Origin of the sequence: Achromobacter sp. NPDC058515, assembly GCF_042721735.1 — a bacterium.
Classification (GTDB): Bacteria; Pseudomonadota; Gammaproteobacteria; order Burkholderiales; family Burkholderiaceae_B; genus Achromobacter.
This window is the reverse complement of record NZ_JBHXNI010000014.1, coordinates 111,514-166,043: the sequence shown is the minus strand read 5'-3', so window position 1 is coordinate 166,043 and position 54,530 is coordinate 111,514. Positions and strand designations below refer to the sequence as shown.

Below are 54,530 nucleotides of genomic sequence, written 5' to 3'. Positions count from 1 at the left end.
TGATGGTCTGGCCGGATTCCTGGTCGGTGCGCACGCGGAAGGACGGGTCCTCCTGGGCCAGCCGGCCCAGCGCGATGCCCATCTTTTCCTGGTCGGCCTTGGTCTTGGGCTCCACCGCCTGCGAGATCACGGGTTCGGGGAAGACCATGCGCTCAAGGATGATGACGTGGGCCGGATCCGTCAGCGTGTCGCCGGTGGTGACGTCCTTGATGCCGACCGCCGCGGCGATGTCGCCCGCATAGACTTCGGTGATCTCGCGCCGCTCGTTGGCGTGCATCTGCAGGATGCGCCCCAGGCGCTCCTTCTTTTCCTTGACCGGATTGAAGACCGAATCGCCGGACTTCACCACGCCCGAATACACGCGGAAGAACACCAGCTGGCCGACGAAGGGATCCGTCATGATCTTGAAGGCAAGCGCGGAGAACGGCTCGTTGTCGGCCGGATGGCGCTCGATCTCGCGGTCGCGCTCGTCATGGCCCTTGATGGCGGGCACGTCCAGCGGCGACGGCATGTAGTCGATGACGGCGTCCAGCATGGCTTGCACGCCCTTGTTCTTGAAGGCGCTGCCGCACAGCATCGGCACGATCTCGTTGGCGACCGTGCGGATCCGCAGGCCCTGCTTGATCTCCGCTTCGGTCAAGGGCTCGCCAGACAGGTATTTTTCAAGCAGGGTCTCGTTGGCCTCGGCGGCCTTCTCCACCATCTTGTCGTGCCATTCCTGCGCTTGCGCCTGCATCGAGGCGGGGATGTCCTCGTATTGGAATTTCACGCCCTGGCTGGCGTCGTCCCAGATGATCGCCTTCATCTTGACCAGGTCGATCACGCCTTCGAAGTGGTCTTCGGCGCCCACCGGCAGCTGGATGGGCACGGCGTCGCCCTTCAGGCGCTCGGCGATCTGGCGCTGCACGCGCAGGAAGTCCGCGCCCACGCGGTCCATCTTGTTGACGAAGGCCAGGCGCGGCACCTTGTACTTGTTGGCCTGGCGCCAGACGGTTTCGGACTGCGGCTGCACGCCGCCCACCGCGTCATAGACCATGACGGCCCCGTCCAGCACGCGCATGGAGCGCTCGACTTCGATGGTGAAGTCCACGTGGCCAGGTGTGTCGATGATGTTGATGCGGTGCTCGGGATAATTGCCCGCCATGCCCTTCCAGAAGGCGGTGGTGGCGGCCGACGTGATGGTGATGCCGCGCTCCTGCTCTTGCTCCATCCAGTCCATCACCGCGGCACCGTCGTGGACCTCGCCGATCTTGTGGGTAATCCCGGTATAGAAGAGGATGCGCTCGGTAGTCGTCGTTTTGCCTGCGTCAATATGGGCGCTGATGCCGATATTGCGATAAAGATCGATGCGCGTCTTGCGAGTCATGGCCTCTTCCCTTGCAGTGAACTGCCTGCCAAAACGGCAAGCCCGACCGGGCCTTGCCGCGGCGGGCGCCATGCCGCATGCAGTGCTTGGGTATTGCGAAACCGCGCCCGCGCTGATGGCTAAATATTACGCGCCGCGCGGCAAGATACAAGCGCCGTCGGGAAAGGGGACGTATCAGCTGGACGCCCATGAAAAAGGCCCCTCGAAGAGGGGCCTGGCGCGGCATGCGCATCGGCGTATCTACACGCCGGATGCGGCGGCGACTACTTCTTGTCTTCCTTGACGCGATACACCAGCACGGCGGTGCTGGCCAGCGACAACACCTTGGCGGTGACGCTGCCCAGCAGCAGGCGGGACAAGCCGCTGCGGCCGTGGCTGCCGATGAAGATCAGGTCGCAACCGGCGTCGGAGGCGGCTTGCACGATGCCGTCGGCCACATTGAAGTTGGACACGGCGCGAGATTCGGATTTGACCCCGGCGGTGTCGGCGCGGTCGGTGATCTGCTTGAGGTACTTGTCGGCTTGCTCGGCGGAGGCTTTTTCGTAGTCTTCGTCGGTAATGGCGTAGGCCGCGGCCATGCCGTCAAAGCCGATGGTGGCCGCAAACGGCTGCGTCACGTAGAGGGCAACCACTTCAGCGCCCACGGAACGCGCAAAGCAAATGCCCGCGTTGGCTGCTTGGGCCGAGAGCGGGGAACCGTCGGTGGGAATCAGGATCTTCTTGAACATCTTGCCTGCTCCTGTTTGAGAGGAATCTTCATGCTACCGGAAAGCCGCCAGGTTCACATCAACGGAGCCCGGCGTGCTTGATGAGCGTCAATGCCGGGTTCAGCCCAGCTGCTGGGCGGCCGCGAACAGATTGGTGCAGCGGGTGCCGGTACGGCAGTATGCCAGCACGGGGCCCGGCAGGGTGCGCAGCAGTTCCGCAAAGCGGGCGACGTCGGCGGCGGTCATGGCGCTGCCCACGACGGGCTGGTATTCGATCTTCAGGCCGGCGGCTTGCGCGGCCTTGGACACGTCGGCGGCGGTGGGCTGGTCGGGGCCGCCTTCGAAATCAGGACGGTTGATGATGACGCTCTTGTAGCCGGCGGCGGCGACATCGGCCATGTCGTCGGGACCCAGCTGCGGGGCGACGGCAAAGTTCTGGGTCAGGGGCTTGATGGGTGCGGACATGACGGTTTCCTTCAATGACTTCAAAGAGATAGCTGCATATTATTGATTGTAGGACCCGTTTTGCGCGAAGAGTTTTTCCAATTCGGTCCAGATGCCGCGGTGGTCCGCGATGGACACCGAGAACCGCAGCATGGTGGACGGCGCCTGCGACGGGGAGAACAGCGTGCCCGGGGCGAGCAGCATGCCGCGATCGGCGGCCTCGCGGGCCACCGCCTCGGTGTCTCGTCCGCAATCGGCCCAGACGAACATGCCCGCGTTCGGCTCGTGGTGCACCTTCAGCCCCAGTTTCAGCAGCCCCTTCATGCAGCGCTGGCGCGCGTCGTCGACCCGCAGGCGCACGCGTTCGATATGGCGCCGGTACTGCCCTTCCATGAGCACCCGGTGGACCACGCGTTCGCCCAGCTCGGGCGAGGTCAGGCCGGCCAGCATCTTCAGGTCGGCGAGTTTTTGCAGGATCTCGGGATTGGCGGCCACATAGCCCACGCGCAGGCTGGCGGCCAGCATCTTGGAATAGCCGCCCACGAGGATCACGCGGTTCAGGCGGTCCAGCACGGCCAGCTTCATCGCGCCGCCCGGGTGCAGCTCGCCATAGGTGTCGTCCTCGACCACCATGAAATCGTGGCGTTCGGCGATGCGCAGGATGTCGTAGGCCGCCCCCGCCGACAGCGTGTGGCCGGTGGGATTGTGGACCGCGCTGTTGACGATGAAGAGCTTGGGCTTGTGCTGCGCGGCCAGTTGTTCGAGCAGCGCGATGTCGGGGCCGTCCGGGCCGCGCGGCACGCCGATGAGGCGCGCGCCGAAAGCGGCCAGGCGGCCGAAGATGACGAACCAGGCGGGGTCCTCGACCAGGACGGTGTCGCCCGGCTTGACCAGGTGCCGAGCGATCAGGTCGAGCCCGTGGGTCACGCCGTTGGTCGTCAGCAGATTGAGTTCGGGATGCGCCGGCACGCCGTCGTTCTGCAGGGATGCGGCGATCTGCTGGCGCAGCGGCGCGAACCCCTGGGGATGGCCGTAACTGACCAGTTGGGCGCGCACCGAGCGGCCCACGGCGCGCACGGCGCCCGCCACCATTTCCGGATCCAGCCAGTCCGCGGGCAGCAGGCCCGCCCCGCCCGGCATGCCGGGCGCGTTGGATTCGCGGAACATGCTGCGCAGCAGCCAGGCGATGTCCACGCGGGCGGGCGGCGCCAGGGAGCTGGGCGCGGCGGCGGCCGCCGCCGCCAGCGGGCCGCTGCGCGCCCGCACGAAAAATCCCGCGCCCCGGCGCGACTGCACCAGCCCGCGCGCCACCAGCCGGTCGTAGGCCTCGACCACGGTGAAGCGGCTGACGCCCGACTGTTCGGCCATCTTGCGGATGGACGGCAGCCGGGTGCCCGGGCGCAGGCCCTGCTCGTCGATGCGGCGGGCCAGGCCGTCGGCCAGTTGCGCCACCAGGGTGGCATCGGCCTGGCGCACGGGTTGCCAGGGCATGGAGGACGCGGGAGCGGAAGCAACTGTCATGGAGTTTCTACCAGGCCAGTGGTTAAGGTGACATGCTAATGTGTACCGGTACTGTACCGATGACTATGCGTAGAGTGACAGCAATACCGCAAGCCCGCAACTGCGGGCGGCCGCAAGGCCCTTCCGTGCCCAATCTGGTGGCTGTCATGACCCGTCCCGCGCTTTACCCCCCGTCCCCGGCGACCCCCGCCGCATCCTCGTCCCTGCTGGAAGGCTACGGCTACGGCTTCCTGGGCGTCCTGGTTTTTTCGCTGACGCTGCCGATGACTCGGGTGGCGGTCGCCGAGTTGGCGCCCCTGCTGGTCGGCCTGGGGCGCGCGCTGATCGCCGCCGTGCCCGCCGTTGCCCTGCTGTGGCTGACGCGCAGCCGCCGTCCCAACCGCCAGGAATGGCCCGGCGTCATCCTGGCGGCCGTGGGCATCGTCGTGGGCTGGCCGCTGGCCTCGTCGCTTGCGATGCAGACCGTCTCGTCTTCGCACGGCGCGGTATTCAACGGGCTGCTGCCGCTGTCGACGGCGGCTTTCGCGGCCCTGCGCAGCGGCGAGCGCCCCTCGGCCGCGTTCTGGGGCTGGGCTGTCGTGGGCGCCGCGCTGGTCACCACCTATGCGCTGCGCCAGGGCCACGGCACGCTGGCGGTCGGCGACCTCTGGCTGCTGGTGGCGGTGGTGCTGGGCGGAATGGGCTATGCCGAAGGCGCAAGGGCCTCGCGCACGCTGGGCGGATGGCGCACCATATGCTGGGCGCTGGCGATCAGCGCGCCCGTGGTGGCGGCGCCGGTGGGCTGGATGGCCGCGCAGGCCGGCTGGCCCAGCGCGGCGGTGGTTTCCGCCTGCGCCTACCTGGCGTTCGGCTCGATGTTCCTGGGATTCTTCGCCTGGTATCGCGGCCTGGCCGCGGGCGGGATCGCCCGGGTCGGGCAGGTACAGTTGCTGCAGCCGTTCCTCACGGTCGTGGCGGCTGCATTGCTGTTTGGCGAATCCGTGGAGCCGGCGACGTTCCTGTTCGCCGTCGCCGTGATCGCCGTTATCGCCGGCGGACGCCGCGCCATTGTGAGGACCGCAAAATGAGCATGTTTCCCGCCAACTGGGCCGAAGTGCCCCTGGCTTCGCTGTCGCTGCTGGGCCCGCTGGCGCTGTTCGCGCTGGTCAGTTCCATCACGCCCGGCCCGAACAACGTGATGCTGGCGTCGTCCGGCCTGAACTTCGGCTTTCGCCGCAGCCTGCCGCATCTGCTGGGCGTGAACCTGGGCTTCACCCTGATGATCTTCCTGGTGGGCATCGGACTGGGCTCGGTCTTCCAGCAGGTGCCCGAGCTGTACACCGTGCTGAAGTACGCGGGCGCCGCCTACCTGCTCTACCTGGCCTGGAAGATCGCAAATTCGGGCGGCATGGATGACGGCCAGGTCCGCGGCAAGCCCTTCACGTTCCTGCAGGCGGCCGCCTTCCAGTGGGTCAATCCCAAGGCCTGGGTGATGGCCGTGGGCGTGGTGGCGACCTATACGCCGCAGAACGGCTTCTTCGCCAACCTGGTGATCGCCACGGTCGTCTGCGGCGTGGTCAACCTGCCCAGCATCGGCATCTGGGTGACCTTCGGCACGGCGCTGCGCCGCGTGCTGCACAAGCCCGCAGCGATCCGCGCCTTCAACGTCGGCATGGCCTTGCTGCTGGTGGCCTCGCTGTATCCGGTCGCCCTGGAACTGCTGCGCTGATCCGGCGTCAGGCCAGGAGGCCGACGACCACGGCCGGCGTGACCAGCACATTGAACAGCCCCGCCATCACCATGACCAGGCCCGCGACGGCGCCCTCTTCGGCCGCCAGTTCACGGGCCTTGGCCGTGCCGGCCCCGTGCGCGCCCATCCCGAACAGGGCGCCCCGCGCCAAGGCCGACCGCAAGGGCAGCCAGCGGCGCATGAGCTGGCCGATGGCCGCGCCGAACACGCCGGTGACGATCACGAACACGGCGGTCAGGTCGGGCGCCCCGCCCACATGGGACGACACCGCCACGGCAAACGGCGTGGCCACGGAACGCGGCAGCAGGCTGAGCCGGAGATCCGGCGGCAGGTCCAGCAGGCTGCCCAGCATCCACGCGCTGGCCCCCGCGATGGCGCTGCCCACGGCGACGCCCGCCGCCAGCACGGGCCAGTAGCGGCGGATCAGCGCGCGCTGCTCGTACAGCGGCAGCGCGAACGCCACGATGACCGGCCCCAGCATCGCCATCAGCCAGTGCGAGCCGGACATGTAGTCGCGATAGCCGGTATGCAGCGCGATGGCCAACGCCAGCAGCAGCGCCGGCGCGACCACCAGGGTCGAGGTCCACCAATAGGCGTAACGGCGATAGAACAGGCGCGCGCAGACGTAGGCCAGCACCGTGGCCGCGGGCCAGAACAGCAGGTTGAATTCAGACGGCATGGCGGTTCATCCAGCGATAGCAAAGATCGATGGTCAGCGCCGTGCCCGCCATGACGAGGGCCGTTCCCAGCAGGATGACGAGCAGCAGCTTCAAGCCCAGCAATCCCAGGAATTCGCGGTGGTCCAGCAGCGACATGACGGCCGGCACGAAGAACAGCAGCATTTCGCCCAGCAGCCAGCTTGCGCCCCGCTGCACATTGCGCACCCGCAGCCGCCGCGTCGCCAGCAATATCAGCACCAGCGCCATGCCGATGACCCCGCCGGGCACGGGCAGCCCCAAGGCTTGCGCCAGCGCCTGCCCCAACAGCGAAAACAGGACGATCAACGCGATTTGCAGCAAACGGCTGCGGCGCAGCGTGCTGCGCAGGAGGATGGTGTGGCGAGGGCGAGGCATGAGGCAGATTCCAACGGCAAGCTGATGTTTTACGCCCGCGACGCCTATAGATAAAATGAATTCGATGAATCCAACATATTCCAAATTGGCATAATCATGGAACTGCGTCCCCTGCGCGCCCTGGTCGAAGTCGTTCGCCAGGGCGGTTTCTCCCAAGCGGCCAAAGCCATCTACGCCACCCAGCCCACGGTGAGCAAGGCCGTGCGCCAGCTGGAGGACGAGCTCGGCATGCCGCTGCTGGACCGCCACGCGCAGCCCCTGCGCCTGACCGCGGCGGGCGAAATCGTGTATCGCCGGGCCCTGGCCATGTTGGCCGAACGCGAGGATCTGCACGCCGAGCTGGACGAACTGAAGGGCCTCACGCGGGGCGTGCTGCGGCTGGGCCTGCCGCCGCTGGGCAGCAGCTCGCTGTTTGCGCCCATGTTCGCGCGCTTTCGCAGCCGCTATCCGCAGATCGAGATCAGCCTGGTCGAACACGGCAGCCGCCGCCTGGAAGAGATGGTGATGGCCGGAGAAATCGAACTGGCGGGGTCGCTCCAGCCCGTGCCCGACAACTTCGAATGGCAGCCCGTGGCCCGCGAGCCCCTGGTGGCGCTGATGCCCGCCGATCATCCGCAGGCGCGAGCGGATTCGGTCGGGCTGCGCGAGTTGCGCGACTCGCCCTTCATTCTGTTCGAGACGGGCTTTGCCCTGAACCGCATCATTCACGACGCCTGCCAGCGGGCCGGCTTCGCGCCGGCCATCGCCGCGCGCAGCGGCCAGATCGATTTCATCGTGGCGCTGGTGGCGGCGGGACTGGGCGTGGCCTTCCTGCCGCGCATCAAGGCCAATGAAGAGCTGCATGCGGGCGTCGCCCGCGTGCCTTTGCGCGATCCGGGGACGGATTGGGAAATGGTGCTGGTGTGGCGCCGCGGCGGCTACCTGTCGCACGCCGCGCAAGCCTGGCTGGCGCTGACCCGCGAGGTCCATCCCGATACGGCGTGAACGCGGGACGCTGGGCTCATCGGCCCGCCGCGGGGTATGCTGATGCCGGAACCCCGCCGGACCCACAGGGTCACACCAGTCATGCCCGCCCTGCCCCGATTCTCTCCCCGCCGACTGTTCGTCGCCGTCCTGCTTGCCGCCACCGGCGTGGTGGGCTGCACGCAGCTGGATTCCTGGCAGCGCCAGACCATCTTCTCCCCCCAGGCGGAACCGCAGACCTGGTGGCGCGAGCCCGCCGCCGGCACCGAAGTGTTCGATCTGACGCTGGACAACGGCGACAAGGTGCGCGCCTGGTACTGGCAAAGCCCGCAGGCGAATGCGCCCACCGTGCTGTACCTGCATGGCGCGCGCTGGAACCTGAACGGCAGCGCGTTCCGCATCGACGGCTGGGCCCGCATGGGCTATTCCGTGCTGGCGATCGACTACCGCGGCTTCGGCGCGTCCTCGCCGCGCTTGCCGTCCGAGGAAAGCGCGCTGGAAGACGCCATGGCCGGGCTGGCGGAACTGGCGCGGCGCCAGCCCGACCCGGCGCGCCGCTTCGTCTACGGACACAGCCTGGGCGGCGCCATCGCCATCGATCTGGCCGCCCGCCCCGAACAGCCTGACTTTGCAGGGCTGATCGTGGAATCCAGCTTCACCAGCATCGGCGCGATGCTGTCCACGCTGCGCTGGGGCAAGGTGCCGGGGGCCAGCCTGCTGGTCACGCAGCCCTTTGCCTCGGTGGACAAGCTGGCGCAGATGCACACCCCCATGCTGTTCCTGCACGGCACCGCCGACCGCGTGGTGCCGCACACCATGAGCGACGAGCTCTTTGCCGCGGCGCGCAACGTGGCGCCGGACCTGAAGCGGCTGGTCAAGATCGAAGGCGCCTCGCATTCGGGCGCGTTCCGCAGCGGAACCCAGTACGAGACCGCCGTGAAGACCTTCATGCAGGACGCCAGCGGCGCCTACCAACGCAAGAAAGGCTGACGGCCTTGGGCCGCCGGGAAAACCCGAGCCCGGGAAACTCCCATATCAAAATATCTTCTAAATATATTTAACGGATATTAGACTTTGGTCCTGCTCGCCGCTCCGCCATTGAAGCGACGGCATCTTGAGGAGAACCGAGTTGAGTAACGTGCGTTGGCAGGGCGTATTTCCTGCCGTAACCAGTAAGTTCCACGCCGACGAGACCCTCGACTTCGAAGCGATGCGCAAGCATTTCGGCTTCCTGATCGACAACGGGGTCCACGGTCTTGTCACCTGCGGTTCGCTCGGCGAAGCCAGCACCCTCACCCTGGAGGAGAAGCTGGAGGTGACGCGCTGCGCGGTGGAAGTCAGCGCCGGCCGCATTCCCGTCCTGGCCAACGTGTCCGAAACCAGCACCCGCGAGGCGCTGCGCTTCATCAAGGCCGCCGTGGACCTGGGCGTGGACGGATTCATGCTCATGCCCTCGCTGATCTACGTGGCCGATGCGCGCGAAGCGATGCAGAGCATCCGCACCATGGCGCAGGCCGCGCAGAAGCCCTGCATGATCTACAACAACCCCGTCGCCTACCGCGTAGACCTGAAGACCGAGCACATGGTCGAACTGGCCGACTGCGAGTGGCTGGTGGCCATCAAGGAAAGCAGCGACGACGTCCGCCGCCTGACCGACCTGCGCAATGCGCTGGGCACCCGCTACCAGCTATTCATCGGCGTGGACGACCTGTCCTTCGAGGCGCTGGCGCTGGGCGCCGACGGCCTTCTGGCCGGCCTGGTGACCGCCTTCCCGCGTGAAACCGTGGCCTTGTACGAGCTGATGAAGGCCGGCAAATGGCAGGACGCGCTGGCGCTCTATCAGTGGTTCACGCCGCTGCTGCACCTGGACGTCTCGACCAAGCTGGTGCAGAACATCAAGCTGGCCGAAACGCTAGCCGGCGTGGGCAACGAGCATGTGCGCCGCCCCCGCCTGCCGCTGGCGGGCGCCGAGCGCGAACGTTGCGCCGCCATCATCCAGGCCGCGATGGCCAAGCGCCCCCCGCAGCACCAGTCGAAGTAAGGACAGGCCCCGCAAGCAGCACGAACCCTCAGGCGCGTGGCGAAGCCGCGACGCGCCGGGGCCTGTCCTCCCGCACGCCCAACGGACACCATGCAAAGCGACATCATCCTTCAGACCCGGGGCCTCACCAAGGAATTCCGCGGCTTCGTGGCGGTCAACAACGTCAACCTGAGCGTGCGCCGCGGCGCCATCCATGCGCTGATCGGCCCCAACGGCGCGGGCAAGACCACCTTCTTCAACCTGCTGACCAAGTTCCACATCCCGACGCGCGGCGAGATCGTGTACGACGGCGTGGACATCACGCAGGAGCGCCCGGCGCAGACCGCGCGCCGCGGTATCGTGCGCTCGTTCCAGATATCCGCCGTCTTCCCGCAGCTGTCGGTGCGCGAGAACGTGCGCGTGGCCCTGCAGCGCAAGCTGGGGGTGGACTATTGCTTCTGGCGGTCGGAACGCACGCTGGAAAGCCTGCACCACCGCGTCGAGGAACTGCTGGACCAGGTGGGCCTGCGCACGCATCTGGACGTGGCGGCGGGCGACCTGCCCTATGGCCGCAAGCGCACCCTGGAAATCGCGACCACGCTGGCGCTGGAACCGGAGCTGCTGCTCCTGGACGAACCCACGCAGGGCATGGGCCACGAGGACGTGGACCGCGTCAAGCACCTGATCAAGCAAGTGTCGGCGGGCCGCAGCATCCTGATGGTCGAACACAACATGAAGGTGGTGGCGGACATCTCCGACACCATCACCGTCTTGCAGCGGGGCGAGATCCTGGCCGAAGGCCCCTACGCGACCGTGTCGGAAAACCCCGCGGTGCGCGAAGCCTACATGGGAGCCGAAGATGAGTGAAGCCATGGCGGACGCATCCGCGAACATGCTGGAGATCCGCAACCTGCACGCGTGGTATGGCGAATCGCACATCCTGCACGGCATCGACCTGGACGTGAAGCCCGGCGAATGCGTGACGCTCCTGGGCCGCAACGGCGCCGGCCGCAGCTCCACCCTGAAGTCCATATTGGGCCTGGTGGGGCGGCGCAGCGGCTCCATCAAGGTCCGGGGGCAGGAAACCATCGGCCAGCCCCCTCACAAGATCGCGCGCCGCGGCATCGGCTACTGCCCCGAAGAGCGCGGCATCTATGCCTCCCTGAGCGCCGAGGAGAACCTCATGCTGCTGCCCGCCGTAGGGCCGGACGGCATGTCGGTGGAAGAGATCTACACCATGTTCCCCAACCTGAAGGAGCGCGCCCACAGTCCGGGCACGCGGCTGTCGGGTGGCGAACAACAGATGCTGGCGATGGCGCGCATCCTGCGCACCGGCGCCCGCTTGCTGTTGCTGGACGAAATCACGGAAGGCCTGGCTCCTGTCATCGTGCAGTCGCTGGGCCGGGTGATCCGGCAATTGAAAGAGCGCGGCTATACCACCGTGCTGGTCGAGCAGAACTTCCGCTTTGCCCAGCACCTGGCCGACCGCCATTACGTCATCGAGCACGGCCAGGTTGTCGCCGTGGTCGACCGAGAGGAAGTCCGGCAGTCGCAAGACCGGCTGAACGCCCTACTCGGCATTTGACGCCCCCCCTTCGCATTCCTTCCGACAGCAGTCCCCCTTCCTACTCGGAGCGTAGTCAGATGAAATTGAATCGAATCGCAGCAGCGCTGTTCGCCCTGGGCCTGGCCGGCGCCGCGCATGCCCAGGCCAAGGTCAGCGACGACGTCGTCAAGGTCGGCGTGCTGACCGACCTGTCCGGCGTGTATTCCGACCTGGCCGGCAACGGTTCCGTGATCGCGGCCCGCCTGGCCGCCGAAGAGATGGGCAACAAGGTGCTGGGCAAGCCGGTTGAAGTGGTTGCCGCCGACCACCAGAACAAGCCCGACGTCGCCGCCAACCTGGCCCGTGAATGGTTCGACCAGGGCAAGGTCGACATGATCACCGACTTTCCCACCGCATCCACGGCGCTGGCCGTCATGGAGATCGCCAAGCAGAAGAACCGCGTGACGATGCCGTCGGCCGGCCTGTCCACCGCGATCCTGGGCGAAAAATGCTCGCCGCTTAACGCCCAATGGACCACCAACACCTACGCGCTGGCGGCCGGCACCGCCCGCGCGCTGGTCAAGGAGGGCAAGAAGACCTGGTACTTCATCACCGCCGACTACACCTTCGGCCATTCGCTGGAAAAGGACGGGACGGAAGTCATCCAGGAAAACGGCGGCAGCGTGGTGGGCGTATCGCGCCACCCCTTCCCCGGCAATGACTTTTCCTCGTTTCTGCTGAAGGCGCAGGCGTCCAAGGCCGACGTGATCGCGCTGGCCAACGCCGGCAACGACACGGTCAACGCGGTCAAGCAGGCCAACGAATTCGGCATCAACAAGAAGCAGATCGTGGCGCCGCTCCTGACCTACATCTCGGACGTGCACAGCATGGGCCTGGCCAAGGCGCAGGGCATGTACCTGACCGAAGCCTTCTACTGGGACTACGACGACGCCTCGCGCGCCTGGGCCCAGAAGTTCTTCGAGAAAGCCAAGAAGATGCCCACGGCTTCGCAGGCCGGCGTCTACTCGGCCACCTTGTCCTACCTGAAGGCCATCGAAGCCGCCGGCACGGACGAGGCTCCCGCGGTGATGGCCAAGCTGCGCGAGATGACCATCAACGATGCCGTGATCCGCAACGGCAAGCTGCGCGCGGACGGCGCGCTGGTGCATGACATGCTGCTGCTGCAGGTGAAATCGCCCAAGGAGTCCAAGGCGCCCTGGGACTACTACAACGTGAAGTCGGTGCTCAAGGGCGAGGAGGTCTTCCCGAAGCCCCAGGCCGCGTGCTCGCTGATCAAGTCGTAAGGCCATGACGCGCCGGGCATGCGTGCCCGGCGCCGGCTGCCCCGTCCGCGGCGCGCATCGCCGCCGCACGCCTCCCGCAAACCGACGCGCCACGTCCGCCCCTGCCGCCTACTATGTTCGACATCTCGCTTTCCGCCCTGCTCGCCCAACTGCTGGTCGGGCTGATCAACGGCTGCTTCTACGCCATCCTGAGCATGGGGCTGGCCATCATTTTCGGCCTGCTCAACATCGTCAACTTCACGCACGGCGCCCAGTTCATGATGGCGGCGTTCCTGGCGTGGATCGGCTTCACGCAGCTGCCGCAGCTGCTGGGGCCCGGCGTGCAGATCAACTTCTGGGCCGCGCTGATCATCGCCCCGCTGCTGGTGGGCGCGGTCGGCATCGTGATCGAGAAGACGCTGCTCAAGCGGCTCTATCACCTGGACCACCTGTATGGGCTGCTGCTGACCTTCGGCATCGCGCTGATGATGGAAGGCGGCTTCCGCTACTTCTACGGCATCTCCGGCGTGGGCTATGAACCGCCCGAGATCCTGCAGGGCGGCTTCGACCTGGGCTTCATGTTCCTGCCGGCCTACCGCGGCTTCGTGGTGGTGGCGTCTTTGACGCTGTGCCTGCTGACCTGGTATCTGTTCGAGCGCACCCGCCTGGGCGCCATGCTGCGCGCCGGCACCGAGAATCCCAAGCTGCTGCAGGCCTTCGGCGTGAACGTGCCGGTGATGATCACGCTGACCTACGGCTTCGGCGTGGCGCTGGCCGGCGTGGCCGGGGTGCTGGCCGCGCCCGTCATGCAGATCAACCCGCTGATGGGGTCGAACCTGCTGAACATCGTTTTCGCCGTGGTGGTGATCGGCGGCCTGGGGTCCATCATGGGCGCCATCGTCACCGGCCTGGCGCTGGGCCTGCTGGAAGGCCTGACCAAAGTGTTCTATCCCGAAGCATCGACCGTGGTCGTCTTCATCGTGATGGCCGTCGTTCTGCTGATGCGCCCCGCGGGCCTGTTCGGCAAGGAGAAATAAGGTGTCGCGCATTCCCTTTTCGATCCGCATCCTGGCGGTGCTGCTGGTGCCCGCCTTGCTGGTGCCGTTCTTCCCGCAGATCATCTACCCCGTGTTCGTCATGAAGGTGCTGTGCTTCGCGCTGTTCGCGCTGGCCTTCAACCTGCTGACGGGCTTTACCGGCCTGGTGTCGTTCGGCCATGCCGCCTTCTTCGGCTGGGCTGGCTACGCCGCCGGCCAGATGATGATCCTGTTCGGCGCCCGGGGCCTGCCTCCCGAGATCGCCATGGCCTGCGGCGTGGCGATGGCGGCCGCCGTCGGCTATGCGATCGGCTGGCTCGCCATCCGGCGCACGGGCATCTACTTTGCGATGATCACCCTGGCGTTGTCGCAGGTGGCGTACTTCATGGCCGTGCAGGTGGGCTGGACGCGCGGCGAGGACGGCATGCAGGGCATTCCCCGAGGCAAGTTCCTGGGCCTGGTGGACCTGAGCGTGGACACCAATATGTACTACTACGCGCTGGGCGTCTTCGTGCTGGGCTTTCTGTTCGTCTACCGGGTGATCCATTCGCCCTTCGGCCAGGTGCTCAAGACCATCCGGGACAACGCGCCGCGCGCCATTTCGCTAGGGTACGATACGGATCGGTGCAAGCTGCTGGCCTTCGTGCTGTCCGCGTCGGTGGCCGGACTGGCCGGTTCGCTCAAGGCCCTGGTGCTTCAGCTGGTCGCCCTGAACGACGTATCGCTGGCCACGTCCACCGAAGTGCTGCTGATGACGCTGCTGGGCGGCATCGGCACGGTGTGGGGTCCCGTGGTGGGCGCCACGCTGGTCGTCAGCCTGCAGAACTATCTTGCCACCCTGGGCGATGTCGTCACCATCGTCATCGGGCTGATTTTCGTGTTGTGCGTGTCGTTCTTCCGGCGCGGGTTCGTCGGCGAATGGCTGGCCTACGCGCAGTGGCGCAAAACGAAGGAAAACAATAATTGATGGCAGGAGCAGAACCCAAACGGCGCGCCGCGGATGTCGCCTACGACCAGATCGAAAGCATGATCGCCACGCTGCAGCTGCAGCCTGGAAGCGCGGTCGTCGAAGCGGATCTGGTGGAGAAAACCGGCCTGGGACGCACGCCCTTGCGCGAAGCGCTGCTGCGCATGGTCGCGGCCGGCCTGATACGCCAGGAACCGCGCCGCGGCCTGCGCGTGTCGATGATCCAGCTTGCCGACCACATCGACCTGATCCAGACCCGCCGGGCGCTGGAGCAGCTGATCGCCGCCAGCGCCGCCCGGCGCGCCACGCCCGCCCAGCGCGCGCAGATCGTGGATTGCGCGGCGCAGATGATCCGGGCCTCGGAAGGCGGCAACCTGGACGACTACATGCATGCCGACCAGCTGCTGGATCATGTCTGCCACCAGGCCTGCCGCAATGCGTCGGCGGTGAACGCGGTGGAACCGCTGATCATCCAGTGCCGGCGCTTCTGGTACGCCTACCAGCACGAGGGCGATATCGCCGAGGGCGCCCGCCGCCACATGCTGATGGCCCAGGGCATCGCCACCGGCAACGAATCCGCGGCGATCAAGGGCGCGGATTCGTTGATGGACTACCTGGAGATGTTCACGCGCAAGGTGATTGACTCGTAGCCGCCGGCGCAGCTTCCACGCGGCCGCGGGCCAGCCACTTCATGACCCGGGGACGGGAGCGGTCATAGGCCAGGTTGTAGAAGAAGGCATAGGGCAGGTAGAACAGCACCAGGGCGATGTCCAGCAGGAAGGCCTCCCACAGGCTGATGCTAAGCCACCAGGCCGCCAGCGGGATCACGATCAGGATCAGGCCCAGTTCGAAGCCGAACGCGTGCACGACGCGGATCCGGAACGTGCGGGTCCAGCCCAGGCGGTTTTCGATCCGGTCGAAGCCGGCGTTGTAGATCATGTTCCAGACCAGGGCGATCCAGGCGATCACCGCCGTCAGCACGCCCATTTCGAACAGGGACTTGCCCATGGCCCAGGCCGCCGCCGGCGCGCACAGGCCGATGGCGAGGATTTCGAACAGAAAGGCGTGGAGGAATCGTTCTTTAAGGGTTTTCTTGGCTTGCGTCATGACCCACCTGAGGTCGGTTGCTACTGAATGGAAGCGATTTTCGACGATATTTCCGTTACGATAAAGATACTATCCATCGGAAATTCCGATAATTCATCAGATCGCCCCGCTCTATGCGCCACTCCCTGGAATCGCTCGCCGCCTTTGCCCAAGTCGCCTCCGAGGGCTCGTTTTCCGCCGCCGCCCGCAAGCTGGGCAAAAGCCAGTCCACCATCAGCGAAACCATCGCCAACCTGGAGGTGGACCTGAACGTGCCGCTGTTCGACCGCAGCCAGCGCCAGCCCTCGCTGACCGAGGCCGGCCAGGTCCTGCTCGGACAGGCCCTGCAGGTGCTGGCCGCCAACGACCGCTTCAACCGCAGCGCCAGCCAGCTGTCCGAAGGGCTGGAGCCCAGGCTTACCGTGGTGCTGTCCGACACCTTCCAGTCCCAGACCTTCGAAACAATGCTCACCCAGATCGACCAGCGCTACCCGGCGCTGCGCTTCGAATGCCTGATCGCGGAGTACGAGGACGTGGTCGCGCTGGTGCAGCAGGGCCGCGCGCATGTGGGCCTGATGGCGGCCCAGGACAGCTACCCGCCCGACGTGGCGCACGCCTGCCTGGCCGAGGTGTCCGAAATCGTGCTGTGCGCGGGCCGCAGCCATCCCCTGGCCAGCCTGCCCTCGGTGACGGCCGACCACCTGAAGACCGCGCGCGAACTGCGCCTGAGCACCTTCGAGCTGGACGCCAAGGAAGCCACGCCGGCCCATTCGACCTGGTCCGCGCCCGGCTATCTGATGCTGCTGGAAATGGCCAGCCTGGGGTTCGGCTGGACCGAGTTGCCGCGCTGGATGATCCAGCGCTTTGGCCGCGATCAGCTGGTGGAACTGAGCGTGCCGGGCTGGCCGCGGCACATCCGGGTGGACGCGGTATGGTCCACGCGCCGCGCGCTGGGGCCGGCCGGCGCCTGGCTGCTGCAGAGCCTGACGCGGGGATAGGCGCGGTTGCTCAGCGCGCCGCGGCGGGCAGGCGCGAGATGCGCACGCCGTTGACGCCGAGCCAGTGGCCCAGCCCCGGGCTGGCCAGCACCTCGAACTCGGTGCGCCGCTGGCGCGCCATGGCGCCGTCGTCCTTGCCGCCCAGCGCGGGGTGGCACATGAGCAGGTCGCCGTCGCGCGCGTTGAACAGCCAGTGCTGCAACAGGCCGGCGTAGCGCCGCCTGCCGCCCTCGAATCCATAGACGCCCAGCAGGCGGCGATTGGTGCGCAGGCCGTTCTTGCCCGCCTCCCGCGCCAGCGCCGCCGCGCCCAGCGCGCCGATCAGGCGCGCCTTGACCGATTCCTTCAGCGGAATGCCGCACTGCATGCCGGGCGTGGTCCGGCGCAGCCACGGCAGGCGGGCCGCATAGCGCTGTCCGAGCAGCGACAGGATGCGCTCGCGGATGCCGGGCAACTGATGCACATGCCGGTGTCCGTCGACGTAGTCCGGCGCGCGGCCGAACGCCGATTCAAAGGCGTCGAACTGCCGGATGAGCTGCGCGTTGATCCAGGCCGCATCCAGCAGGCCGGCGTAGGCCTTGAGGATCAGCGTGCCCAGCGCCGGCATCGGCCCGGCGTCGGCGCCCAGCGGTTCCGTGAGGTTCACATGCAGGCCGACATCCACGTCCAGCGCGGCCAGCCGGCGCGCATTCGCGGCAAAGGTGGGCCCGTGCGCCAGGCAGCTCACGGCGCTGACGCGGCCCATGCCGGCCAGCGCGATCAAGCCTTCATCGATATCGGCATTCATGCCAAAATCGTCCCCGCAAACCACCACGCGCTTATTCATCGCTTCACCTCGACATACCGTCACATCACATTCCACATGCGCACCCTGCTTCGGCAAATCGGCCTGTTCGTCGCAGTCGGCTGCGCGGCGGCCGCCACCCATTGGGCCGTTGCCGTGGGCTGCGTGGAAGCGTTCGGCGCCCCGCCGCTGGCCGCCAACCTGATCGGCTGGCTGGCCGCCTTCGCGGTGTCCTTCGGCGGTCATTACCGGCTCACGTTCCGACATTCATCCATACCCTGGACGATAGCGGTCCGTCGTTTCTTTCTTATTTCAGCCATCGGCTTCGCGATCAACGAATCCGCCTACGCCTGGCTGCTGCACGCCACCGACATCCCGTACGACACGCTGCTGGCCCTGATCCTGATCGGGCTGGCGTTCGCCACCTTCATCGCCAGCCGGCTGTGGGCGTTCCGCCACAAACCCGCTGCCTGAGGGCCGCGTTCGCCTCCACGCGCCACACCGCGTTCACCACGCCGCCGGCCTCGGGCTGCAAGCCTTGCAGCGGCGCGTAGACCGCGCCGTCCGCGTGCCTGCCCCACACCCAGAAGCGCGCGCCCTCCGGCGCCGCGCACAGGCGGGCGTTGAACTGCGCGGCGCTGATCAGCACCTCGCGCCCGGTGGCCGGATCGAACTTCGCGGCGTCATGGAGCTCCTTGCGCCAGTTGTCCCGCGCCGTCACCTCGGGATTGAGCCAGTCGTCCACCACCCAGGCGGGCCGCGGGGCCCGGGCATATAAGGCCAGATCGAAGGGATAGGCATGCAGCGACACGAAGGTGTCGCTTGGCCGCGCCTGCGCGCGCACGGCTTTTGCCAGCGGCGCGGCGCTGCCGCGCGCATTGCCGGCGGCCACGCCCACGGCGACGACGCACACGCCGGCCGCGACGGCGGCGCCGATGCCCGCCAGCCGCGGCGTGACGGTATCGGCATCGGCGCGCCACGCCGCCAGGATGACCTCGGCCAGCAGGAAGGCCAGCGGCGCCAGCGCGGGCAGCGCGTAGCCGATCAGCTTGGAATGCGGCAAGGAAAAAAACGCCACCACGACGACGAACCAGGCGACGGCCAGGCGCCGCAGGTCGCGCGCCGGCCCCTCGGCCCAGAATGCGCGGCGCAGGATGCCGCCGCCCCACAGCGACCAGGGCAGGCTCAGGCCCGCCACCACCGGCAGGTAGAACCAGAAAGGCTGGGCATTGTTGAAGCCGGCGGCGGCAAAGCGCTGGAAGTGCTGGTAGACGAAAAAGTAGTCGTAGAAGCCGGGATACCGCAGCTGCATCAGCGCGAACCACGGCGCCGCGGCCGCAAGGAAGACGAGCAGCGCCGGCGGCCACAGCAGCGCGCGCAGGCCGCGCCAGCGCCGCCCCCACGCCAGCCACGCGAGCAGAATGGCGCCGGGCAGCGCCACGCCGATCAGCCCCTTGGCCAGCACCGCCAGCGCGGCCAGCAGGGCGGCGGCCACCGACATCCAGCGATGGGCCTGGCCGCGCTCGGCTCGCAGCACGGTATGCGCCGCGGCCAGCACGCACAGCGTGATCAGGCCGGCGACCAGCATGTCCAGGTTCGCGAACTGCGCGCCGCCATAGAAGAACGGCATGGTGGACAGGATCAGCACGGTCAACGTGGCGGCGGCGGCGTCGCGATAGCGCCGCACGAAGCCGTACAGCGCCGAGGCCGCGCCCCAGGCGGCCAGCCATGACGGCGCCCGCGCCGCCCACGGATGGACGCCGAACACCGAGAACGACAGTTCCGTCAGCCAGTAATAGAGCGGCGGCTTGTGAAAGTACGGCATGCCGTCCAGCAGCGGCACGGCGTGCGATCCGCTGCGCAGCATGTCCCACGCCACGCCGGCGTAGCGGCCCTCGTCGGGCAGCGTCAGCGGCCGTATCCAGGCCAGGCAGGCCAGCCAGGCGCCGACGGCGAGCAGGAACCATGCTGCCGGCGGGGTCCATTCGGAGCGCGCCGCGCGGGTGTGGTTCGCCATGATCAGCCTTGGGCCCGGCCGGCGGGGCGCCCCTGGCGCCTGCGCACCACGAACAAGGGGCGGCCTTTCACCTCGTCGAAAATGCGCGCCACGTATTCGCCCACCACGCCCAGGGAGATCAGGTTGACGCCGGCGAAGAACAGCACGGCGGTCACGATCGTCGTCCAGCCGGAAACCGGGTTGCCGGACTTCAGGTAGTCGCCCACGAGAAAGGCCGCATAGGCCAGCGCCACGGCGGCGAACGCCACGCCGACCAGGCTGACCAGGCGCAGCGGCCAGGTCGTAAAGGCGGTCAGACCGTCAAGCGCCAGGCGGAACAGGCGCAGTCCGCCATAGCGGCTGTCGCCGTGCATGCGTTCGTCGGGCGTATAGGGCAAGGCCTCGCCCTTGAAGCCGACCCAGGCATACAGGCCTTTCATGAAGCGCGTGCGTTCGGGCAAGGCGATCAGCGCGTCCACCACGCCGCGGTCCATCAGCCGGAAGTCTCCGGCATGCGCCGGAACGTCCACCCCGCGCGCGCTGCTGAGCAGCCGGTAGAACCAGCGCGCGCCGGATCGCTTGATCCAGGATTCGCCGGCGCGGGTCTCGCGCACGGCGTAGACCATTTCGGCCCCGGCGGCCCAGCGCGCCAGCATCTGTTCGATCAGGGCGGGGGGATGCTGCAGATCGGCGTCCAGGCAGATCACCACGTCGCCGCCGGCAGCCTCCAGGCCCGCACTGAGCGCGGCTTCCTTGCCAAAATTGCGGGACAGCTGGACGTAGCGGAATCCGTCGTGCCCGGTCCATTGCGCCATCAGCGCCTCGGTGTCGTCCGTGCTGCCGTCGTCGGCCACGATGACCTCCCAACTGCTGCACAGCGCGGCAAGGCGGTTGCGCAGCATGGGCAGCAGCACCCGCAGGTTCTCGCTTTCGTTCAGGCAGGGAATGACGCAAGTCACGCAGGCGTCGTACGGCGCGCTCGCCGCCGGCGCTGGCCATACCGATCTCAAGGGTAGCGGTGTGGCCAGGACTTGCTGCGCCCGAGAATCGGACCGGAATTGGATATGCATGAGGCTCTGGATACGGAATGCGGGGCACGATGGAAAGCAGTATGCGGAGGGCCTCGTCGAATTTTCATGAAATGCGCCCCTCCGAAGCGCGGCGCTGCCGGCCTCGCTAAAATGCGCCGGACTGCTTTTTTCACGGGATGTCATGCAATACCGAGTCCGCCCCATGCAGGCCAGCGATGTGGACGCCATCCTCGATGCCCAAGCCCTGGCCTACCCCCGGTTCCTGCTCGAAAGCGCAGGTTTTTTCCTGAATCGCCTTGCCCTCGCGCCGTCTTACTGCTGGGTCGCGCAAGCGGCGCGGCCGGACGCGCACGGAGTGTTGCTGGGCTATCTGATTTCCTACCCCTGGGACGCGGGCCTGCCGCCCGCGCTGGACGAGGCGCTGGCTGCGCTGCCGCCCGGCGCCGACCACTGGTTCCTGCACGATTGCGCGGTCGTGCCGACTGCCCAGGGCCTGGGCGTGGGCCAGGCCCTCGTCCGCGCGGCGGCCCAGGGCGCCATGCAGGACGGATTGCGACGTGCCAGCCTGGTGTCGCTGGAGTCCGCGGTCAGCTACTGGCTGCGGCATGGCTACGCGCCCGTCGCCGCCGATACCGGCGAACTGGCCGAGAAACTGGCCGGTTACGGGCCACAAGCCCGTTACATGTCGCGCGCGTTTGCGCTGTAGGTTCCGCCCTGGTCCGCCCGGCGACGCCGGCGCGGGCCTTCCGCCCCCTGTGTACACCACGACTCCGCAAGCCGTAAGATAGGCCGCAGCCCGCGAGCGATGCGGCGGCGACGGTACGGATAGCCTGAATTTGCCGCGCCCGGCAGGGCGCTAAGGTTCTTATGATTTCCCTTACGCCCGTTCAATCCCTTCTCGCTTGCTGCCTGGTGCTCGTCGTCGGACGCGTGCTGACCACCCGGATAGGGTTCCTGGCCCGCTACAGCATCCCCGACCCCATTGTCGGGGGCCTGCTCTTCGCGGTGCTTGCCTATCTGCTGTCGACCTGGGGCGGCGTGTCCGTCTCGCTGGAAACCAGCATCAAGCCCACCTTGCTGCTGCTGTTCTTCGGCTGCATCGGCCTGACCGCCAACCTGAAACTGCTGGCCAAGGGCGGCCCCCGGCTCATTGCCTTCCTGCTGGCGCTGATTCCGTTCCTGGTGTTGCAGAACGCGGTCGGGCTGGGCATGGCCTGGCTGCTGGACATGCATCCGCTGATGGGCCTGCTGGGCGGGACGATCACGCTGGTGGGCGGCCACGGGACGGGCGCGGCCTACGCCACGCGCTTTGCCGACTTCAACAATATCCAGGACGTGATGGCGCTGGCCATGACGGCGGCCACGATGGGCCTGGTGCTGGGCGGCGTCGTGGGCGGCCCGGTGGCGGAATGGATCATGCGCCGGCACAAGCTGTCGGGCAGCCTGGATCACGCCGCCGGCGCCGGCTCCCTCGCGCCGGACCTGAACGAAGCCCAGGAGCCCGCCACCGCCGGCTCGTTCATCGTATCCATGACGGCGGCCTTCGTCTGCCTGGTGGTGGGCGGCGCCCTGGCGGCGCTGGTCGAGGACGCCCCCGTCAGCCTGCCCAACTTCCTGTGGTGCCTGGCCACGGGCGTGCTCATCCGCAACGCCGGCCCGCTGGTGGGCATCAGGCTGGACGACCGCGCCACCGAGATCATCGGCACGATCGCCCTGTCGCTCTTTCTCGGCATGACGATGATGACGCTGGACTTGTCCAGCGTGGCCCGCCTGGCCGGGCCGCTGGCGCTGATGCTGGCGGTGCAGACCCTGTTCTGCGCGCTGTATGCCGCCTGGGTGGTGTTCCGGATGCTCAAGCGCGACTATGAGGCGGCCATCATGTCGGCGGCCTTCTGCGGCTTCGCGCTGGGCGCGACGGCCACCGCCATCGCCAACATGCAGGCGCTCACGCGCCGCCACGGCCCGGCGCCCGAAGCCTTCATCGTGGTGCCGGTCACCGGCGCGTTCCTGGTCGACATCATGAACGTGATCGTCCTGACCTCGCTGATCTCCTTGCCGTTCGTGGGAGGGATGTAAGCATGTTCAAACGCCTTATTGTTCTTGCGCTCTGCCTGATGCTGGCGGCCTGCGGCCGCGCGCCCGACACCGACGCCCTGCGCGCGGACGTCGAGCGCGGGCTGGCCGCCACCTATGGCCAGGACCTGTTCCGCATCGCCGGGCTCACGCGCATGGGTTCCGCCGCGGACAGCACCGCCCCGCCGGGCGAAACCCGCCGCGTGGTCTATTACGACGTGGAACTGGAGCTGGGCCGCGATATCGCGCTGGGCGCCTGGGATCAGCCCGGCGCGGCTTCGCTGGTGACCCTGCTGGGAGCCGGCCCGCGCAGCATCAGCGGCGTGAAATCCGGGGGCAACCAGGCCGGCGACCGCATCGTCGCGCACGCCAGCGCCATCTACCGCCAGGAAGGCGGCGACTGGAAGCTCGTGACGCCCGCCGGATTCAAGGCCGCCGAAGCGCCGTCGCTGGATACCGGGGCCCCGCCGCCCGTGACGCGCCAGCTGCTGGACACGCTGGACCAGATCACCCATTCCGTCGCCTACAGCGCTTCCAGCACCGCCCAGCATGTGGTGCAGCAGGAGCTGGAGCGGTCGGTCGCCCGCATCAACGGCCGGCTGTCCCGGCTGCAGCAGGGCTATCCGCTGGCCGGAGGACCGGATCGCGGCGAATACCTGGCCTTTGCGCGCGCCCTGAGCGACGTGGCGCGAGCCCGGCAGATCCGGGTGTCGCCCCTGATTACCGGCGGCGGCGCCGACAACATCGCGCTGCTGCGCAGCGGCGACGCCGTGGTCGGCCTGGCCCAGGCCGACACCGCGCGGCTGGCCTATGAGGGCAAGGGCCCGTTCGCCGGCCAAGGCCCGTTCACGGGCCTGCGCGCGCTGGGCAGCCTTTATCCGGAAATGGTCCACATCGTCGTCCGCGACGATCCCGCGCTGCGCGGCGTGCAAGACCTGAAGGGCAAGACGATCGCGCTGGGCCCCGAAGGCTCGGCCGTGCGCACCACGCTGGAGAAGGTGCTTGCCACCCATGGCCTGCAAGCCGGCCGCGACTACAAGGTGGCGGACACCCCGTTCGCGGCCTCGCTGCCGGCGCTGCACTCCGGCGCGGTGGACGCCGCCGCCCAGGTAATCGGGGTGCCGGCCACGCCGCTGCGCGACGCGCTGATCCCGGCGCAGCTAAAGCTCCTGCCCTTGGACCCCGCCGCCATCAAGGCGCTGACGGCGGCAGACAGCGCGCTGATGGCGCTGGACATCGCCCCAGGCACCTACCCCAACCAGCCGGAGCGGATTCCCACCGTCGGCATGGCCGCGCTGATGCTCACCACCGCCGACCTGACGCGCGATGAGGCGCTGGTGGTCGTGCGCGCGGTGTACCAGGCCGGCCAGGACCTGCTGGCCGCCGGCTCCGCCCAAGGCGCCCAGGTGTCCACGGCCACCGCCCGGCGCGGCCTGACCGTGCCGCTGCACGACGGCGCTGAAGAAGGAATCGCGGAGTTGGAGCATGCCAAACCGCGTTGATGCCGGTTGCGCTTATGATGGCGCTCCTTATCAGGAATTCCCATGAATAAATTCGATCTCCAAAAGACCCAGGCCTTGAAGCTGGCTGGCCAGCTCAAGCAATCCGCCACGCCGGACCGCTTCGGCGTCGCCTCGCAGGCGCCCGACCGCCGCGAACAGCGCAAGCTGGACCAGGCCGCCGGCCTGGTGCCGTTCCCGCTGAAGCTGTCGCAGGCGCACGCCGACAAGCTGCGCGCCCTGGCGGCCGAACGCGGCGTCTCGACCAACGACATCGTGGCCGAAGCGCTGCAGAAAGCGCTGGACGCATAAGCACCCATGCACATCTGGGTCGATGCGGACGCCTGCCCCGCGGTCATCAAGGACATCCTGTTCCGCGCAGCGCAGCGCTGGCAGGTTCCGCTCACGCTGGTGGCCAACCAGGCGCTCTACACCCCGCCCTCGCCGCTGATCCGCGCCGTGCAGGTGCCGCGCGGCTTCGACGTGGCCGATGCGCACATCGTCGAGCGCGCGGAAAAGGACGACCTGGTCATTACCGGCGACATTCCGCTGGCCGCGCAGGTGCTAGAGAAAGGCGCAATGGCGCTGAATCCGCGCGGCGAACGCTATTCGCCGGAAACCATCCGGGAACGGCTGGCGGTGCGGGACATGATGGAAGAACTGCGCGCAAGCGGCGTGGACACGGGCGGCCCGCCCGCTTTCAGCCAGGCCGACCGCAAGGCGTTCGCGAACCAGCTCGATACCCTGCTGGCGCGGGTTGCGCGCCAGGCGGCGCAGAAAGGCTGAGTCCGGCCGGGGATCGCCCCCGCGGGTACGCCCCCCGCGTCAATAAAAGGTGATGTAGGCCTTGTACAGAATGGAGCCGATGGCCGTGATAAGCCCCAGGCCCATCAGTCCCATGCCGAGGTTGCGGTCGCGCAGCCCGAAGCCGACCAGCATGAGCGCCACGCCCGTGACGATGATGATCAGCATGGTGTTGGTACTTTCGTGCATAGCCATCTCCTTGTCGCGCCGGCAAGGCCCGGGAGCTTGCCGTCCCTCAATGATAGACAGGCACTGATGCGATGTGGCCCGATCGAAGGCGCCTCATTGCGTCATATCAAGGCAAGGGTAATTGAATCGGCTCGCATTGAACCGGTTCGCGCAAAACAAAAAAGCCAACCGGTAAAGGTTGGCTTGTTTGCTTTGAGCACCGATGCATCGACTGCATCCGGCGCGCCTCCTGGACAGAAGCCAAAACCGTAAAACGGCGTCAGCGCTGCCTTTCAAGGGTCTTTGGTGGGTGGTACAAGTTTCGAACTTGTGACCCCTGCCGTGTGAAGGCAGTGCTCTACCACTGAGCTAACCACCCCGAAAGAGGCGAAATAATAGCATGCTTTTTAAAGCGTGCGCAAGTCGCCCCTGAAGATCATTCAAGCGGCCGCCACGGGCGCGTCCATCTTGCGCCAGACGCACTCTCCGCTTACGGCCTTGTCCAGCGCCGCCAGGTAGGCTTCGTGCTCGGCCAGCTCATCGGCGCTGGCCTGCAGCACGGGCAGGATGGATCCGTCGAACTTCGCCAGCATGATGCCGTCGCTGCCCGCGCCGTCGTTGTCGTCCACGTCGATCAGCAGCGCGTCCTGGCCGCGCGTCATGGCCAGCCAGACTTCCGCCAGCAGCTGCGAGTCCAGCAGCGCGCCGTGCAGCGTGCGGTGCGCGTTGGAAATGCCGAAGCGGTCGCACAGGGCGTCCAACGAATTGCGCTTGCCGGGGAACAGCGAGCGGGCGTGCAGCAGCGAGTCGGTGACCGTCTCGCAGTATTCGGTGATCGGGCCGCGGCCGGTCTTCGCGAGTTCGGCGTTGAAGAACTTCACGTCGAACGCGGCGTTGTGCGCGATCAGTTCGGCGCCCTGGATGAACTTGACGAATTCGTCCGCGACGTCCGGAAAGCGGGGCTTGTCGGACAGGAACTCCGTGGTCAGTCCGTGCACCGCCAAGGCCTCGGGATCGCTGTCCCGGTCCGGGTTCAGGTAGATGTGCAGGTTGTTGCCCGTGGACATCCGGTTGACCATCTCCACGCAGCCGATCTCGACGATGCGGTGACCCTGTGCAGGGTCCAGTCCGGTGGTTTCAGTGTCAAAGATGATCTGGCGCATAGCTATTCCGACGCTTGGGGCTGCGAGGCCGGCGGCGCCTGCGGGTGATGCGCTTGGCTGCCGGACTTGCCGGGTTTCTTGCGTGCGGTGGCAATCAGCGTGTAGGCCACCGGCACGACGAACAAGGTCAGTAGTGTACCCAGCAACAGCCCGCCGACCAGAACCCAGCCGATCTGCTGGCGCGATTCCGCCCCCGCGCCGGTGGACAGGGCCAGCGGCACCGTGCCCAGCACCATGGCGCCGGTCGTCATCAGGATGGGGCGCAGGCGCAGCACGCTGGCCTCGGTCACGGCCTCGAACAGTTCCCTGCCTTCGTCGCGCAGCTGGTTCGTGAATTCCACGATCAGGATGCCGTGCTTAGTGATCAGCCCCACCAGCGTGATCAAGCCGATCTGGCTGTAGATGGACAGCGTCCCGCCCGTCAGCCACAGGGCCAGCAGCGCGCCCGTCATGGACAGCGGCACGGACAGCATGATGATGAAGGGGTTGCGCCAGCTCTCGAACTGCGCGGCCAGCACCAGGTAGATGAAGGCCAGCGCCATGGCGAAGACCAGATAAATGCTGCCGGACGAATCCCGGAATTCGCGCGACTGGCCGTCCAGGTCGGTCACGATCGTGTTGGGCAGGACGTCGCGGGCCACCTCGTGCATGTGGGCCAGGACTTCGCCCAGCGCGTAGCCCGGCGCCACGGCGGCGTCGATCTTCACGGCGCGCAGGCGGTTGAAGTGGTTCAGCGACTGCGGCGACACGCCCTCGTGCACGCCCAGCAGGTTGTCGAGCTGAACCATGCTGCCGTCGCGCGCCCGGACGTAGATGCCGGAGATGTCGGTGGGGTTGGCGCGGTCGCGCGGCGTCACCTGCACGATCACGTCGTACTGCTCGCCCTCGTCCTTGTAGCGGGTGACCTGGCGGCCGCCCAGCATGGACTCCAGCGTGCGGCCCACGGTGTCCACGTTGGCGCCCACGTCGGCCATCTTGTCGCGGTCCACGCGCACCCGCAGCTCGGGCGTGTTCAGGCGCAGGTCGGTGTCCAGGTTCAGGAGGCCGGGATACTTGCGCAGCTCGGCCAGGAAGATCTCGGTCAGCCGCGACAGCTCCTCGTAGGAGGCCTGGCTCATGATGATGAACTCCACCGGCTTGGAGCGGGCCGACTGGCCCAGGGACGGCGGATTGGTCGGGAAGGCGCGCACGCCCGGCAGCGAGGCGAACTGCGGCTGGAGCTGCTGCGTGATGGCCTGCTGCTTGCGGTCGCGCTCTTCCCAGGGTTTCAGGCGCAGGATGGCGGTGCCGTCCGTGACCGTGGGAAAGCCCACCGTCACCTGGCTGCCGCTGGCCTCGGGGATGTCGGCATAGAACTTCTCGATGCCCAGCATGCTGTCCAGCGTGTAGTTCAGGGTGGCGCCTTCGGGCGAATTGACGACGCCAAAGACCACGCCGCGGTCCTCGATCGGGGCCAGCTCGCTTTTGACCACCTTGAACAGCACGCCGCTGCCCGCCGCGACCGCCACGCCTATCGCCACCACCACCCAGCGCCGGCGCAGGGACGCGCCCAGCAGGCGCCGGTAGCCGTTGCTCATGCCGTTCAGCCAGCCTTCGATCAGGTTGTACCAGCGGCTGTGGCTGGTCTGGTGGCGCAGCAGCACCGAGCACATCATGGGCGTCAGCGTCAGGGCCACGAAGCCCGACACCAGCACGGCGCCCGCCAGCGCCAGCGCGAATTCGATGAACAGCCGCCCGGTGCGGCCCGTGGCGAACGCCAGCGGCGCGTACACGGTGACCAGCGTCATGGTCATCGCAACCACGGCAAAACCGATTTCCCTGGAGCCGCGCAGCGCCGCTTCCTTGCGCGGCATGCCCTCTTCGATGTGCCGGTAGATGTTCTCCAGCACCACGATGGCGTCGTCCACCACCAAGCCGATGGCCAGCACCATGGCCAGCAGGGTCAGCGTGTTGATCGAGAAGCCGAAGAAGTACATGAGCGCGCACGCGCCCACCAGCGACACCGGGATGGTGACGATGGGGATGATGCTGGCGCGCAGGTTGCGCAGGAAGAAGAAGATCACCAGCACCACCAGGACGATGGCTTCGCCGATGGTGTGGAAGACGGAACTGATGGAGCGCTCGATGAACACCGACGAGTCGTAGGCGATGTTCAGCTTCATGCCGGCCGGCAGGGTCTCGTTCAGGCGCTCCACTTCCTGGCGCGCGGCCTTGGACAGCTCCAGCGGATTGGCCGTGGACTGGCGCGTCACGCCGATGTTGATGGCGGGCTTGCCGTTAAAGCGCGACAGCACGCGGTCGCTGGCGGCGCCGATCTCGACCTTGGAGACGTCGCGCAGCCGCACCGGATAGCCCTTTACGTTGGCGACGATGACGTCCTCGAATTGCGCGGGCGTCTGCAGGTCGGTGGACGACACCACCGAGAATTCGCGGGCGCGCGATTCGATGCGGCCGGCGGGGATCTCCACGTTCTGGCTGCGCAGCGCGGCCTCCACCTCCTGCACCGTCAGTCCGTACGCGGCCAGCTTGTCGCGGTCCACGTAGATGCGCATGGACGGCAGGCGTTCGCCGAAGACGCGGACTTCCGCCGCCCCCGGCAGCACCGACAGGCGCGTCTTGATGTAGCGGTTGATGTAGTCGGAGGTCTGGATCGCGGAGTACGAACCCGACTCCACCGCGATGTAGATGATGGGCTGGGAGTCTGCCTCGACCTTGCCGATGATGGGTTCGTCGATCTCGTCGGGCAGAAAGCGCCGGGCGCGCGAGACCTTGTCGCGGACTTCGGCCGCGGCCGCGTCGGGATCGCGCGACAGGTTGAACCTGATGTTGATCAGGCTGCGCTCGGAGCGGCTGCGCGAGGTCATCACGTCCACGCCCTCGATGCCCGCGAGCTGGTCTTCCAGCGGCTTGGTCACCTGCGACTCGATCACCTCGGGCGAGGCGCCCTTGTAGGTGGTGTCCACCGAGACGATGGGCTCGTCGATCTTGGGATACTCGCGCACCGTCAGGCGCGAGTACGAAATCAGGCCGATCAGCACGATGATCAGCGACAGGACCGACGCAAACACCGGCCGCTTGATGCAGGTTTCCGAGATACGCATGGCGCTACCGCTGAAAGAGAATAAAGGCCGGCGTCACTGGCCGTTGCCCACGATGGTCACGGGCGCGCCGTCGGTCACGCGCTGCAGGCCCGAGACCACCAGCATGTCGTTCGCGGCCACGCCGGTCAGGATCTCGACGCGGCCCTCGCGGCGCTCGCCGATCGTGACCTCGCGCCGTTCCGCCACGCCATCCCTGACCCGGTAAACGTACTGCGTTTCGCCCGAAGGCGATAGCGCGGCCTCCGGCGCGACCAGCGCCTTGTCCTGGTTGAACAGCAGCTGCACCCGGGCGAACATCCCGGGCCTCAGAACGGCGTCCTGGTTGGCGACGGTGGCGCGCAGCAGGATGGACCGGCCGCCCGCGTCGATCAGCGGACTCACGGCGTAGACCAGCCCCCGGCGCTCCTGGCCCGGCAGCGCGTCCAGCCGCAGCGTCAGCTGCTGGCCCACGCCCACCTTGCTCAGGTACATCTCCGGCACGCGGAAATCCACCTTGAGGGGGTCGATCGCCTCAAGCGGCGCCAGATCCTGTCCCTGGTTTACGTAATCGCCCACCGACACGCTGCGCAATCCGACGATGCCGCCAAACGGGGCGGTGATGGTCATCTTGTCCAGGCGCGCCTGCGCCAGCGCCACGGCGGCTTCCTGGACCTTGAGCGTGCTGGCGGATTCGTCGCGGGCCTGCTGGCTGACGAAGCCCTTGCCCTGCAATTCCACGGCGCGGCGGTAGTGGCTTTGCGCAAGGGTGAGGTTGGCGCGCGCCTGGGCCAGCTCCGCGCGCGGCACGGAGTCGTCCAGGCGGATCAGCGTCTGGCCCTGCTTGACCGGCTGGCCTTCCTTGAACTCGATGGACTGGATGCGGCCCGCCACTTCCGGCCGCAGCACGACGGATTCGTCGGAGCGCAGGCTGCCCACGGCCGACAGGCCGCGCGCAAACGGAATTTCCTGGACGACGGCCACGGCGACCCGGGCAGGAGCCGTGGGGGTCGCGAGGGGCTTGGCGGAGGTCTGGGTGGACACGGCCCCGGGCGCGATGCCAGGTGCGAGCCAGCGCGGCACAAAAACGCCGAGTGCGGCCCCCGCGGCCAACCCTGCCGCGACAGCGGCCAGCAGTACAGCTTTTTTCATGCGAATGTGGCGGTATTGCGGCGCGGGCCGAGCATGCCCCACTCGGACGACGCCGCAGGAACTGGAATGAGGGTTGGCACTTTAGCACCCGGATTTACAAACTGGAACAATCCAGAAGCATGCTGAAAGAACTAAATCCGCCCCTGGGACGGATTTGAGGGTATATCCCGATGCCTTCAGGCCCGGCGGGCGGCGTCCACGCCCATGTTGGCCAGCTGGTCGGCCCGTTCGTTGCCCGGATCGCCCGCGTGGCCGCGGACCCAGCGCCAGGACACCTCGTGGCGGCGCACCTGCTCGTCCAGCGACTGCCAGAGCTCCACATTCTTGACCGGCTTCTTGTCGGCCGTCATCCAGCCGCGCCGCTTCCAGTTGGCCAGCCATTCGGTCATGCCCTTCATCACATACTGCGAGTCCGTATGGATGGTGACCACGCACGGGCGCTTGAGCGCGCGCAGGCCTTCAATGACGGCCAGCAGCTCCATCCGGTTGTTGGTGGTCTGGAGTTCGCCCCCATGCAGCGTTTTCTCGTGGCCGCCGGCCCGCATCAGCACGCCCCAGCCGCCCGGACCCGGATTGCCCTTGCAGGCGCCGTCGGTCCACATTTCCACTTTCTGGTCGTTCGGTTTGTTGTCCTGCATGGTGCTGCTTGGTTTTCCTTGTGGGTGCAAAGTGAATCCGGCCCGCCCGCTCAGGGGCGGTCGAAGCCGTCGTCCGCCTGGCGGTTGACCACCACGGACGCCGCGCGCGCGCGCTTGGGCTTGGTCTTCCAGGCCGGACCGATGATACGCATGCCGGCCACGCGCTTGACGGCCGACACCATGTAGACCGCCCCGCCCAGGCTCCACCAGCGGGTGCCGGCGGACTCCAGGAAGTTCCAGCGCTGCAGCCATTTTTCGCTGCGGCAGGCGGGCGCATAGCAGCCGAACTGGCTGTCTTCGACTTCCAGCGACAGCAGCTTGAACCAGTCCTTGAGCCGCGCCAGCGACACCTGGGACGACGGCGCCTGGGGCAGCCAGGGCTCCATGCCCGGCATCCGGGCTCGCGCGCCCCACATGCTCCAGGGGTTGAAGCCCGAGATCACGACCCGCCCTTCCGGCACCAGCACGCGCTCGACCTCGCGCAGCACGTTGTGGGGCTCGGGGGTGCATTCAAAGGCGTGCGGCAGGATCAGCAGGTCCACGCTCTGGGATTCGAACGGCAGCGCTTCCGGCTCGGCAATGACCACCCGGGATTGCCAGTCGGCCGTGCTTTCCGGCGCCGGGGTCTCGGTGCCGACGTAGCCCTTGAAGGGCATGCGGTTGGCCCGCAGCAGATTCATGTCGGCCAGGCCGACCTGCCAGGCGTAATATCCAAACACATCCGCGACAGCCGCGTCGAACTGGGCCCGCTCCCAGGCCAGGGCGTACTGGCCCGGCGGCGTCTGGAACCATTCGGCCAGTTCTACAATCGGCGGAGTATCTTCTGCCACGTTTTTATTCCTTCGAATCTCATGCAAGCCTTGACCGCCCCCGCAGGCGGCCGCGAACGCAACGCCGCGGTCTTGCCTTTGCCAGCATTCTCCGACAACTACATCTGGGCCATCGTGCATGGCGACCAGGCGGCAGTCGTGGACCCCGGCGAAGCCGGCCCCGTGCTGCGGTTTCTTGAGCAGCAAGGCTTGAGGCTGCGCGCCATTCTACTCACGCACCACCACGCCGACCATGTGGGCGGCGTTTCCGAATTGTCACGCATCGGGGGCATTACCGTATATGGCCCCGCGCATGAGCGCCTGCCGCGCTGCGATGTGCCGCTGGCCGAAGGCGACCGCGTGAAGCTGCCCGAACTGGACCTGGACCTGACGGTGCTGGACGTGCCGGGCCACACCGCCGGGCACATCGCCTACACCGGCCGGGCGGCCGGGGTGGCACCCGTCCTGTTCTGTGGCGACACCCTGTTTGCGGGGGGCTGCGGCCGCCTGTTCGAGGGCACTCCCGCGCAAATGCATGATTCTTTGGAAAAATTTTCCGTTTTACCGCCAGATACACAGGTTTTTTGCGCGCACGAGTACACTCTAGCGAACTTGCGCTGGGCATTGGCGGTAGAACCGGCCAACCGCAGCCTGCAACAGTGGTATCAGCGGGCCCAGCAATTACGAGCAGCAGGAATTCCCACGCTTCCGTCGACCATCGGTCAGGAACGCGCGACCAATCCGTTTTTGCGCACGCAGCAAGTCGAGGTCGTCCGCGCCGCAGCAAGCTGGGCCGGCCGCGGCCACGCTACGCCGGTCGAGGTCTTTGCCTCCCTTCGTGAATGGAAGAACGATTTCAAGTGACAACCTGATGAATCTATCCCGACTCCTTCTGCCGCTCATGCTGGCAGTCCTCGCCGGTTGCGCAGGAACCAAAACCCCCGACAGCAAGAACCTCACCACCAATTCCCAAGGGCGCTACATCGCCCGGGACACGTCCAGAACGGTGGACCTGACCAACCCGCCCTCCGACGCCTGGGACCGCATCCGCCGCGGTTTCGCCATCCCCAACCTGAACACCGACCTCTCGCGGCAGTGGACCGACTACTACGCGTCCCACCCCGAGGCGGTGCAGCGCATGGCCGAGCGCGCCGGCAAGTACCTGTACTTCATCGTCGACGAAATCAACCGCCGCGGCCTGCCGACCGAGCTGGCGCTGCTGCCCTTCGTGGAAAGCGCCTACAACCCGACGGCGCTGTCGCGCGCGCAGGCTTCGGGCCTGTGGCAGTTCGTGCCGGCCACCGGCCAGCATTTCAACCTGAAGCAGGACTGGTGGCGCGACGAGCGCCGCGACCCCATCGCCTCGACCAACGCCGCGCTGGACTATCTGGAAAAGCTGTTCGAGATGCAGGGCGACTGGTACCTGGCGCTGGCCTCGTACAACTGGGGCGAAGGCTCGGTGCAGCGCGCCATGGCCAAGAACGAAGCGGCCGGCCAGGGCACGGACTACCTGTCCCTGAACATGCCGGACGAAACCCGCAACTACGTGCCCAAGCTGCAGGCCATCAAGAACATCATTGCCGATCCGCAGCGCTACGCGGTGGCGCTGCCCCCGGTGGGCAACACCCCCTACTTCGTGACGGTGCAGAAGAACAGCGACATCGACCTGGAAATCGCCGCCAAGCTGGCCGAAATGCCGCTGGACGAGTTCAAGGCCCTGAACCCCTCGTTCAACCGCCCGGTCATCCGCGGCGACCACGGCCCCACCCTGCTGCTGCCGGCCGACCGCGTCGAGATCTTCAACGCGAACCTGACCAACTACAAGGGCGACCTGAGCGCCTGGAAGATCTACCACACGCGCCGCGGCGAGTCCTACGCGTCCATCGCCAAGCGTTTCGGCGTGACCGAAGCCTCGCTGCGCCAGACCAACGACATCGGCTCGCGCCAGAAATCGGCCTCGGGCCAGTCCCTGCTGGTGCCCGGCGAACCCGGCACCGGCGGCGTCCAGCTCGCCTCCCTGGCGCCTCCCGTGGGCGCGCTGGATTCGGCGCCGGCCGACAACAAGGCGGCCGCCCCGCGCGGCCGCGCCGCGCAGGCGCCCGCCGCCCGCGTCTCCAGCGCCCGTCCCAACGTCCGCAACCACAAGGTCCGCCAGGGCGACACCCTGTTCGCGATCGCCAAGCAGTACGGCACCACGGTTGATGCGCTGCGCGCGCTCAACAACCTGAAGGGCAGCGCCCTGAAGGTGGGCGCGCAGCTTCGCGTGCCGGGCACCAACGCCCGCGGCTGAAGGCAAATGACCGGAATACGCGGCGCCCGCAGGGGCGCCGCGTATTCCCGCGTATTCGCGCCCGCGGAGCCGCCAAACTCCTTAAAATAGGCGGTCTCCAGAAGGGAAAAATCAAAGGATAAATATATGGGCTTTCTCGCCGGCAAGCGCATCCTGGTCACCGGGGTGCTTTCCAACCGATCCATCGCCTACGGCATCGCGCGCGCCTGTCACCAGCAGGGCGCCGAACTGGCGTTCACCTATGTGGGCGACCGCTTCAAGGACCGCGTGAGCGAATTCGCCGCCGAATTCGGCAGCAAGATCGTGCTGCCCTGCGATGTGGCCGAAGACAGCCAGATCGAGGGCGCCTTCACCGAGCTGGCCCAGCACTGGGACGGCCTGGACGGCCTGGTCCACTCCATCGGCTTCGCGCCGCGCGAAGCCATCGCGGGCAACTTCCTGGACGGCCTGTCGCGCGAGGGCTTTCGCATCGCGCACGACATTTCCGCCTACAGCTTCGCCGCGATGGCCAAGGCCGCGCTGCCGCTGATGGAAGGCCGCAACGGTTCCGTGCTGACCCTGACCTACCTGGGCGCCGAGCGCGTGGTGCCCAACTACAACACAATGGGCCTGGCCAAGGCGTCGCTGGAAGCCAGCGTGCGCTACCTGGCCACGGCGCTGGGCCCGCGCGGCATCCGCGCCAACGGCATCTCCGCCGGCCCGATCAAGACGCTGGCCGCCAGCGGCATCAAGGACTTCTCGGCCATCCTGAAGTTCGTGGAAAGCCAGGCGCCGCTGCGCCGCAACGTCACCATCGACGACGTGGGCAACGTCGCCGCGTTCATGCTGTCGGACCTGGCCGCCGGCGTGACGGGCGAGATCACCCATGTGGACGCCGGCTTCTCGACCGTCGTCCCGGGCATGGAAGACTGACCCTTCCCGCAGGCGGGGCCAGGCGCCCCGCCCGGCCGGCTGCTCAAGCCGGCCGCACCACCAGCGTGGACACCTGCACGTCCACCGCCGTCATCAGCTTGTGGATAGGGCACTTCTCGGCCACCGCCAGCAATTCATCGATCTGGGCGTCGGACAGCTCGCCATGCAGCGTCAGCTTGGCCGTCAGGCGATAGATGCCCTTGCGCTCCTCGCCCGCATCGCGCACCACCTCCACCCCGACCGACTCCAGCGGCAAGTCCTTGCGCTGCGCATAGACCATCAGCGTCATCGCCTTGCAGCCGCCCAGCGCGGTATCGAAGTAATCGTGGGGATCGGGCCCCTCGCCCTGGGGCTGCGGCATCGCCAGCGGCAGGTCATGGCCTTCGGCCGTGGCGGTAAATTGCAGGGTCTGGGGCGCATTCTGGCGCACGCGGATGCTCATGGATCGGATCTCCTGGGAACGGGCAGCCCGGGCGGCGCCCCTGGCAACTTTGTAGCACCTGCCGCCCCCCCTGGGGCCGGAGGGTGTCCACCCCGCTGACGAAAAGCTGAACTTCTTGGCGCCGAGGCGGTCGGATATCCCTATCCGCAACATCCGAACATCCCAAGGAGGCCGCATGAGCGCCAGACAACTACTTGATCAACTGCTGCAGTCCGGGCAAGGCCTGCTTTCCGAGACCACCAACCGCGTGCAAAGCGCCACGGGCGGCAAAGGTTCGTCGCTCTTGGGCGGCCTGGGCGGCGGCGCGCTGGGCGCGGGCGCGCTAGGCCTGCTGCTGGGCAGCAAGAAAGCCCGCAATATCGGCGGCAAGGTCGCCCTGTACGGCGGCATGGCCGCCCTGGGCGCGCTGGCCTACCGCGCCTATGGCGACTGGCAGCGCAACCAGGCCGGCGCGCCGGCCGCCCCTCCCCAGACGCTGGACCGCCTGCCCGCGCCCGAAGCCGAGCAGCACAGCAGCGCCGTCCTCACCGCCATGATCGGCGCGGCCAAGGCTGACGGCCACATCGGCCCCGAGGAACGGACCCTGCTGGAAACCGAGTTGGGCAAACTGTCGTCCGATGCCCAGGACCGCCGCTGGCTCGAAACCGAGCTGTCGCGTCCGCTGGATCCCAGCGTCATCGCGCAATCGGCCAAGACGCCGGAAATGGCCGCCGAGATGTACCTGGCCAGCCTGCTCGTCGTGGACGAGGAAAGCTACATGGAACGCGCCTACCTGGACGAACTGGCCCGCCAGCTCAAGCTGCAGCCGGGGCTGAAGGAACAGCTCGAACAGCACGCCAAGGCGGCGGCCGCGGCCTGAGGCCCCACGCGGGGCCGATAAGGCCCCGCGCCATCAACGCCCGGCCGCTCAATCGGCCCGCAGGCCGATCGCCTCGGTCAGCGCGGTATAGCGGTCGATATCCGCGTTGATCATCTTCTGGAAATCGCGCGGCGTGCTGCTGGCGGGGGTGAACCCCTGCTCTCGCAGCGAGGCCTGCACGTCCGGGCGCTGCACGATCTTCGCCACCGCCGCATTCAGCTTGTCGACCACGCCGGGCGGCGTGGCCGCCGGCGCAAGCAGCCCATGCCACTGGTCCAGCGCGTAGCCGGGCACGCCCTGCTCGGCCACCGTCGGCACGGTCGGCATCAGGGGCGAACGCGCCGGCGACGTGACGGCCAGGGCGCGCAGCTTGCCCGCCGCGATCAAGGGCGCGGCGCTCGACGCCGTCACCACGCCCATGCCCACCTGTCCCGCCGCGACATCAGTCAGCGCGGGCCCGCAACCCTTGTACGGCACTTGCTGCAGGGCCGCGCCGGAGGCGCGCGCCAGCATCTCTCCCGCCAGATGCTGCGGAGTGCCGTTGCCGCAGGACGCGAACGGCAGCGGCTTGCCCGGCAGGGCGGCGGCCAGCGCGTCGTCCAGGCTGCGCAGCGGCGACGCCGCAGGCACCACGAAGACCGACGGCACAAAAGCCACGTTGATGACTGCCGAGAAATCCCGCTTGGGCGAAAAGCCCAGGTTCCGGTAGACGCCCGGGTTGATCGCGAACGAACTGTTCACCATCAACAGCGTGTAGCCGTCGGGCGCCGCCTCGGCCACGAGCCGCGCGCCGATGTTGCCGCTGGCGCCGGGCCGGTTTTCCACCACCACGGCCTGGCCCAGCGTCTCCTGCAGGCTGGCGCCGATGCGGCGCGCCAGCAGGTCGGTGCCCCCGCCCGGCGGAAACGTCACGACGATGGTGATGGGGTGCGCGGGATACGCGGCGTCGCCCGGCGCTTCGCCCGACGGCGGATTGCCGCAAGCGGAGAGCGACAAGACAAGCAAAGACAGAGACGAAGCTAGCAGAGGTTTCATGGTTCAGGCGTCCAGGCCGATGTCGAGCACCTTGGCGCTGTGGGTAAGCCAGCCCACCGCGATCTGGTCCACGCCCGTGGCCGCCACCGCCGCGGCGGTTTCTGGCGTGATGCGGCCCGAGGCTTCCGTGATGGCGCGGCCGCGCGCCATGGCGACGGCGCGGCGCAGGTCGTCCAGGCTCATGTTGTCCAGCAGCACCACGTCCACGCCCAGGGACAGCGCGACTTCCAGCTGTTCCAGGGTGTCCACTTCCAGTTCGATCTTGACCATGTGGCCGATGCCGGCGCGCGCGCGCTCCACGGCCGTGGCCACGCCGCCCGCCAGCGCGATGTGGTTGTCCTTGATCAGCACCGCGTCGTCCAGCCCATAGCGGTGATTGCTGCCGCCGCCCACGCGCACCGCGTACTTCTGCACGGCGCGCAGGCCCGGCATGGTCTTGCGGGTGCAGGTGACCCGCGCGCCATAGCCGGCGATGGCGCGGGCGATGGAGGCCGTCGCCGTGGCCACGCCGCTCAGGTGGCACAGGAAGTTCAGCGCCACGCGTTCCGCGCTGAGCATGGCGCGGGCGTTGCCGCGGATGCGCGCGATCTCGGTCCGCGGCGCGAGGTCGCTGCCGTCGCACCGCGACACCGCGAACTCGATGCCCGGGTCCATGACGCGAAACGCCAGGCGCGCCAGGTCCAGGCCGGCCAGCACGCCGTCCTGGCGCGCCACCAGCCGGGTCTCGGCGGTGGCGTCGGCGGGGACGATGGCATCGGTCGTCAGGTCGCCGGCGCGGCCCAGGTCTTCAAGCAAGGCCGCGCGCACCAGCGGCTCCAACATGACTTCCGGCAAGGAGGGAACGGCCAGTCGGGCGACGGTCGAGGGCGCTGCGGCTTTAATGCTCATTTTGAGTATTTGTGAGTTAAAAAAAGGCGCGCAAGAATTGCGCACCACTTATGCTAGAGGCGAGCATAAGCCTTGTCAAGCGCTACAGCGGCCGCGACAACGGTAATTTGCTGCCGGCTATCGCGCGTTCCAGCAGCACGTCGCGGCGGAACCTGAACAGCTTGGCGGGGCGGCCGGCGGTGCCCGTGGCCATCTCGCCGGTCTCTTCCACCAGCGCCTGCTGTTCGATGAAACGGCGGAAATTCTGCTTGTGCAGTCCGCGCCCCGCCAAGGCCTCGACCGCCAACTGCAACTGCAGCAGCGTGAATTGCGCGGGCATCAGCTCAAACACCACGGGGCGGTACTTGATCTTCGCCCGCAGCCGTGCGATGCCGGTGGCCAGAATGCGCCGGTGGTCGTGGCGCATCGGCTCGCCGGGCAGCGAAGCCTGGCCTTTGCCGCGCCGGGCGGCCTCGGGCACCAGCCCCGCTTCGAACAGCAGTTCGTAGCGCTGCAAGACCATGTCTTCATTCCACGACGCCCCGTCCAGCCCGAAGGTGATGGCGGCGCGCTGGTGGCGGCGCGTGCGCACGGCGGCGTCGCCGCTGTCCTCGCACCAGGCCGCCAGCCGCGGCACGATCAGCTCTTCAACCAGCGCCGGCGTGCCCGCGCGCCGGTCTTCCCAGGGGAAGTAGCGATACCAGTCCTGCCATCCCACCTGCGCCACGCCGGTTTCGCCGGCTTCGCGGGTAAGGCCCAGGTAGCTGACCGACATGACCCGCCCACCGGACTCGTCTGAGCGGTCTCCGTCGGCAAAGGTATAAAGCTGCTCCACGTAGCCCAGCGGATGATGCGTCTGCGTTTCCACCCAGGCGCGCAGGCCCGCCTGCAAGGAGCGGTGCGAAAGTTCGAACGGCCCCGCCGGCAAGGCCCTCGCATCGTCGGTCGTCAGCACGCGCGGCTCGCCGTTGGTGACGGCGACAAGCACGGCTACGAGTTCAGCATGGACGGAGCGTTCGACGGGTTCGGTCAAGATAGGCGCATGAAATGGAGGAAAGCCGGGCGCTGCCCGCAAGGCCGCGAGGCGCTCGAAATTATAAGGTTCGGGCCCTGCAACAGCCCCTTGCAAACGTGACAGCCAAATCGGCCGCGATGCCGCTCCGGCGTCCTAAGATGGAACTGGAATCCAGGCGCGTCGCCATCCTGGGACGCCCGCAGACGGAGCGATCACCATGTTGAAAACTGCCCCAGATCCCAACCTCGCCAAGGCCGCCGAGGAGGAAAAGCCGGCGACCGTGGATCCGCGCAAAGGCACCGAAGTCATGCCGATGCCGGACCACAGCAAGCTTGTAGCCGGCATGCCGCGGCGCGGACGCGCCATCGCGGAACCGGGAGAGCCCGGCATCATCACCCCCGAGGATGACGTGCTGGATACGTCCTACGAAAACCGCAAGGGCTGAGCCCGCGCGTCACCCAACCTTCGCCACCGCATCCTGACGCGTGTCCACCACCGTCAGGATGGCGAGGAAGCCGCTGATATCGAAGACTTCGCGCACATGCGGCTGCATCGCGCACAGCACCAGCGCGCCGGCGCCCTGCTTCAGGCGCTTGGCCAGCACCAGCACCACGCGCAAGCCCGCGCTGGAGATGTAGTTCAGGTTGGACAGGTCCAGCACGAAGCGGCGCTCGCCTTTTTCGACGTGGGCCAGCAAGTCGGCTTCGATGCCGGCGGCGTTGCCGCTGTTGATCTGGCCTTCGGGCGAGACAACCAGCACTTCTCCGACTTTCTCTATTGCGAGACTCATTGTGGTTCCCGGTAAATGACCGGCGCCCGGCACCTGCAGACGAGGCCGGCGGCGCGATGCCGAGATGATACGCGACCCGGCGCGCTCTGTTCGCAACACAGGGCAATCGTGCATACTTGCGCCTGCACGTGTACCCCTGAACGCAAGGCAACTCATGCCCTCTCAGCCCGATACGCTTGACCTCGTACCCGACCAGCACGCCGTTGCCGCCGCCATGCAATGGCTGGAGGGAATTGCCGAACGCGAAGCGTGGTCGCCCAAGCTGAACTTCGGCCTGAGCCTGAGCGTGGACGAAGCGCTGACCAACATCGTGTCCTATGCCTTCGACGATCCGTCCGAGGCCGGTTCCCCTCCCTGCGTCATGCTGTCTTGCAGCCAGGACAGCGAATGGATCTCGCTGGAGATTGTCGACAACGGCCGGCCCTACGATCCCACCAAGACGCCGCCGCCGCCGCTTGCGGCAACGCTGGACGATGCCGAGATCGGCGGACACGGCGTGCGCCTCATGCAGCACTACCTGCATGAACTGCGCTACGCGCGCCGGGACGGCCAGAACCGCCTGACGCTGATCGTGCGCGCCGCCTGAGCAGGCGCCGCGGCAGGCCGATCAAACCATGCTATCGGACTTTTCTGCTCCATAGGTAGAAAGTACCGAACAAAATCCGCGCATCCGTCACTCATGCATGGACTGCGCGCCGGTTGCGCGCCGCACTTGCACCGATGCCGCCCGTGAACGCTCCCTATCGACCAGAAGGATTGACTGCCCGCCCGCTGCACGCCCGCATCGACGCGGACGCCGTTGCCCACAACCTGGCGCGGCTGCGCGCCGCGCTGCCCGCGGGCGCCGGCGCGCCGCGCCTGTGGGCCACGGTGAAAGCGGACGCGTACGGGCATGGCATGGCGCGCATCCTGCCGGCCTTGCGCGGCGCCGACGGGCTGGCCGTGCTGCACCTGAACGATGCGCTCGCCTGCCGGCGGATGGGATGGCAAGGCGCGATCCTGGTCTACGGCGGCCTGTATTCGCCGGCCGACGCGCTGCTCGTGGACGCGCCGGGCCTGCACCTGGTGATCACGCATGCCGCGCAACTGGAATGGCTGGCGCAAGCGCCGCTCGCCCACCGCCCCGCGATCTGGCTGCGCTTTGCCGGCGACATCCATCACACCGGATTCGCGGCGGACGACTACCGCGCGGCCTTCGACGCGGCCCGCGCGCTGTCGCGCCGCGGCCTGACCGGCGAAGTCGGCCACCTGAACCACTACGCCCGCGCCGACGAGGCGGATGGCGTGGGCAATGCCGATGCCGTGTTCCGCCAGGTGATCGCGGGACTGCCCGGGCCGGTGTCCACCAGCAACTCCGCCGCCCTGCTGGCGCACGGCGCGCGCGCCGCGGACACGCAATGGGTGCGGCCCGGACTGGCGCTGTACGGCGCCAGTCCCTTTGCCGACCGAAGCGCGGCGCAACTGGATTTGCGGCCGGCCATGTCGCTGCATTCGCAAGTCGTGGGAATACAGCGGGTCAAGGCCGGCGCCGGCGTGGGCTACAGCGGCGCGTTCGTGGCGCCGGACGCCATGCGCGTCGGCATCGTCACCTGCGGCTATGCTGACGGCTACCCGCGCCACGCGATCACCGGCACGCCGGTGATCGTCGACGGCGTGCGCACCCGCCTCCTGGGACGCGTATCGATGGACATGATGGCGGTGGACCTCGGGCCCGTTCCGCATGCCTGCATCGGCACGCCCGTCACGCTATGGGGCGCGCACGGCCTGGCGGTCGAGGAAGTGGCGGCTTCGGCGGGCACGATCGCGGCCGACCTGCTGGCGGGCCTGAACGCGCGCGTGCCCGTGCAGCTCGCCAGCCAAGACTCCGCGCGCTAAATGACCGCGCCCACGCCCGACGGCGCTGCCGCCGCGCCGACCGCCATCGGGCCGGCCCTTGCGCGCTCAGGACGCCTCGTCGCGCGGACGGGCAGGCGCGAACAGCAGGAACAGCATCGTCGCGCACAGATAGATGACGCCCGTCGCGGCCAGGCCCGCGCCCATGCCCGCCGCGCCGAACATCGCGCCCACGACCAGCGGTCCGGCCATCTGGCCCAGCTTGTCGGCGGCGCGCATGACGCTCGTGGCGCCGGCGGCGCCGTAGCGCTGCACATCGGGCAACGCCAGCATGTACGGGGATTGCGAGGCGCCGGCAAAGCAGCTGGCCACCGCCAGCAGCAGGACGGCCGCCGCCGCGGCCAGAAGGCCGCTGTTGAAGTACAGCCCCAGCATGCCCGCGCTGCCCACCAGCCCGCCCAGCACGATCCAGCTTTTCTTGATGCGGCTGCGGTCGACCACGCGCCCCATCAGCGGACCCACGTAGATCACGCACAGGCCGTAGATCATCAGCACGCGGCCGATGCTGGATGCGGCCACGCCTTCGGCCTCGAGGTAGAGCGGCAGCGCGAAAGACAGCAGGCCGACCTGCGCGATGGAAAAGGGAATGACGCTGCCCAGCAGCAGCAGGCCGAAGTCGCGCGTGAAGAGCAGGCGCATCGTGTCCGACAGGCTTGCCTGGGCCCGCGCGGCCACCTGGCCCGCCAGCCTGAGTCCGCTGTCCAGGTAAGGACGCATCAGGATCAGCACCCCGGCCAGCGGCAGCGCCAGCATGGCTGCGCCCACGCCGAACACGGCGCGAAAGCCCACTTGCTCCATCAGCATGGCGCCCACGGCGGCGCCCGACAGATGCCCGGCGAACAGGCCGGCGATCACGCCGGTCATGTTGCGGCCGCGAAAGCCCGCGGGACTGCGCGTGACGATGAAGCCCTGCAGGCCCATCCACGTCAGCCCGTAGCCCAGGCCCACCAAGCCGCGCGCCGCGCTGAACATCAGCAGGTTGCCAGCGGCCGCGCACGCGAGCATGCCCACGCAGGACACGCCCAGGCCGGCCAGCACGGGCACTTGCCAGCCCCTGCGGTCGGTCAGCCTGCCCGCCAGCAGCGAGGTCAGCAGGCCGCAACCCATCTCGACGGAAATCGGCAGCGCCAGCAGCAGGTTGGCGGGCAGGTCCAGTCCGCCCGCCGACAGGCTGCGCGCATACAAGGGCAGGAAGCCCAGCGGCAGCGCCCAGGCGAACAGGAAGCCGAACATCACGGGCCGCGCGATGCGGCCCACCTCGGACGCATCGTCGGGCCCGATCCGGGTGCCGTCCGGCAGCACCGCGCGCGAGGCGAAGGCGCGATTCATCAGCAAGGACAGCAGCAACAGCATCTCGATGGCGGCGACCAGCGCCACGGCCACCACGGTCACGGCATCCAGCGCGCGGCTGCGCACGCCGGCGGCGATGACGTCGCCCGACAGGCGCAACACCAGGTCGCCATGCGCCCGCGGATCGGGACGCGCCGCGCCCAGCGGCAACACCAGCGTCAGGTCATTGGCCTGCGGACGCGCGACCGGCAATCCGGAAACGTCGAGCGGGCCGCGGGCGTCGGCGCGGCCGAGCACGCGGCCCGCGCTGTCGACCAGTTCGATCTGCTCGACCGCGGGAAACGTCGCGGCAAGACGCGAGAACGGCGCGTCCACGCCGCGCAGCCGGTCCACCGTCAGGCCATAGCCCAGCACCCGGTTCAGGTCCCGCTGCAGGCCTTCGGCCAGCAAGCCGACGTTGTTGCGCGCGACCTCGACCCAGCCGCTGCGAAACGTGGAGATCGTATAGGCCGCGTAGACGCCCTGGGCCAGCATCAGCGCCAGCAGGGGCACGACGAAGCGCGCGCGCCCGCCGGCGGCAAGCGAGGTCAGCGGCACCAGGTACTTGAAGACGGCGGCCAGCCCCAGGCCCACCACCGCGGTGACGGCCAGCAGCACTTGCAGGTTGTCCACGATCAGGCGGCGGCTGGCGGCGCCGTCCTTCGCCACGGACAGCACCACGGCGCCCACGACCTTGCCGCCCGCGGCGGCCAGCGGCACGGCCAGCGTCACCGCGTCGCCGGACACGGACATCAGCGCGCCGGATGCGCGGCGCGTCGCGCCGCTGTCCCGCGCGCCGCCCGCGTCCAACACCTTGGCCAGCGCGATTGCGCCGTCGGGCAGTTCGCCCTGCATGGCCAGGGTCTGGCCATCGGCCAGCAACACGGCCGCGCCGCGCAGGTCGGTCGATCCCGACACGCTGTCGCGCAGGCTGTCGCGCAAGCCGAAGTACTGTTCAAGCGGCTTGCCCAGACGCAATCCGTTTTCGATGTTGCCGGCCGCGCGCCGCGCCATGACTTCGACCCGGTCGGCGGTGGTGTCCACCACCAGCCGGTTCAGCGCGGACAGGCTGAGCGCGCCGATAAGCGCCTGCGCAAGCAGCAGGACGGCCAGGCAGGCCAGAGTGACTTCAAGCACCGGGCGGCGTTTCAAACCCTCCAGCACTATTTGAATCGGTTCGCTACGCATGGGGCTGAAACACCGCAAAGTATTTACACACGGGCACCAATGGTATTTACAATTAATGCAAATTGCATCTTTTTTCACACCCTCCCCCACACCGCCCACCACTGCCTCCATGCCGTTCCGGTCGCTGCGTAGCAAGATTTTTGTTCTGGTCGTGGCGCTTCTTGTGGCGGTGGCTGCGTTTGTGATGCTGACGTCGCAGCGCAATGTGACGCGCACGGTCATGAACAGCGAACGCCACGCCGTCAGCAACGTGATGGAGCTGGTGCTGCGCGATGCCGAGGCCCGCTGGGGCGCTCTGCTGACCGACAAGATATCCACCGTGCGCAGCGGGCGCCGCCAGCTGATGCAGACCGGCACGGTGGTGGCCGCCGCGCTGAACTCCTACGCCGACCTGGCCGAGCGCGGCATCATGACGCAGGGCGCGGCCAAGGGCATGGCGCGCGCCTGGATCAACCGGCTCAAGCTCGACGACCGGCGCTACGCCTTCGTCTACGACGCCGATTTCCAGGTCCTGGCCAGCGGCAATCCCGAGATGATCGACCGCGACCTGTCGGAGCTGTCGGATTTCAAGAACCGCCCGCTGGCCCAGGCCCTGTACGAAGAGAGCCGCACATCCGGCTACGGCTTCGCCATCTACCGCTGGCCCCCTTCCGCCCAACGCGGCGACAGCGAAACGCGCTATGCCTACTTCGGCTATTTCCGCCCGTGGAACTGGGTGTTCGCCATCACCGACAGCGCGCACGACGTCATCGAACAGATCCAGACGCGCCGCGAGCAAATGGAAAGCTCGGTGCGCGCCACGCTGTCCAAGCTGACCCTGGCGCAGTCGGGCTTCATCTTCATCGCCTCGGACGACGGCCGGATGATCGTGCCGCTGCCCGACAAGCAGGCCGGCCTGCTGGACGCCACGAACCCGCAGGGCGAGTCCCTGCGCAGCCTGCTCGCCCGGCAGCAGGCCGGAGACAAGCTGCAGAGCCTGTCCTTCGACGGCGGCGGCGGCCCGTGGCGGATCGACAGCGCGCGGTTCTCGCCGCTGGGCTGGACACTGGTGGCGGCCGTGCCCGAAAGCGACCTGACCGCGCCCGCGCGCGAACTCCTGAACCGCCAGGCCCTGATCTTCGTCGGCATGATGCTTGTCGCCCTGGTCTGCGCCTGGCTGATGGCGGCCCGCGTCGTGCGCCCGCTGGAAACGCTGACCCATTACGCGCGCCTGCTGCCCGAGCAGGACCTGACCGCGGCGTCCAGCGTCCCCGCGCACATCGCCGCGCTGCCGGACAAGCACAAGGACGAGGTCGGCCGGCTGGCCGCCTCGTTCCTGTTCATGGACCACAAGCTGCGCGAGAACGTGGCCCGGCTGATGCGCGAGACCACCGCCCGCGAGCGCTTCGAAAGCGAGCTGAACATCGCCCGCGCGATCCAGCTCGGCCTGCTGCCGGTGCCGCTTTCCAGCGCGATCCGGGACCAGGTCGACCTGAGCGCGGTGATGCTGCCGGCCAAGGAAGTGGGCGGCGACCTCTACGACTACTTCACGCTGCCCGACGGGCGGCTGTGCCTGGCGATCGGCGACGTGTCCGACAAGGGCGTGCCGGCCGCGCTGTTCATGGCGGTGACCCGCACGCTGATCCGCGCCACGGCCGAGGACGAGACCGACCCGGCGCTGATGATGCAGAAGATCAACAACCGCCTGTCCGAGAACAACCCCAACATGATGTTCGTCACGCTGCTGCTGGGCGTGCTGGACCTGACCACCGGCGAACTGCAATGGGCCAACGCGGGCCATCTGCCCCCGGTGGTGGTGGGCGCGGACGGCGCGGTGCGCCTGCTGGAAGGGCGCAGCGGCCCGGCCTGCGGCGTGCAGGAAGACCTGGAGTACCGCAGCCTTTCCGAGGTGCTCGCGCCCGGCGAGATGCTGGTGGGCTACACCGACGGCGTGACCGAGGCCGTCAACCCGAACGACGCCCAGTATGGCGACCCGCGCCTGCTGGCCGTGCTGTCCAATCCCCCCGTTGCCTCGGCCAGCCTGGCCAAGCGTCTGCTCGAAGACGTGCAGGCCTTTGCCGATGGCGCGGAACAATCCGATGACATCACATTGATTGTGATCCGCCGCCCATGAAGAATTCGCTGTCCACCCTGATGCTGTGCCTCTCCTTGCTGGCGCCCTCGGCGGGCATGGCGCAGGCGGCGGCGCCGGCCACCGCCGCCGCCCAGGTGTTCCCCACCAAGCCCACCCCCAAGCCGGACGGCAAGAAATGGCGCATCGGCTATTTCGAAAGCGGCGACTACAGCGAGTATCCGCGCACCTTGCGCGTGACCGTCGACGGCCTGCAGAAGCTGGGCTGGATCAGCGTGCCCGCGATTCCCGACGGGCTCAACGGCGAACAGATGTGGCAGTTCCTGGCCGACAACGCGCGCAGCGACACGGTGGAGTTCGTGCGCGACGCCTGGTGGCAGCCGGGCAATTTCGACGCCTCGAAACGCCCCGCGGTGCGCGAGGCCATCAAGCAGCGCCTGGCCGACAGGCGCGACCTGGATCTCATCATCGCCATGGGCACCTGGGCCGGCCAGGACATGGCCGGGATGGGCGCGCCGGTGGCCACCGTCGTGGCGTCCACCAGCGATGCCGTCGGCGCGCGCATCACGCGTTCGGCCCAGGACAGCGGCCTGGACAACCTGCATGCGCGGGTGCAGCCCGAGCGCTATCAGCGCCAGGTGCGCCTGTTCCACGAGATCGTGCCCTTCAAGCGCCTGGGGCTGGTCTATGAAGACAGCCCGGAAGGCCGCACCTACAGCGCGGTCGAGGCCGTGGAGCAGGTGGCGCGCGAGCAGGGCTTCGAGGTGCACGCCTGCAACGCGCCGTCCAACGGCATCGCCGCCGATCTCGCCACGCGCAACGCCGTCGAATGCTATGCCAAGCTGGCGCCGCAGGTGGACGCCGTCTACGTCACCGTGCATCGGGGCGTGACCCCGGCGTCCATCGACACAATCGCCGAGATCTTGCGCCAGGCGCGCGTGCCCAGCTTCTCGATGCTGGGGTCCGAAGAGGTCAAGCGCGGCTTGCTGCTCAGCCTGGCCCAGGCGGACTACTCGTATGTCGGCCTGTTCCATGCCGAGACGATCGCGCGCATCTTCAACGGCGCCAAGCCGCGCGAGCTGTCGCAGGTGTGGATCGACCCGGCCAAGATCGCGCTGAACCTCGAAACCGCGCGCGTCATTGGTTTCGATCCGCCGGTGGATATCCTGCTGGCGGCCGACGAAGTCTATGAAACGCAGTAACAATGCGGCGGCAATGCCGGTAACGCTGTGTGTCCAAATGCCCTTTCCGGCTGGCCTGGCGCGCCGAATGACATAAAATGGGTCACGTGTCGTTGGCCGTGGAACTAATGCCGCACTCGGGTTACTCAAGCCCTAGAGCTACTAGACCTCATATGGGCCCGATTCAGGACACGCCGGATTTCTTGGCTGCATGACAATTTCATCGGTTACCCCTTCGTCGCCGTTCATCCCCCTGGACACCTTCGCCAAAGCCGCGGAAGGTGGTCAGGACGTATACGTCGACATCTCGGGCGACAAGCTGCAACTGCTGGGCATGGGCGCCACGCCCGGCGGCCGCAGCGTGGCGTGGGTGGCCCCCAATGTCGACACCACGTCGATGTTCGCGCAGGCGCTGGCCCAGAGCTACGGCCAGGGGATCGCCAGCGCCGTCTCGCGCGAACTGGGCCTGGAGCCGAACCCCGGCAAGCCCTTGTCCGCCCGCACGGTGGCGGCTGCCATCGACATGGCGGAAACGTCCAGCCATGCCCTGTCCGGCGTGGACTTCATGACCCGCCTGGCCACGTCCGCGGCCGGCAACACCCCGGCATTCCAGCAGGCCTGCAACGATGCGGGCGTCGCGCCGTCCAGCCTGGACGCCGCCAGCCGCGCCGCGCTGGACCAGTCCATGGAGGCGCGCTTCGACCAGGCCGCCCGCTCGGGCCAGAGCCCGGTCTCCTTGGCCACGGCCGCCGGATGGCTGCGGGATCTGCTCAAAACCGGCTAGTTTCCACCAGACGGAATACCGCTTGGGCTGCTTACTTGTTTTTACAAATCCAGCCCGAAAAACCCGGCTTTTGGCGCAATATTTCGATTTTCGAAATATTGTGACGGGGGGAAGCTGCGATAATTCGCCACATAAGTAGTAACTTGTAGCTTAAAACTCGTTTCTTTTCTCTCATTCCATGACCAATCCCAGCGATTGCACGCCCGCTTCCCCGGAAGCGGATATGCCGCCCATTCGCGCAAACGGCGAAGAGCCGGGATGGGATTCGGGTGAAGATTATCTGTTGCGCGACCTCGTGCGCGATCACTCCAGCCGGCTGCAGCGCTTCATCATCAAGCACATCGGCAACAGCACCGAGGCCGAGGACCTGGCCCAGCAGGCGTTCGTGGAGGCTGCGCGCTCCTACCGCAGCTTCCGCGGCGAATCGCAACTCTCTTCCTGGCTCTACGGCATTGCGCTGAACCTGGTGCGCAACCACCTGTCGCGCGCGCCGGAACGCCGCCATGACTTCGTCAGCGACAGCGTGCTGCAAGACCATGCGTCTTCCGACCTGTCGCCCGACCGCGTGCTGGAGCAGAACCAGACCATGGCGCTGCTGCAGGAGTCGCTGGACGAACTGCCCGAGAACATGCGCGACATCCTGCTCATGGTGGGGCTGGACGATATTTCCTACGAAGAAGCGGCCGCGCTGCTGACCGTGCCCATCGGCACCGTGCGCAGCCGCCTGTCGCGCGCGCGCGCGGCGCTGCGCGACAAGATGGCCCAGAAGGGCCTGCGCCTGGACGACTAGGGCGCCCTGCCCGTCCCCGGCGCCGCCACCGGCTCCACCTGAATCACCGGCCCCTGCGTGACGTTCGATTTGCCCTGCAGCACCGGCTGCGCCGACGGCGCGCCTTGCAGCCACTCCGACACCCGCAGCGGTCCGCCCGCGCCGCGCACTTGCACGTTGGGGCCGAACAGCACCCGCGTGCGCTGGCCCTGCGCCAGGTCCAGGTACTGGCCCGCCGTCATCGGCGTATCGCTGCCCCAGGTCGCGTTCAGCACCGGCGCGGTGTTCGGCGAGCCGGGCAAGGCCACCACCTCGCCATTGACGGCGACCACCCTCGGGCGGATAAGGAAGAGGCGCTCGCGGCGCTGCACCGTCTTGGACTTGTTCGAGAAGAAAATGCCCAGGCCCGGGATGTCTCCCAGGAACGGCACCTTGTCCACCTGCTCGGAATTCTGGCTGCTGTTGTAGCCGCCGATCAAGAGCGTCTGGTCGTTGCCCACCACGGCCAGCGTGCTGATGTTGCTCTTGCGCACGGTGGGCAGGCCGTCGATCGGGCGCTCTTCCTGGATGCGGCCGTCCTCGATGTCCACTGTCAGCTCGACCCGCGCGCCGTCCTTGGACTCGATATGGCGCGGCGTCACCCGCAGCGAGGTGCCCACCGTGACGGGCGTCACCGTCGCCACGCGTTCGCCCCGGGTCTGGATATAGAACGTGTCCGACAGGTCGATCATGGCGCCCAGGTTGTCGGCCGTCAGGATGGACGGCTGCGACAGGATGTTCGCCTGCCCCTTGGTCTGCAGGGCGCGCAGCCGCGCCACCAGGCTGGTGCCCACGCTGACGCCGATCGTGCCCGGCGACAATGCCGCGGCGCCGTCCACCGGCAGGCCGCCGCTGGGCGTCAGGGCCAGGTTGCCATAGCCGAAGCTGGTGGTGCCCGCGCGCGCGCCCCAGTTCACGCCCAGCTCGTTGACCAGATCGGAGTTCACATCGACGATCATGGCCTCGATCTCGACCAGCGTGCTCGGCAGGTCCAGCTGTTCGATCAGGCTGCGGTAGATGGGAATGCGGTCGGGAATGTCCTGCACGATGATGGCGTTCAGGCGCGCGTCGGCCTGCACCGTCGGCTCGCGCAGGCGCAGCCCCGCCTTTGCCGGCGCCGGGCCGCCGCCGGCCGCGGCAACCGTGGGTGCGCTGTCGGCGGCCGGGCCGCCGTTGACCTGCGGGAAGGCCGGCGGGTTGTCGCGCAGGGGCGCGGCAATGGCGGACAGCGTTTCGTTGTTGTTGCCGCCGCCGCCGCCCGTGATCAGGTTGCGCAGCACGGTGGACAGGCCCGGCGTCACGACCTTCTGGTCGCGGTAGCTGATGGTGCGATCGTTCACCGACGCATGCTTCAAGCGGAACACCGCCACCTGCTGGCCGCCCGCGCCCATGGGCAAGGCGGCCACGGTGCGTTCGACCAGGTCCACATAGCCCGGGGGGCCCGAAACCAGGGCGATGCCCTGGTCCGGCAATTCGCCCCAGCCAAAGCGGGGATCCAGGATGCCCAGCTGCTGCAAGGCCTGGCGCAGCGCGCTGATGGAGCTGCCCATGGCGCTGACCGAGCGCGTCTTCATATCGTTCGTGCGGCTGACGAACAGCGTGCCGGCGTAGACGAACCAATTAAATCCGTACACACCGCCCAGCCGGTCCAGGAATTCGGTGGGCGAGTTGGCGTTGAACTTGCCGTTGACGGTGCCCGCCACGCTGGGCCCCATCTGCAGCGACAAGCTGAAGCCGCCGGCGAATTCGCGCAGCAGGGTCTGCAGGTTCTCGTCCCGCGCGTAGTAGCTGTAAGGCACGTTGGCCCAGTTCGGCGCCGCCACGCTTGCGCCACTCACGCCCAGCGACAAGGCGGTCGCCAGAATCATCCGCTTAAACACGCTATCTCCTCGGGTAAAAGTCCCGGAATGTTTTTTCATGCCAGCCGCCGCACCGCGCCGGCCCAGAAGGACAAGGCATTCGCAAACGCGCCGATGGCTTCGTCCAGCGCCAGGGGGCTGCTGTCCGGACTCAATGTCTGCTGCAGCCACAGCGTGCGGCCTTGCGGGTCGACCACGCAGGCGGCCGCATGGCGGCTCAGCATCCCCGCGGCCAGCCTGCCGATCTCGCGCACCAGTTCGTCGCGCGCCGCGCTCTGCTCGGGCAGGCCGCAAAGGCGCGACGTCATCGCCAGCCAGCCATGGGGCGCGGGATGCAGGTGGATGCGAAACGTGTCGTCCACCACCACGGTGAGCCGGCCATCGGCGCGCGCGGGCAGAGGCAGGCCGTGACGGCTCGCATAGGCTGAAATCAGGGGGTGGGCTGCGCTCATGGCTGGGATTCCGGATTCGCGGCCATCTTGCGCACCAGCCGCAACACTTCGGCGACGGGCTCGATCAGCTCGCTGGGGATGTACTGGTCGGCTTGCGCGGTCGCCATCAGGGCGCGCGCCAGCGGAATGTTCTGCATCACGGGCACGCCCGCCTCGCGCGCCGCCCGCATCATCTGTTCGGCAAGCGCGCCCTCGCCCTTGGCCAGCACCATCGGCAACGGGGTCTCGTCGGGCTGGTAGTAGATCGCGACCGCAAGGTGGGTGGGATTGGTCACCAGCACCGACGCCTTGCGCGCGCTGTCCACCGCGCCGTGCATCACCATTTCCTGGTGCAGGTGCTTGCGCATGTGCTTGATGTGGGGGTCGCCCTCCATCTCCTTGAATTCCTGCTTGACGTCTTCCTTGCTCATCATCAGCCCCTTGCGGTACTGCATGCGCTGCCAGACGAAATCGGCCAACGAGATCACCACGTAGGCAAACGCGATATTCACGACCAGCGTGCGCATCATGCTGCCCACGCCGGCCTCCAGCCCCGCCAGGCCGCTGTGCGGCACCGCCATCAGTTCCGGCAAAGCATCGCGCACAACCAGCGTCACCAATACGGAGAGAAACGCGATCTTGAGGATCGATTTCAGCAGCTCCACCAGATTCTTCTTGGAGAAGATGTTCTTCAGGTTCTCGATGACGTTGAGCTTCTTGGCCGAAGGCTTGAGCTTTTCGAACGCCAGCACCACGCCGACCTGCAGGAACTCCGAGAACATGCCCACGATCAGCACGATCAGCACGAAGGGCAGCACCAGCGCCACCGCTTCGCGCAGCGCGGCATCCAGCGCGACGGGCAGCGCCTGCTCGAACGGCATGCCCGTGAGCGTCGCCGGAATCAGGATGAGGCGGCCCAGCGACTCCACGATGCCGTGCGCGTTGCCCAGCATGTAGCCGAACATCGCCAGCACCAGCAGCGTCTGGGTGAAGTCCTTGCTGTGGGCGACGTCGCCCTTGCGCCGCGCATCGCGCAGCTTCTTGCTGGTTGGCTGTTCTGTCTTTTCGCCGCTCATGGCGCCCGCCATTGGTTGTCCAGGAACGGCAGCGCCGACCCGATCTGGCCGGTGGCCTCGGCGGCGTACTCGAACAGCGTGTTCATGTAGAGCACCAGCACCAGCAGGGCCAGCGCGCTCTTGATCGGCATGGCCAGGAAGAACACCTGCAGCTGCGGGGCAAAGCGGCTCACCAGGGCAAGACCGACCTCCGCCAGGAACATCGCGACGATCGCGGGCGCTGCAAACAGCAAGGTCAGGCGCAGGAAACGGCCAAGCTGGTCCAGCATCAGCGGAATGCTCTCCTTGCGCAGCGTGGGCGTCCACTCCCAAAGGTCCCACAGGCGGAAGCTGTCGTACAGCATGGTCAGCATCAGCGTAAAACCGCCGCCCACCAGGAAGAACACCATGAAGGCCTGGTTGAACAGGATGCCCATGGGCGAGGAGTCGTTGCCGGTGGCCGGATTGATCGTGGCGCCCAGGCTGGCGCCGCGCTGGTTGTCCACCACGAAGCCCACGGCCTCGAATATCCAGAACGGGATGGCCACCAGAAAGCCCATGACCATGCCGACGAAGACCTCCTTGACCACCAGCAGCGCGATCTCGACCGTGCCCAGGTCCATGACCGCATAGCGCGGGGCCAGCGCCGGCACCAGCACGATGCCGATCGCGGCGCACACCGCGTAGCGCAGCATGCCAGGCAGCAGCTGCCGGTTGAACAGCGGCAGCATCGCGCACAGCGCCAGTATCCGGGGCTGCGTCAAGGCCAGCGTGCCCAGGAATACTTTTGCTTCAGCGTAGGTGATGCCGGAGATCATCGATGCCGCCCCTAGTGGATCTTGTAGAAGAGGTCGAACACGGAAATCGTGAAGTTGTAGAGCTCGGCGCTGAGCCAGCGCGCCGTCAGCATGATCGTGGCGAACACGGCGATCAGCTTCACCGCGAACGACAGCGTCTGCTCCTGGATCTGGGTCAGCGCCTGGAACAGCGAGAACAGCGTGCCGACGATGGCCGCCACCGCGATCGGCGGCAGGGACAGCCACAGCACCAGGTACAGCGCCTGGGTCATGTAGGAGACGAGATCAACGGTTCCCATGGCGCGCTCAGCCGTAAGACAGCACCAGGCCCTGGATCAGCCGCGTCCAGCCGTCGACCATGACGAACAGGAACAGCTTCAGGGGCATGGATATCGTGACCGGAGACACCATCATCATGCCCATCGCGAGCAGGATGTTGGACACGATCAGGTCGATGATGACGAACGGCAGGTACAGCAGGAAGCCTATCTGGAACGCGGCCGTCAGCTCCGACACCAGAAACGACGGAATCAGCACCAGCAGGTCGTCCTGTTTCAGGTTGCGCGAGGCCTGCTCGCCCCACAGCTCGCGCGCCGTGCGCACGAAGAAGTCGCGCTGCTCGGGCCTGCTGTTCTTCATCATGAAGGCGCGCATGGGTTCCGCGCCCCGGGCCACCGAGTCCAGGATGCCTTCCAGCCGGTCGGGCGCCGGCTCGCCGGGCGCCGCCGCCGCGGGAGGCGCGCGCAGCTCGTCGCCGATCTGCATGACGACCGGCCCCATCACATAGGCCGACAGGATCAGCGCCAGTCCGTACAACGCCATGTTGGGCGGCACCTGCTGCACGCCCAGCGCATTGCGCACCAGGGTCAGCACCACCGCGATCTTCAGGAACGACGTGGTCATGACGGCGGCCAGCGGCACCAGCGCCAGCAGCGCCAGTACGACGGCCAGGCTGATGGGATCGGCGCCGCCGCTCATGCGCCCGCCTTG

The 54,530-nt window shown here is 67.6% G+C and carries 58 protein-coding genes and 1 tRNA gene (2 of these 59 only partly in view); 29 read left to right on the top strand and 30 right to left on the bottom strand.

Going from position 1 to position 54,530, the window contains the following annotated elements:
* From fusA to ACFWP0_RS22585, 4 genes are all read right to left on the bottom strand, one after another.
* On the bottom strand, window positions 1–1,366 hold the 5' portion of the coding sequence (fusA, locus tag ACFWP0_RS22600; RefSeq protein WP_377845845.1) for an elongation factor G. 746 nt of this gene lie to the left of the window's left edge; only the first 1,366 of its 2,112 coding nucleotides appear in the window; the start codon lies at window positions 1,364–1,366; its stop codon lies off the left edge, out of view.
* A gap of 263 nt (window positions 1,367–1,629) precedes the next feature.
* Window positions 1,630–2,094 carry a universal stress protein gene (locus tag ACFWP0_RS22595; protein WP_377845843.1) on the bottom strand — a complete coding sequence of 155 codons (465 nt, stop codon included), beginning with the start codon at window positions 2,092–2,094 and terminating at the stop codon, window positions 1,630–1,632.
* A gap of 99 nt (window positions 2,095–2,193) precedes the next feature.
* A complete protein-coding gene (locus ACFWP0_RS22590) occupies window positions 2,194–2,538 on the bottom strand; it encodes a TIGR01244 family sulfur transferase (RefSeq protein ID WP_377845841.1) in 345 nt (114 codons plus the stop codon).
* 39 nt (window positions 2,539–2,577) lie between these two features.
* The gene (locus ACFWP0_RS22585; RefSeq protein ID WP_377845839.1) at window positions 2,578–4,038 is read right to left on the bottom strand and encodes a PLP-dependent aminotransferase family protein; all 1,461 of its coding nucleotides are present in this window, start codon (window positions 4,036–4,038) and stop codon (window positions 2,578–2,580) included.
* Window positions 4,039–4,184: 146 nt separating this feature from the next.
* Here ACFWP0_RS22585 and ACFWP0_RS22580 point away from each other — a divergent pair, with 146 nt between their 5' ends.
* Together ACFWP0_RS22580 and ACFWP0_RS22575 are read left to right on the top strand one after the other, a co-directional pair.
* Window positions 4,185–5,105 carry a DMT family transporter gene (locus ACFWP0_RS22580; protein ID WP_377845838.1) on the top strand — a complete coding sequence of 307 codons (921 nt, stop codon included), beginning with the start codon at window positions 4,185–4,187 and terminating at the stop codon, window positions 5,103–5,105.
* Window positions 5,102–5,746, top strand: coding sequence for a LysE family translocator (locus ACFWP0_RS22575; protein ID WP_377845836.1), 645 nt, complete (start codon window positions 5,102–5,104; stop codon window positions 5,744–5,746). The genes ACFWP0_RS22580 and ACFWP0_RS22575 overlap by 4 nt, the downstream gene beginning before the upstream one ends.
* Window positions 5,747–5,753: 7 nt before the next feature.
* Here ACFWP0_RS22575 and ACFWP0_RS22570 read toward each other — a convergent pair whose 3' ends face one another.
* Both ACFWP0_RS22570 and ACFWP0_RS22565 read right to left on the bottom strand, forming a co-directional pair.
* Window positions 5,754–6,446, bottom strand: coding sequence for an LrgB family protein (locus tag ACFWP0_RS22570; RefSeq protein WP_377845834.1), 693 nt, complete (start codon window positions 6,444–6,446; stop codon window positions 5,754–5,756).
* Window positions 6,436–6,840, bottom strand: coding sequence for a CidA/LrgA family protein (locus tag ACFWP0_RS22565; protein WP_377845832.1), 405 nt, complete (start codon window positions 6,838–6,840; stop codon window positions 6,436–6,438). Before ACFWP0_RS22565 ends, ACFWP0_RS22570 begins: the two co-directional genes overlap by 11 nt.
* Window positions 6,841–6,936: 96 nt before the next feature.
* Here ACFWP0_RS22565 and ACFWP0_RS22560 point away from each other — a divergent pair, with 96 nt between their 5' ends.
* The 9 genes from ACFWP0_RS22560 (at window position 6,937) to ACFWP0_RS22520 (ending at window position 15,306) form a co-directional block, all read left to right on the top strand.
* On the top strand, window positions 6,937–7,824 hold the full coding sequence (locus tag ACFWP0_RS22560) for a LysR family transcriptional regulator (protein ID WP_377845830.1): 888 nt from the start codon (window positions 6,937–6,939) through the stop codon (window positions 7,822–7,824).
* An 81-nt stretch (window positions 7,825–7,905) separates the two neighbouring features.
* The gene (locus ACFWP0_RS22555; RefSeq protein ID WP_377845828.1) at window positions 7,906–8,793 is read left to right on the top strand and encodes an alpha/beta hydrolase; all 888 of its coding nucleotides are present in this window, start codon (window positions 7,906–7,908) and stop codon (window positions 8,791–8,793) included.
* Window positions 8,794–8,932: 139 nt separating this feature from the next.
* Entirely contained in the window at window positions 8,933–9,844 is a 912-nt protein-coding gene (locus tag ACFWP0_RS22550; RefSeq protein ID WP_377845826.1) for a dihydrodipicolinate synthase family protein, read from the top strand.
* Window positions 9,845–9,934: 90 nt separating this feature from the next.
* Entirely contained in the window at window positions 9,935–10,690 is a 756-nt protein-coding gene (locus ACFWP0_RS22545) for an ABC transporter ATP-binding protein (RefSeq protein WP_377845823.1), read from the top strand.
* Window positions 10,683–11,408 carry an ABC transporter ATP-binding protein gene (locus tag ACFWP0_RS22540; protein WP_377845820.1) on the top strand — a complete coding sequence of 242 codons (726 nt, stop codon included), beginning with the start codon at window positions 10,683–10,685 and terminating at the stop codon, window positions 11,406–11,408. The genes ACFWP0_RS22545 and ACFWP0_RS22540 overlap by 8 nt, the downstream gene beginning before the upstream one ends.
* A gap of 59 nt (window positions 11,409–11,467) precedes the next feature.
* Window positions 11,468–12,673: an ABC transporter substrate-binding protein gene (locus ACFWP0_RS22535; protein WP_377845817.1), complete on the top strand. Its 1,206-nt coding sequence runs from the start codon at window positions 11,468–11,470 to the stop codon at window positions 12,671–12,673.
* 113 nt (window positions 12,674–12,786) lie between these two features.
* A complete protein-coding gene (locus ACFWP0_RS22530) occupies window positions 12,787–13,689 on the top strand; it encodes a branched-chain amino acid ABC transporter permease (protein ID WP_377845814.1) in 903 nt (300 codons plus the stop codon).
* 1 nt (window position 13,690) lies between these two features.
* Complete coding sequence (locus ACFWP0_RS22525; protein WP_377845812.1) at window positions 13,691–14,656, top strand: branched-chain amino acid ABC transporter permease; 966 nt, start codon at window positions 13,691–13,693, stop codon at window positions 14,654–14,656.
* Window positions 14,656–15,306, top strand: a complete 651-nt coding sequence (locus ACFWP0_RS22520; RefSeq protein ID WP_377845809.1) for a GntR family transcriptional regulator — start codon at window positions 14,656–14,658, stop codon at window positions 15,304–15,306. The genes ACFWP0_RS22525 and ACFWP0_RS22520 overlap by 1 nt, the downstream gene beginning before the upstream one ends.
* Here the strand turns inward: ACFWP0_RS22520 and ACFWP0_RS22515 are convergent.
* Window positions 15,281–15,763, bottom strand: a complete 483-nt coding sequence (locus ACFWP0_RS22515) for a multidrug/biocide efflux PACE transporter (RefSeq protein WP_377845807.1) — start codon at window positions 15,761–15,763, stop codon at window positions 15,281–15,283. The genes ACFWP0_RS22520 and ACFWP0_RS22515 overlap by 26 nt on opposite strands.
* Window positions 15,764–15,876: 113 nt before the next feature.
* On the opposite strand from ACFWP0_RS22515, the gene ACFWP0_RS22510 reads away from it, so the two are divergent.
* Entirely contained in the window at window positions 15,877–16,740 is an 864-nt protein-coding gene (locus ACFWP0_RS22510) for a LysR family transcriptional regulator (RefSeq protein ID WP_377845804.1), read from the top strand.
* A gap of 10 nt (window positions 16,741–16,750) precedes the next feature.
* Here the strand turns inward: ACFWP0_RS22510 and ACFWP0_RS22505 are convergent, their stop codons facing one another.
* The gene (locus ACFWP0_RS22505; protein ID WP_377845802.1) at window positions 16,751–17,527 is read right to left on the bottom strand and encodes a ChbG/HpnK family deacetylase; all 777 of its coding nucleotides are present in this window, start codon (window positions 17,525–17,527) and stop codon (window positions 16,751–16,753) included.
* A gap of 75 nt (window positions 17,528–17,602) precedes the next feature.
* Here ACFWP0_RS22505 and ACFWP0_RS22500 point away from each other — a divergent pair, with 75 nt between their 5' ends.
* Window positions 17,603–17,998 carry a GtrA family protein gene (locus ACFWP0_RS22500; RefSeq protein ID WP_377845800.1) on the top strand — a complete coding sequence of 132 codons (396 nt, stop codon included), beginning with the start codon at window positions 17,603–17,605 and terminating at the stop codon, window positions 17,996–17,998.
* On the opposite strand, the gene ACFWP0_RS22495 is transcribed toward ACFWP0_RS22500, so the two are convergent.
* Together ACFWP0_RS22495 and ACFWP0_RS22490 are read right to left on the bottom strand one after the other, a co-directional pair.
* A complete protein-coding gene (locus ACFWP0_RS22495) occupies window positions 17,952–19,541 on the bottom strand; it encodes an ArnT family glycosyltransferase (RefSeq protein WP_377845798.1) in 1,590 nt (529 codons plus the stop codon). The genes ACFWP0_RS22500 and ACFWP0_RS22495 overlap by 47 nt on opposite strands.
* 2 nt (window positions 19,542–19,543) lie before the next feature.
* Window positions 19,544–20,590, bottom strand: a complete 1,047-nt coding sequence (locus ACFWP0_RS22490; protein ID WP_377845796.1) for a glycosyltransferase family 2 protein — start codon at window positions 20,588–20,590, stop codon at window positions 19,544–19,546.
* Between the two features lie 163 nt (window positions 20,591–20,753).
* On the opposite strand from ACFWP0_RS22490, the gene ACFWP0_RS22485 reads away from it, so the two are divergent.
* From ACFWP0_RS22485 to ACFWP0_RS22465, 5 genes are all read left to right on the top strand, one after another.
* Window positions 20,754–21,257: a GNAT family N-acetyltransferase gene (locus ACFWP0_RS22485; protein WP_377845913.1), complete on the top strand. Its 504-nt coding sequence runs from the start codon at window positions 20,754–20,756 to the stop codon at window positions 21,255–21,257.
* Window positions 21,258–21,418: 161 nt separating this feature from the next.
* A complete protein-coding gene (gene gltS / locus ACFWP0_RS22480) occupies window positions 21,419–22,627 on the top strand; it encodes a sodium/glutamate symporter (RefSeq protein ID WP_377845794.1) in 1,209 nt (402 codons plus the stop codon).
* Between the two features lie 2 nt (window positions 22,628–22,629).
* Entirely contained in the window at window positions 22,630–24,126 is a 1,497-nt protein-coding gene (locus tag ACFWP0_RS22475) for a TAXI family TRAP transporter solute-binding subunit (RefSeq protein WP_377845791.1), read from the top strand.
* A 42-nt stretch (window positions 24,127–24,168) separates the two neighbouring features.
* Window positions 24,169–24,435, top strand: a complete 267-nt coding sequence (locus ACFWP0_RS22470) for a hypothetical protein (protein WP_377845789.1) — start codon at window positions 24,169–24,171, stop codon at window positions 24,433–24,435.
* 6 nt (window positions 24,436–24,441) lie between these two features.
* Window positions 24,442–24,909 (top strand): YaiI/YqxD family protein, encoded by a 468-nt coding sequence (locus ACFWP0_RS22465; RefSeq protein ID WP_377845786.1) that lies wholly within the window; start codon window positions 24,442–24,444, stop codon window positions 24,907–24,909.
* A gap of 39 nt (window positions 24,910–24,948) precedes the next feature.
* Here ACFWP0_RS22465 and ACFWP0_RS22460 read toward each other — a convergent pair whose 3' ends face one another.
* The 7 genes from ACFWP0_RS22460 to ACFWP0_RS22430 form a co-directional block, all read right to left on the bottom strand.
* Window positions 24,949–25,116 (bottom strand): hypothetical protein, encoded by a 168-nt coding sequence (locus ACFWP0_RS22460; RefSeq protein ID WP_377845785.1) that lies wholly within the window; start codon window positions 25,114–25,116, stop codon window positions 24,949–24,951.
* A 283-nt stretch (window positions 25,117–25,399) separates the two neighbouring features.
* Window positions 25,400–25,474: transfer RNA gene (locus ACFWP0_RS22455), tRNA-Val, on the bottom strand.
* A gap of 61 nt (window positions 25,475–25,535) precedes the next feature.
* Entirely contained in the window at window positions 25,536–26,258 is a 723-nt protein-coding gene (gene dnaQ / locus ACFWP0_RS22450; RefSeq protein WP_377845782.1) for a DNA polymerase III subunit epsilon, read from the bottom strand.
* Between the two features lie 2 nt (window positions 26,259–26,260).
* Window positions 26,261–29,359, bottom strand: coding sequence for an efflux RND transporter permease subunit (locus ACFWP0_RS22445; RefSeq protein WP_377845780.1), 3,099 nt, complete (start codon window positions 29,357–29,359; stop codon window positions 26,261–26,263).
* Between the two features lie 33 nt (window positions 29,360–29,392).
* Window positions 29,393–30,487, bottom strand: coding sequence for an efflux RND transporter periplasmic adaptor subunit (locus tag ACFWP0_RS22440; RefSeq protein WP_377845778.1), 1,095 nt, complete (start codon window positions 30,485–30,487; stop codon window positions 29,393–29,395).
* A 176-nt stretch (window positions 30,488–30,663) separates the two neighbouring features.
* Entirely contained in the window at window positions 30,664–31,125 is a 462-nt protein-coding gene (gene rnhA / locus ACFWP0_RS22435) for a ribonuclease HI (protein ID WP_377845775.1), read from the bottom strand.
* A gap of 50 nt (window positions 31,126–31,175) precedes the next feature.
* Complete coding sequence (locus tag ACFWP0_RS22430) at window positions 31,176–31,955, bottom strand: class I SAM-dependent methyltransferase (RefSeq protein WP_377845773.1); 780 nt, start codon at window positions 31,953–31,955, stop codon at window positions 31,176–31,178.
* Between the two features lie 21 nt (window positions 31,956–31,976).
* Here ACFWP0_RS22430 and gloB point away from each other — a divergent pair, with 21 nt between their 5' ends.
* The 3 genes from gloB to fabI all read left to right on the top strand — a co-directional run bounded on the left by gloB (window position 31,977) and on the right by fabI (window position 35,136).
* Window positions 31,977–32,798 carry a hydroxyacylglutathione hydrolase gene (gene gloB, locus ACFWP0_RS22425; RefSeq protein WP_377845771.1) on the top strand — a complete coding sequence of 274 codons (822 nt, stop codon included), beginning with the start codon at window positions 31,977–31,979 and terminating at the stop codon, window positions 32,796–32,798.
* Window positions 32,799–32,805: 7 nt separating this feature from the next.
* Window positions 32,806–34,224 (top strand): transglycosylase SLT domain-containing protein, encoded by a 1,419-nt coding sequence (locus ACFWP0_RS22420; protein WP_377845770.1) that lies wholly within the window; start codon window positions 32,806–32,808, stop codon window positions 34,222–34,224.
* 126 nt (window positions 34,225–34,350) lie between these two features.
* Window positions 34,351–35,136, top strand: coding sequence for an enoyl-ACP reductase FabI (fabI, locus tag ACFWP0_RS22415; RefSeq protein ID WP_377845768.1), 786 nt, complete (start codon window positions 34,351–34,353; stop codon window positions 35,134–35,136).
* 43 nt (window positions 35,137–35,179) lie between these two features.
* Here fabI and ACFWP0_RS22410 read toward each other — a convergent pair whose 3' ends face one another.
* Window positions 35,180–35,578 (bottom strand): OsmC family protein, encoded by a 399-nt coding sequence (locus tag ACFWP0_RS22410; RefSeq protein ID WP_377845766.1) that lies wholly within the window; start codon window positions 35,576–35,578, stop codon window positions 35,180–35,182.
* A 175-nt stretch (window positions 35,579–35,753) separates the two neighbouring features.
* Here ACFWP0_RS22410 and ACFWP0_RS22405 point away from each other — a divergent pair, with 175 nt between their 5' ends.
* A complete protein-coding gene (locus ACFWP0_RS22405; RefSeq protein WP_377845764.1) occupies window positions 35,754–36,437 on the top strand; it encodes a tellurite resistance TerB family protein in 684 nt (227 codons plus the stop codon).
* Window positions 36,438–36,485: 48 nt separating this feature from the next.
* On the opposite strand, the gene ACFWP0_RS22400 is transcribed toward ACFWP0_RS22405, so the two are convergent.
* The 3 genes from ACFWP0_RS22400 to ACFWP0_RS22390 form a co-directional block, all read right to left on the bottom strand.
* Window positions 36,486–37,472 (bottom strand): tripartite tricarboxylate transporter substrate binding protein, encoded by a 987-nt coding sequence (locus ACFWP0_RS22400; RefSeq protein WP_377845762.1) that lies wholly within the window; start codon window positions 37,470–37,472, stop codon window positions 36,486–36,488.
* A gap of 3 nt (window positions 37,473–37,475) precedes the next feature.
* Window positions 37,476–38,360 (bottom strand): carboxylating nicotinate-nucleotide diphosphorylase, encoded by an 885-nt coding sequence (nadC, locus tag ACFWP0_RS22395; protein WP_377845760.1) that lies wholly within the window; start codon window positions 38,358–38,360, stop codon window positions 37,476–37,478.
* An 82-nt stretch (window positions 38,361–38,442) separates the two neighbouring features.
* Window positions 38,443–39,372: a hypothetical protein gene (locus tag ACFWP0_RS22390; RefSeq protein ID WP_377845759.1), complete on the bottom strand. Its 930-nt coding sequence runs from the start codon at window positions 39,370–39,372 to the stop codon at window positions 38,443–38,445.
* Between the two features lie 199 nt (window positions 39,373–39,571).
* On the opposite strand from ACFWP0_RS22390, the gene ACFWP0_RS22385 reads away from it, so the two are divergent.
* On the top strand, window positions 39,572–39,799 hold the full coding sequence (locus tag ACFWP0_RS22385) for a hypothetical protein (RefSeq protein ID WP_377845758.1): 228 nt from the start codon (window positions 39,572–39,574) through the stop codon (window positions 39,797–39,799).
* Window positions 39,800–39,808: 9 nt separating this feature from the next.
* On the opposite strand, the gene ACFWP0_RS22380 is transcribed toward ACFWP0_RS22385, so the two are convergent.
* Window positions 39,809–40,144, bottom strand: coding sequence for an STAS domain-containing protein (locus tag ACFWP0_RS22380; protein ID WP_377845756.1), 336 nt, complete (start codon window positions 40,142–40,144; stop codon window positions 39,809–39,811).
* A 154-nt stretch (window positions 40,145–40,298) separates the two neighbouring features.
* On the opposite strand from ACFWP0_RS22380, the gene ACFWP0_RS22375 reads away from it, so the two are divergent.
* Window positions 40,299–40,730 (top strand): ATP-binding protein, encoded by a 432-nt coding sequence (locus ACFWP0_RS22375; RefSeq protein ID WP_377845754.1) that lies wholly within the window; start codon window positions 40,299–40,301, stop codon window positions 40,728–40,730.
* Window positions 40,731–40,864: 134 nt separating this feature from the next.
* A complete protein-coding gene (gene alr / locus ACFWP0_RS22370) occupies window positions 40,865–42,019 on the top strand; it encodes an alanine racemase (protein WP_377845751.1) in 1,155 nt (384 codons plus the stop codon).
* Window positions 42,020–42,085: 66 nt separating this feature from the next.
* Here alr and ACFWP0_RS22365 read toward each other — a convergent pair whose 3' ends face one another.
* Window positions 42,086–44,503 carry an MFS transporter gene (locus ACFWP0_RS22365; protein WP_377845750.1) on the bottom strand — a complete coding sequence of 806 codons (2,418 nt, stop codon included), beginning with the start codon at window positions 44,501–44,503 and terminating at the stop codon, window positions 42,086–42,088.
* Window positions 44,504–44,663: 160 nt separating this feature from the next.
* On the opposite strand from ACFWP0_RS22365, the gene ACFWP0_RS22360 reads away from it, so the two are divergent.
* The 4 genes from ACFWP0_RS22360 (at window position 44,664) to ACFWP0_RS22345 (ending at window position 49,380) form a co-directional block, all read left to right on the top strand.
* On the top strand, window positions 44,664–46,667 hold the full coding sequence (locus tag ACFWP0_RS22360) for a SpoIIE family protein phosphatase (protein WP_377845748.1): 2,004 nt from the start codon (window positions 44,664–44,666) through the stop codon (window positions 46,665–46,667).
* Window positions 46,664–47,827: an ABC transporter substrate-binding protein gene (locus tag ACFWP0_RS22355; protein ID WP_377845746.1), complete on the top strand. Its 1,164-nt coding sequence runs from the start codon at window positions 46,664–46,666 to the stop codon at window positions 47,825–47,827. The genes ACFWP0_RS22360 and ACFWP0_RS22355 overlap by 4 nt, the downstream gene beginning before the upstream one ends.
* Window positions 47,828–48,017: 190 nt before the next feature.
* Complete coding sequence (locus tag ACFWP0_RS22350; RefSeq protein WP_377845744.1) at window positions 48,018–48,590, top strand: hypothetical protein; 573 nt, start codon at window positions 48,018–48,020, stop codon at window positions 48,588–48,590.
* 223 nt (window positions 48,591–48,813) lie between these two features.
* Window positions 48,814–49,380, top strand: coding sequence for an RNA polymerase sigma factor (locus ACFWP0_RS22345; protein ID WP_377845742.1), 567 nt, complete (start codon window positions 48,814–48,816; stop codon window positions 49,378–49,380).
* Here ACFWP0_RS22345 and sctC read toward each other — a convergent pair.
* The 7 genes in view from sctC to sctQ are tightly spaced (at most 47 nt apart) and all read right to left on the bottom strand, a layout consistent with a single transcriptional unit that may run on beyond the window.
* Window positions 49,377–51,266 carry a type III secretion system outer membrane ring subunit SctC gene (gene sctC, locus ACFWP0_RS22340; protein WP_377845911.1) on the bottom strand — a complete coding sequence of 630 codons (1,890 nt, stop codon included), beginning with the start codon at window positions 51,264–51,266 and terminating at the stop codon, window positions 49,377–49,379. The genes ACFWP0_RS22345 and sctC overlap by 4 nt on opposite strands.
* Before the next feature lie 47 nt (window positions 51,267–51,313).
* Entirely contained in the window at window positions 51,314–51,709 is a 396-nt protein-coding gene (locus tag ACFWP0_RS22335; protein ID WP_377845739.1) for a CesT family type III secretion system chaperone, read from the bottom strand.
* Window positions 51,706–52,764, bottom strand: a complete 1,059-nt coding sequence (gene sctU, locus ACFWP0_RS22330) for a type III secretion system export apparatus subunit SctU (protein WP_377845738.1) — start codon at window positions 52,762–52,764, stop codon at window positions 51,706–51,708. Before sctU ends, ACFWP0_RS22335 begins: the two co-directional genes overlap by 4 nt.
* On the bottom strand, window positions 52,761–53,561 hold the full coding sequence (gene sctT, locus ACFWP0_RS22325) for a type III secretion system export apparatus subunit SctT (RefSeq protein WP_377845736.1): 801 nt from the start codon (window positions 53,559–53,561) through the stop codon (window positions 52,761–52,763). The genes sctU and sctT overlap by 4 nt, the downstream gene beginning before the upstream one ends.
* Window positions 53,562–53,572: 11 nt before the next feature.
* Window positions 53,573–53,839: a type III secretion system export apparatus subunit SctS gene (gene sctS / locus ACFWP0_RS22320; protein ID WP_008163300.1), complete on the bottom strand. Its 267-nt coding sequence runs from the start codon at window positions 53,837–53,839 to the stop codon at window positions 53,573–53,575.
* Between the two features lie 7 nt (window positions 53,840–53,846).
* Window positions 53,847–54,518, bottom strand: a complete 672-nt coding sequence (gene sctR, locus ACFWP0_RS22315; RefSeq protein ID WP_377845732.1) for a type III secretion system export apparatus subunit SctR — start codon at window positions 54,516–54,518, stop codon at window positions 53,847–53,849.
* Window positions 54,515–54,530: the end of a type III secretion system cytoplasmic ring protein SctQ gene (sctQ, locus tag ACFWP0_RS22310; RefSeq protein WP_377845730.1), read on the bottom strand. Its footprint extends 1,064 nt past the window's final position; the window shows 16 of its 1,080 coding nt (coding positions 1,065–1,080); its start codon lies beyond the right edge, outside the window; the stop codon is at window positions 54,515–54,517. Before sctQ ends, sctR begins: the two co-directional genes overlap by 4 nt.

Coding starts and splice junctions, on each gene's coding strand:
- ACFWP0_RS22520 (WP_377845809.1), top strand. CDS start 14,656: ATGGCAGGAGCAGAACCCAAACGGCGCGCCGCGGATGTCGCCTACGAC.
- ACFWP0_RS22580 (WP_377845838.1), top strand. CDS start 4,185: ATGACCCGTCCCGCGCTTTACCCCCCGTCCCCGGCGACCCCCGCCGCA.
- ACFWP0_RS22470 (WP_377845789.1), top strand. CDS start 24,169: ATGAATAAATTCGATCTCCAAAAGACCCAGGCCTTGAAGCTGGCTGGC.
- ACFWP0_RS22530 (WP_377845814.1), top strand. CDS start 12,787: ATGTTCGACATCTCGCTTTCCGCCCTGCTCGCCCAACTGCTGGTCGGG.
- ACFWP0_RS22355 (WP_377845746.1), top strand. CDS start 46,664: ATGAAGAATTCGCTGTCCACCCTGATGCTGTGCCTCTCCTTGCTGGCG.
- ACFWP0_RS22540 (WP_377845820.1), top strand. CDS start 10,683: ATGAGTGAAGCCATGGCGGACGCATCCGCGAACATGCTGGAGATCCGC.
- sctT (WP_377845736.1), bottom strand. CDS start 53,561: ATGATCTCCGGCATCACCTACGCTGAAGCAAAAGTATTCCTGGGCACG.
- ACFWP0_RS22385 (WP_377845758.1), top strand. CDS start 39,572: ATGTTGAAAACTGCCCCAGATCCCAACCTCGCCAAGGCCGCCGAGGAG.
- ACFWP0_RS22510 (WP_377845804.1), top strand. CDS start 15,877: ATGCGCCACTCCCTGGAATCGCTCGCCGCCTTTGCCCAAGTCGCCTCC.
- gltS (WP_377845794.1), top strand. CDS start 21,419: ATGATTTCCCTTACGCCCGTTCAATCCCTTCTCGCTTGCTGCCTGGTG.
- ACFWP0_RS22505 (WP_377845802.1), bottom strand. CDS start 17,527: ATGAATGCCGATATCGATGAAGGCTTGATCGCGCTGGCCGGCATGGGC.
- ACFWP0_RS22465 (WP_377845786.1), top strand. CDS start 24,442: ATGCACATCTGGGTCGATGCGGACGCCTGCCCCGCGGTCATCAAGGAC.
- ACFWP0_RS22565 (WP_377845832.1), bottom strand. CDS start 6,840: ATGCCTCGCCCTCGCCACACCATCCTCCTGCGCAGCACGCTGCGCCGC.
- sctU (WP_377845738.1), bottom strand. CDS start 52,764: ATGAGCGGCGAAAAGACAGAACAGCCAACCAGCAAGAAGCTGCGCGAT.
- ACFWP0_RS22570 (WP_377845834.1), bottom strand. CDS start 6,446: ATGCCGTCTGAATTCAACCTGCTGTTCTGGCCCGCGGCCACGGTGCTG.
- ACFWP0_RS22535 (WP_377845817.1), top strand. CDS start 11,468: ATGAAATTGAATCGAATCGCAGCAGCGCTGTTCGCCCTGGGCCTGGCC.
- fabI (WP_377845768.1), top strand. CDS start 34,351: ATGGGCTTTCTCGCCGGCAAGCGCATCCTGGTCACCGGGGTGCTTTCC.
- nadC (WP_377845760.1), bottom strand. CDS start 38,360: ATGAGCATTAAAGCCGCAGCGCCCTCGACCGTCGCCCGACTGGCCGTT.
- ACFWP0_RS22335 (WP_377845739.1), bottom strand. CDS start 51,709: ATGAGCGCAGCCCACCCCCTGATTTCAGCCTATGCGAGCCGTCACGGC.
- ACFWP0_RS22345 (WP_377845742.1), top strand. CDS start 48,814: ATGCCGCCCATTCGCGCAAACGGCGAAGAGCCGGGATGGGATTCGGGT.
- ACFWP0_RS22375 (WP_377845754.1), top strand. CDS start 40,299: ATGCCCTCTCAGCCCGATACGCTTGACCTCGTACCCGACCAGCACGCC.
- ACFWP0_RS22380 (WP_377845756.1), bottom strand. CDS start 40,144: ATGAGTCTCGCAATAGAGAAAGTCGGAGAAGTGCTGGTTGTCTCGCCC.
- rnhA (WP_377845775.1), bottom strand. CDS start 31,125: ATGCAGGACAACAAACCGAACGACCAGAAAGTGGAAATGTGGACCGAC.
- ACFWP0_RS22440 (WP_377845778.1), bottom strand. CDS start 30,487: ATGAAAAAAGCTGTACTGCTGGCCGCTGTCGCGGCAGGGTTGGCCGCG.
- ACFWP0_RS22350 (WP_377845744.1), top strand. CDS start 48,018: ATGACAATTTCATCGGTTACCCCTTCGTCGCCGTTCATCCCCCTGGAC.
- sctR (WP_377845732.1), bottom strand. CDS start 54,518: ATGAGCGGCGGCGCCGATCCCATCAGCCTGGCCGTCGTACTGGCGCTG.
- ACFWP0_RS22485 (WP_377845913.1), top strand. CDS start 20,754: ATGCAGGCCAGCGATGTGGACGCCATCCTCGATGCCCAAGCCCTGGCC.
- ACFWP0_RS22500 (WP_377845800.1), top strand. CDS start 17,603: ATGCGCACCCTGCTTCGGCAAATCGGCCTGTTCGTCGCAGTCGGCTGC.
- ACFWP0_RS22515 (WP_377845807.1), bottom strand. CDS start 15,763: ATGACGCAAGCCAAGAAAACCCTTAAAGAACGATTCCTCCACGCCTTT.
- sctS (WP_008163300.1), bottom strand. CDS start 53,839: ATGGGAACCGTTGATCTCGTCTCCTACATGACCCAGGCGCTGTACCTG.
- ACFWP0_RS22585 (WP_377845839.1), bottom strand. CDS start 4,038: ATGACAGTTGCTTCCGCTCCCGCGTCCTCCATGCCCTGGCAACCCGTG.
- gloB (WP_377845771.1), top strand. CDS start 31,977: ATGCAAGCCTTGACCGCCCCCGCAGGCGGCCGCGAACGCAACGCCGCG.
- ACFWP0_RS22405 (WP_377845764.1), top strand. CDS start 35,754: ATGAGCGCCAGACAACTACTTGATCAACTGCTGCAGTCCGGGCAAGGC.
- ACFWP0_RS22400 (WP_377845762.1), bottom strand. CDS start 37,472: ATGAAACCTCTGCTAGCTTCGTCTCTGTCTTTGCTTGTCTTGTCGCTC.
- alr (WP_377845751.1), top strand. CDS start 40,865: ATGCCGCCCGTGAACGCTCCCTATCGACCAGAAGGATTGACTGCCCGC.
- ACFWP0_RS22420 (WP_377845770.1), top strand. CDS start 32,806: ATGAATCTATCCCGACTCCTTCTGCCGCTCATGCTGGCAGTCCTCGCC.
- ACFWP0_RS22445 (WP_377845780.1), bottom strand. CDS start 29,359: ATGCGTATCTCGGAAACCTGCATCAAGCGGCCGGTGTTTGCGTCGGTC.
- ACFWP0_RS22555 (WP_377845828.1), top strand. CDS start 7,906: ATGCCCGCCCTGCCCCGATTCTCTCCCCGCCGACTGTTCGTCGCCGTC.
- ACFWP0_RS22560 (WP_377845830.1), top strand. CDS start 6,937: ATGGAACTGCGTCCCCTGCGCGCCCTGGTCGAAGTCGTTCGCCAGGGC.
- ACFWP0_RS22590 (WP_377845841.1), bottom strand. CDS start 2,538: ATGTCCGCACCCATCAAGCCCCTGACCCAGAACTTTGCCGTCGCCCCG.
- sctC (WP_377845911.1), bottom strand. CDS start 51,266: ATGATTCTGGCGACCGCCTTGTCGCTGGGCGTGAGTGGCGCAAGCGTG.
- ACFWP0_RS22595 (WP_377845843.1), bottom strand. CDS start 2,094: ATGTTCAAGAAGATCCTGATTCCCACCGACGGTTCCCCGCTCTCGGCC.
- dnaQ (WP_377845782.1), bottom strand. CDS start 26,258: ATGCGCCAGATCATCTTTGACACTGAAACCACCGGACTGGACCCTGCA.
- ACFWP0_RS22360 (WP_377845748.1), top strand. CDS start 44,664: ATGCCGTTCCGGTCGCTGCGTAGCAAGATTTTTGTTCTGGTCGTGGCG.
- ACFWP0_RS22490 (WP_377845796.1), bottom strand. CDS start 20,590: ATGCATATCCAATTCCGGTCCGATTCTCGGGCGCAGCAAGTCCTGGCC.
- ACFWP0_RS22495 (WP_377845798.1), bottom strand. CDS start 19,541: ATGGCGAACCACACCCGCGCGGCGCGCTCCGAATGGACCCCGCCGGCA.
- ACFWP0_RS22475 (WP_377845791.1), top strand. CDS start 22,630: ATGTTCAAACGCCTTATTGTTCTTGCGCTCTGCCTGATGCTGGCGGCC.
- ACFWP0_RS22460 (WP_377845785.1), bottom strand. CDS start 25,116: ATGCACGAAAGTACCAACACCATGCTGATCATCATCGTCACGGGCGTG.
- ACFWP0_RS22545 (WP_377845823.1), top strand. CDS start 9,935: ATGCAAAGCGACATCATCCTTCAGACCCGGGGCCTCACCAAGGAATTC.
- ACFWP0_RS22410 (WP_377845766.1), bottom strand. CDS start 35,578: ATGAGCATCCGCGTGCGCCAGAATGCGCCCCAGACCCTGCAATTTACC.
- ACFWP0_RS22575 (WP_377845836.1), top strand. CDS start 5,102: ATGAGCATGTTTCCCGCCAACTGGGCCGAAGTGCCCCTGGCTTCGCTG.